This is a genomic window from Paenibacillus sp. P2(2022) (assembly GCF_029522175.1).
Lineage (GTDB): Bacteria > Bacillota > Bacilli > Paenibacillales > Paenibacillaceae > Paenibacillus > Paenibacillus polymyxa.
Genome location: NZ_JAKWFI010000001.1, coordinates 922743 through 980413, shown reverse-complemented (window position 1 = coordinate 980413; position 57671 = coordinate 922743). Strand labels below are relative to the sequence as shown.

The window sequence follows — 57671 nt, the reverse complement described above, 5'->3', positions numbered from 1 at the left end:
TCACCAATGCCTATACCTTCCGCGAATTCACAGGTAAGATAAATGATTGCTTTTCCTTGTGCAGCCAATTCTCCGATGATACGGAAAATATCGCTTTTTGCCCCTATATCCACACCCTTGGTTGGCTCGTCAAAAACGAATACATCCGCACCGGAATGAAGCCATTTTCCTATCGCAACCTTTTGCTGATTCCCACCGCTCAAATACTTAACATTCTGGCGCAGTGAAGGCGTCTTAATACCAAGAGAGGCGACAACCCCATTACCGTTATTACGTTCTTTATGCCGACTGATGAAACCCAGGACACTCAGCTTGCCCAAGAGCGGAAGACTAAGGTTTCGTTCCACGCTCTCCTCAATCAAGACCCCCTGCTTACGCCGCTCCTCGGGTATGGACACAATTCCTTGAGCTACCGCGTCCGCTGGCTCACGCATACGAATGAAGCGCCCCTTGAAGGTCAGCTCCCCCACATCAGGCTTGTCTGCCCCCGTAAGAAGTCGTGACAGTTCCGTCTTGCCCGCACCGACCAAACCCACAATAGACAGAATTTCGCCACGTCTGACCTGCAAATCAACGCCGTGAACCCGCAATCCCTTACGGAGTCCTTTTGCTTCCAATACCGTTTCACCAATAGGTACCTCTGTTTTCGGAAATTCCTCATCAAATGTTTTCCCAAGCATATACGTGATAATGTCGCCTACATTTAAATCAGAAGCAGGTCCCGAGAACACGCGCTCACCATCACGCATCACCGTAATACGGTCACTGTGCGCGATGACCTCCGGCAATCGGTGCGTAATGAGAATACATGCTACTCCCTCATCCTTGAGGGTATGAATGGTGCGGAACAAACGCCTCGTTTCTTCCTCGCTCAGCGGTGCCGTTGGCTCGTCAAAAATGATAGTATTCGCCTGCTGTGTCAAAATCCGTGCGATGAGTACAAGCTGCTTTTCTGCCAACGTCAATTCTGACACGTATCGTCGTACATCTATATCAACCTCCAGACGCGCTAATGCCTCACGTGCTCGCCTGCGCATGGACGCTGGTGCAGCCCACCATCGACCATCAGGTACAGACAAATCGTCCATTACAATATTTTCCGCGACGGTTAACTGAGGCACAAGTGCCGAATCGACTTCTTGATACACGCAGTGAATTCCGGCTCTTTTGGCTTCCCACGGTGAACGAATAATCAGCTCCTTGCCATCCACAACGATCGCTCCCTGATCGAAACGATACGCACCTGACAAGATTTTCATTAATGTGCTCTTCCCTGCCCCGTTGGCACCTAGCAGAGCGTGAATTTCGCCACCCTGCACCGTAAAATCCACGGCTCTCAGCGCATCTACACCAGCAAACCGTTTGCTGATCTTCTTCATCTCCAATGTATATACTTGTGTACTCATGAATGTCCCCTCACTCCCGCTTATGATAAAAGCGCGCCGAAGCGCGCCTTTGCATTTGCGTTATGCATCCATTTTATTTGGACGTTTCATATTCCTTCATCCAATCCTTGTAGCCCTGCTCACTCTTGCCCCATCCTTTCACAAATTGAGACAACTCGGATGTGGAAATTTGCTTATCTGGCAACTCTTCGCGCTGTACATATACTGCCTTCAGCACAACTTTCTCCTCAGGGTTATCCCCATGCAACTTCTGGTATGCATAGCGCACTTGTACGCGCCCGATATCTGTTGGATCTACGGCTGCTGAAGCCACCCACGGGTTTTTCGGGTCCTGAATCATTTGCAAATCTTCATCACTCATATCAATCCCATAAACTTTAATTTCCGTACGCCCAGCTTGTTGTATCGCACGAGCTGCACCTTTGGCAAATTCATCCCAAGCCGCCCACACTGCTGTAATTTCACCCTTAGGATATTGCTTTAGCACAGCTTCCATTTTGGCTTGCGTATCCAAAGCAGGATTCTGAGCCGAACCAAAAGTTGCAATCTCTTTAATATCTGGATTGGCTTTCAAAAATGCGTCATAAGCAACCTGACGGCGCTCCATTGGTGCAAACCCAGCAACCCATACCTTCACAATGTTTCCTTTGCCACCGATGTCCTTTTTCATTTGCTCAAGCGTCAGCTCCGCCATGCTTTGATCATCCTGTGAAAGCACTACCGCACCCGGAACATTGACCGCAGCATCGAACACGATAACTGGAATATTGCGGGAAATTGCTTTTTTGAGTCCTGGCTCCAGCAATGCGTCACCGTGGTCAGTCAAAATAACATCAAACTGCTGGTTAATCGCACTATCTAGCAAAGAAGCCATTTTAGCCTTATCGTTATTGGCAACAAACTTCGTCAGCGTACCGCCAAATTTCTTAACCTCATCTTCCACACCTTGAACATACTGCTGCGAAAACGTACCTGTATTAAACTCCATGATCAAAGCAACCCGTTTACCCTTTAGATTCGAACTATCTGTTTTTCCATCTCCTGTATTCGTTCCTGCAGTGCCTGTCCCTTGAGCGCCGCTTTCTGTTTTCGGCGCGCCACATGCTGTGACCAGTATAATCAGCACCAGCAGCATGATGGCTCCGAGCCCTAGCTTCTTGTTTTTTTGGAGCCCTTTTTGGATATACATGATTTGTTTCCCCCTCGTTCCAAGCACTAATATGTTTTAAATTTGATACTTAATATATCGCGTTAAACCAAGTATGTAAATAGGTTTTATTAAATATAGAAAAATACCGCAAAGAGCAGTCAGCTCTCTACGGTATTTCCCTTACACATTTTTAGTTATAGCTTAGCCTTAAAGAATTATAGCAATAAGACCACCAGAACCTTCGTTAATAATGCGACCCAGCGTTTCTTGAAGCTTGTAGCGTGCATTGTCCGGCATCATGGCAATCTTGCCTTGAATACCTTCACGCACAATAGAATGCAGCGAACGTCCGAAAATGTCAGATTCCCATATTTTGATTGGATCATTCTCAAAATCTTGCATCAGGTAGCGTACGAGCTCCTCACTTTGCTTCTCTGTTCCGATAATCGGAGCAAATTCCGATTCCACATCGACACGAATCATGTGAATGGAAGGGGCTGTCGCTTTAAGCCTCACGCCAAATCTTGTACCTTGTCGAATCAACTGCGGTTCGTCCAGTGCCATCTCGGCCAGTGACGGAGCTGCAATACCATAACCTGTTGTCTTGACCATTTCCAGAGCCTCGGCAAAGCGGTCATATTCACGTTTAGCGTGGGCAAAATCCTGCATCATTTGTAGCAAATGATCCTTGCCACGAATCTCTACCCCAACGACTTCAACCAAAATCTGGTCATACAGCTCATCAGGCGCATACAAATCAATTTCCGCTACGCCCTGCCCCATATTCATACCGCTTAATCCGGCTCTATCGATGAACTCATACTCCATAAACTGGCTGACCACCCGATCTACATCACGCAGACGTCGAATATCTTTAACCGTATCACGAACGGAATTTTCATAGTTGCTACGCAGCCAGTGATTTTCGTTCAATACCATAACCCAGCTCGGCAGGTTCACATTCACCTCATGCACCGGGAATTCATACAATACTTCACGAAGTACACCCGTAACATCATCTTCCGTCATGGTCGCCGCGCTGAGTGTCATGACTGGAATATCATACTTGGCAGCCAGTTCACTGCGAAGTTGGAGTGTTTCATCACTGCGTGGATGCGTGGAGTTGATTACCAGAACAAATGGCTTGCCAACTTCCTTCAACTCTTCAATGACGCGTTCCTCCGACTCTACATAAGAGCTACGCGGGATTTCAGCAATGGTGCCGTCTGTGGTGACTACCACACCAAGTGTCGAATGTTCTTGAATAACCTTACGTGTACCGATTTCTGCCGCTTCCTGAAAAGGAATGGGTTCTTCAAACCATGGTGTAGAGATCATCCTTGGACCATTTTCATCCTCGTAGCCTTTTGCACCTTCTACTGCATATCCCACACAGTCAACCAGACGTACATTCACGTCCAGTCCTTCCGTTACTTTGATCTGGACGGCATTATTCGGTACGAATTTAGGTTCCGTCGTCATGATCGTCTTCCCTGCCGCACTTTGCGGCAACTCGTCTACGGCGCGGGCACGGTCCGCCTCACTCGTAATGTTGGGCAGTACAATCGTTTCCATAAACCGCTTGATAAACGTTGATTTTCCTGTTCGGACTGCGCCGACGACCCCAAGATAGATGTCTCCTCCGGTGCGTTCGGCAATGTCTTTAAAAATGTCCACTTTCTCCAATGAAATCCCCTCCTCAAAAGTCTCCGAAGGAAAAATGCTTAAAGAGCATCCGCTTCGTGTTCAACCAACTGCTTGATCCCAGATGCGGCAGAACAGCCTTTAAAATGCCCGGAAGTCGTCCGCCGCCGAGATTCAGGAGACTGATGGAATCGGCGAAACGGCGTAAACTCGTACATGCATTTGGACTGATACCATCATATGTATCCCCTCCGTAAAATATGTTTAGTTTTTTAAAAATAGATTACGTCACCGTGATCATTGCAGGAACGATATTTTACGTTTGGGTCCACTCACCTAATATATGCACAGCAAGATTTCCCCATGACTTTGTTGCTAGACCTTAATAAAAAAGGATATTTCTCTGACCGGTTCTAGCCGTTGAGAAATATCCTTTGTTTTTTGTTCTAATTATTAAAATCGATATTACCACAGTTCGTCATCCAGTGCCTGACGCTCCAGTTGCCGCCTAATAGCTGCCTTGAGTCTATCCTCCGGTATGGTTACCTCTACATCACCTTGAGCGCGGGCCTGACAGGATAAACGTATTCCTTCATTCAGTAAAGGTCCCAGCTTACGCTGTTCTGCATCATTAGGACGACCTGCGAGCTCAGCCCGTTCCGGTGCTATCTCTACCTTACACATCAGACAGGCTGCTTTTCCATCACAACGTGTGGGAATGTATACACCTGCTTTACGGGCAGCCTGGAGCAATGACGTGCCCTGACCGACTTGTACGCGCTTGCCTGACGGCTTGAACGTAATCTGCACATTCATGAACGGTCCTCCATTCACCTTTTCTTTTAATACGCACGCAACCTATATTTCATTACTCATCCCGATTAAGGAGTGAAGTTCTGGCCAAGGGAGAAGCTCTATAAGCTTGCCCAACTGCTCCTTATTCCAAATGTTACGGACCAATAGCTGTGTTAGTATCCCTATGTGTTGTTGTGGGTCTCGCTTCATGACATCTGCAATCGCTTGATAGCGGTCAGGACGATTTCGCAACAGATTGAATAGCAACTCGTGACTGAGAGGCATCAAACGCAATGAGGTATTTTCCAGATCAAGCTGAATTCCAGCCGACCAGAGTAGCCGCTCGACCTCTAAGCGATATAAAGCTCCATCACATAAAACCTCAAACCCTCCCACCAATTCGACTGGAAATCCCTCCAGCTCATAGTGGCTTAGCAAAGAAACGTAAGATCCGCTACGGTCAACCTGCTGTTGATCTATACTCACACCTGGCGAGTGCGCGTGTAATAGCTTTGCGGCATGAATATCCGCATAAATATCAATGTCCCGAGGAAGACGATCCAGTTCAACTTCTTGCACAAGTAGTGCACAGCTTCCCCCCAGCATCCACGGAACCGACACCGCTGACCAGCTCTCAGTCAAGCTACCCAGCGCAACTGCCAGATCGTGAGGAAGCCTGTCCACTAACACTGATGATATTGCCTCCTTCAACATCGTTTCCTCCTTTGCTGTCTTTCCACCCGTTTCCTGATGGGCATCATTATAACATGTTCGACATGGCAGTTCGACATTTTGTGTACTGAAAAAGCACTTTACTGCCTCAAAATATAAAAAAAACCGCGAACCTTCCCGGTTCACGGTGAATAAAACGAGCCATCATACGGCCAGTGTTTTATTTTTTCATCATCATTTTCATTAACGCTTCCATATTGGAAGGATTCATTCCACTCTTTTTGACGGCTCCGACAATATCCCTGACTGTATCTTCCGATACCGGAATGTTAGCCATCGCAGACACCTGTTTTATAAGCTGACGCAACTGCGCTTCACTTTGAAGCGTGTCCGGCTTTACCGTGCCTGCCAGCTTTTTCACTGCATTTTCGGATATGTTTTTGCCGCCTTTTTTGTTAATGGCCTTCAATGCATCTTTCGGAAAGTTTTTACTCACAATCTCCCCTCCTCCGCCATTGCTCAACTCAGTCTATGAGTGACGGAGACAAAAGGTGATTAAGCATACAAAAGACATGCCAAACGCCTAACTAAAAAAGGCTATCTCATCGTAGAAAGATCTACTCATGAGACAACCTTTATACTTTAGAAGCTCCTCTGTACTCTTATGAATGCCATTGCTCCCAAGTTTGAAGCGGCATGACTTCCATCTCGGTTTTCGGATCGCGACCCATTAATGCCTCAACGGCTTTGCGGACGTCACGTCCTTCAAACAGCACTCCATACAACACCTCTGTAATAGGCATTTGCACACCCAATTTTTGTGAGATAGCGTATGCTGCTTTTGTCGTACGAATCCCCTCTACGACCATTCCCATAGATTCCAGTACGGCATCAAGCTGTTGGCCCTGTCCCAATAATGAACCTGCACGCCAGTTGCGGCTGTGACGACTCGTTGCAGTCACAACTAAATCGCCTATACCAGCGAGTCCGGCAAAGGTTAATGGATTAGCCCCCATCTCAACTCCGGCACGGGTAATCTCAGCCAAGCCACGGGTCAACAAAGCAGCTTTGGCATTATCACCGAAGCCAAGTCCATCCGACATTCCCGCGCCCAGTGCAATAATATTTTTTAAAGCACCGGACAGTTCTACACCGAGTAAATCACGGTTTGTATAGACGCGGAAATAAGAGTTCATGAACAGCCCCTGGGCAGCCTGAGCAGCCTTCTCATTGGAAGAAGCTACAACAACCGTTGTAGGACATTTCTTCACCACTTCCTCCGCATGACTCGGGCCTGACAGCACGGCAATATCATCCTCCGCGATTTCCAGTTCTTCCGAGATCACCGTGGACATACGCTTGAGTGTCTCTGTTTCAAAACCCTTAATGGCATGTACTACCAGCATATCCTTGGTGAAATGAGCCTTCAGACTACGTGCAACCTGCCGAGCGGCAGACGAAGGAGATACGATGATCACCGCTTTAGCTCCAGATACCGCAGTCTGCATATCCGTTGTAGCTGAAATGCGATCAGACAAAATAGAGCCTGGTAAATAATGCTCATTCGTATGCTTCTCATTGATCTCAGCAGCTTGTTGTTCGCTTCTCGTCCAGACAGAGACATCGTTGTTATTGGTCGCAAGTACGGAAGCTAAGGCTGTTCCCCAACTCCCTGCCACCAGCACAGCTATTTTCTCAGACAAGACGATCTCCTCCTTTGGAGCCAAGCTTATTCTCATTTCCCCGTGCCAACTTGACTATGTTAGTACGGTGTCTCCACACAGCGAACAGGCAAATGATTAGAGCCGTCCAAAATAACGGCCAAGCAAAACCAAGTACAAGTAATATCCAAGGGGTCAAAATGACAAAAATTAGTGATCCCAGGGATACATAACGCGTTATTACGATGGCAAGTATCGCAATGATTCCGGCATATAATGCCGGCAGCAAGGCAAGAGATGCCAATACACCAATGGCAGTCGCAATCCCTTTGCCTCCGCGAAAGTGAAAATATACCGGCCAGTTATGGCCCGCAATCGCCGCAATGCCACACAAACCCGGTAACCAGGATGATTCTCCACCCAACCAGTGCCCTATCAGCACCGCAATAACCCCTTTAAGTACGTCCAGCAGCAGTACCAGAATAGCTGGGCCTTTTCCAAGCACGCGCAGCGTATTCGTCGCACCGGCATTGCCGCTTCCATGCTGGCGAATGTCGATTCCTTTTAATTTTCCATACAGCAAACTAAAGCTGACAGAGCCAAGCAAGTAACTGAGTACGATGGCAACGATCTGTAAAATCAACCTATTCGCTCCTAACTTTCGTCAGACTTGCGCCGTGTAAATATTCGAATTGGAGTTCCTTCAAAATTAAAGGCGGCGCGAATTTTGTTCTCCAGATAACGCTCATAAGAGAAGTGCATTATCTCTGGATCATTTACGAATACAACCATCGTAGGCGGTTTAACAGCAACCTGAGTCACATAGTTAATACGTAGACGACGGCCCTTGTCTGTTGGCGGTGGATTGATGGCAACCGCATCGGAAATGACATCGTTCAGCAGATGTGTCTGAATACGCATGACATGCTGCTGTGCCACATGCTGTACAACTGGAAGCAACTTTTGCAGACGTTGCTTTGTCTTTGCAGACAAGAACACAATCGGAGCATAGGTCATGAACAGAAAGTGATCACGGATTTTAGTCTCAAACTGATGCATCGTTTTATCGTCTTTATCTACGACATCCCATTTATTAACGACAAACAACGAGGCTTTACCCGCTTCATAAGCATAGCCAGCAATGTGTTTATCCTGCTCAATGATGCCTTCCTCGCCGTTAATAACGACCAGTACAACATCTGCACGCTCAATCGCACGCATCGCACGCATTACACTATATTTTTCTGTCGTTTCGTATACTTTACCACGTTTACGCATACCTGCCGTATCAATCAGTACATACTTTTGACCGTCTTTTTCAAAAGGCGTGTCAATTGCATCACGCGTTGTACCTGCAATGTCACTAACGATAACCCGTTCTTCTCCTAGAATGGCATTAACGAGTGAAGATTTACCTACATTCGGACGTCCGATCAAAGCGACACGTATAACGTCTTCATCATAATGATCTTCTTCTAGTTCAGGTAAATTGGACGTAATTGCATCCAACAGATCACCGATCCCTGTACCATGACTACCAGAAACAGCAATTGGATCACCAAATCCATAAGAATAAAACTCATAGATCAGATCAGCGCGACTGAGGTTGTCCACCTTGTTTACCGCTACGATGATCGGTTTACCCGAACGATACAGCATTTGAGCTACCTCTTCATCCGCTTGCGTTATTCCTGCTTTTGCATCGCTCATGAATACAATAACATCTGCTTCTTCTATTGCAAGTTCGGCCTGCATACGGATGGACTTCAAAATAACATCCTCACCATCAATCTCAATGCCGCCGGTGTCAATAATACTGAAGGACTTACCATTCCACTCTGATATACCGTAAATACGGTCACGAGTGATTCCCGGTTTATCTTCCACGATGGACAGACGATCCCCGATAATCCGATTAAAAATCGTGGACTTACCCACATTCGGACGACCAACGATAGCCACAACGGGTCTTGCCATAAATTCACTCCTCCTGTCAATTCTTCCGCTATCATCATAGCAAAAAACATACCTATTGGCGATATAGTGACGTAACAACAATCGGCGAACCCTCTGGGTCCGCCGATGGTGTACGTTATGCTTATTATAAAATGTATTGATTTAAACTCATTTAAATTTGTTCAGCTTATCGCCAAAACGCTCGCCAAGCGTAATGCTCAGTCCGGAGTTGTTGAGGGAAACGTTAGGATTATTCAGTTCCTCACGAGGTGCGCGAGATGCACGTGGTGCTCTTTCTGCTTTTGGAGCAGCTTCAGGAGCTTCCTCAGTTTCTTTAATGCTCAGACTAACACGTTTTTCGGAAGGATTCATTTCAAGAATTTTAACTTTAACTTCTTGTCCTTCTTCCAGAACTTCTTGTGGAGTTCCAATGTGTTTGTGGGAAATTTGAGAAATATGAACCAAACCTTCCACACCAGGAGCGATTTCAACGAATGCACCGAAGTTAACCAGACGTTTAACAACACCAGTTACGATATCATTGTTATTGAATTGTCCAGCAGCCGATTCCCAAGGACCAGGCTGTGCAGCTTTCATGCTCAGGCTGATTTTTCCTTTTTCAGGATCTACTTTCAAGACTTTCACTTTCACTTGATCTCCTTCGGAAACAGCATCAGAAGGCTTATCAACATGAGTCCAAGCAATTTCAGATACGTGAACCAGACCATCTACTCCGCCAACATCTACGAAAGCACCAAACTGAGTAAGACGCTGAACCGTACCAACGATTTCTTGTCCTTCTTTCAGCTCAGCCATTACTTTAAGCTTGTTAGCTTCAAATTCTGCTTCCAGAACGTCTTTTTGGGAAAGGATCACTTTGTTGTTTTCACGATCCAGTTCTTTTACAACAACACGCAATGTGCGGCCTTTGTAATCACTGAAATCTTCAACAAAATGGCGTTCTACCATGGATGCAGGGATGAATCCTCGCAGACCCACGTCTACTACGATGCCGCCTTTAACAACATCATTCACAACAACTTCAAATACTTCTTTGCTTTCGAACAGTTGCTCCAACTTTTCCCAAGCATTTTCACTGTCGATTGCACGTTTGGACAGAACAAGTTTTTCCTTGCCGTCGTCGATGCTGATAATTCTAGCTTCAACTTCTTGGCCTACTTGTACTGCTTCTTCTGCATTGTCCAGACCAGAAGACAATTCGCGAATTGGAATAACTCCATCGTATTTATATCCAATGCTTACTACCGCTTGGTTATCTTCCAATTTCACAATTGTACCCTTAACGGTGTCACCTTTTTTCAGGGAAACGATTTGATCGAGCTCGTCTTGATTTGCCGCTTCAGCAGCTTCTTGATTTTTAATTTCTTCCGACATGTCAATACCCTCCTCAATTCAAAAAAACCATTTATTTAAACCTGCGCATAGCAGAGTTCAAAACAAAATACATTTTTGTTCTAGTTTTCCAAGCTTAGACACAATTCATGCAAGCCGTTCAATCATTCGTAGGCTTACCCGTTTCCTTCATTGTGCGAATACGTGACATAATTGCTTCTGTTGCCAGTTCAAGAGGATCTCCTTCGACATAGGTACCCTTTTGGTAAGCGTCCAAATTAACAGGTTTACCGTATATCACTTTCGTTTTACGGAAAAGCTTGTAATCACCAATAATGGCGACCGGAACGGCAGCCGCTCCACTACGCAGTGCAAAACTGGCAGCACCCTTTTTACCAATTCCCCCAGCTCCTCTGGAGCCTTCGGGAAAAATCCCCATAACCTTACCTTCACGCAAAATGTTCAATGCCAGCTTAATGGATTCCTTACTCACACCACCACGTTTAACTGGAAAAGCTCCCAGTTTGTCGATCAGTGGTCCCAGTACAGGAACATTAAACAGCTCTGCTTTGGCCATAAAGTGAACCTTTCGCTTCAGCAAAATGCCAACTGTAGGAGGGTCAAGATTACTAATATGATTAGAACACAACAGCACTCCACCCTCAGCAGGAACATTTTCCCTGCCTACCGCCTCAAGCCTGAACAGAACGCGGTAAATGAGACGCAAAATACTGGCGCATACAGTATATATCATTGGCTGATCTCTCCATCCTTCTCCGTTAAGCAATAAGATACGATCGTATCTACGACATCCTGGATGCCCATATGAGTCGTATCAAGCACGATGGCGTCCTCACTGCAACGAAGCGGGGATACCTCCCTCTCCTCATCAAACTTATCACGTGCCGCAATGTCACGTTCAAGCTGTTCCAGAGTGATATCATCAGTTTCGCTCAGTTCTTTAAAACGACGTGAGGCACGTTCCTGAACACTTGCGGTCATGAACACTTTGACTTCCGCATCGGGAAGCACAGTTGTTCCAATATCGCGTCCGTCCATGACGACACCTTTACGCGCAGCCATTTCACGCTGGTATTCGGTCAAGCGTGTACGTAAACCAGCAATACTCGAATACTGTGACACATTGCTAGTCACTTCCATCGAACGAATCACAGTGGTTACATCTTCCCCGTTACAATAAACCTTTTGGCCTGTGGGGTCCGGTACTAATTCAATCACCAGCTCAGGTACATGCTGAAGCACTTTTTGTACATTTTCTGCAGGAATTTCTTTGCACATCATGTACCATGTTGCTGCTCGATACATGGCTCCGGTATCTACATATACATAGGAAAGTGCTTTCGCCACCAAGCGGGCCACTGTACTTTTCCCTGCGCCAGCAGGTCCATCAATGGCTACATTTATTTTGTTAATTGAAGATGCATGTTGCCTTGCCAACAGGGAATTCCTCCTAACCTAACCTCAAGAAAAAAGCAGGCATTGCCTGCGACGTGAAAATTATACCACACATTTATAGGCGATGCAAAATAAGCGACAGGTTTACTAAAAAAGAAAAGCTTCGGATGTTTACGATTTCCCCCGGAACTCCAACTGTCTTTCAAAACAATATTTAATCAGTTTTTGGCGCTCCTGGTCAGCGATTTTCTCATATTTCAACATAATGAGTTTGCGGCCATTTTCCATCTGCTGAATGCGTACAATTTCGGATTGGAACGGAACATGTTCTTGAGTGCCGTTTTTATATGGAACCAAAATCCAGCAAGACAATGATTCTCCTTCTTCAAGATGATGTGAACCCTGAGTCTGAAAAGATACGCCTCCACCTCCTACATCATGCGTCTCTGCTACAAATCTAGATTCGTTTGCACCATGTTTAACCGCAATTTCCAAGTTGGCCTTTACCCTGAGAAAGTTTCGACGCTGAATTTTGCTGATGCTGTCGGGAGCAGGCTTGTGAATGCGAACCATCCGGAGGACGTCTTCTTTAAAGCCTGTAACGTGGGTATTAAAATAGTTTTTAATCCCACCCTCGCTCATAAAAAATATGGACAGTTCTTCCCCAAGAAACAGCTTTTTCAAATTCCCGCTTGTTTGTGACATGGGAATTTCGATTAGAAAGTTCTGTGGGTCCTCTTCCGCAATACGTGACTTATATTCAAAAGATTCCTCCTTCTGATCGGTACCAGCAACTTGTATGTATAACACATCGTTAATTTTCGGAAACAAACGATTCACCCTCCTTGTCCATTCAAAACTATAATTAAGGTATATAATACCACGACTTTGTGCCTATATTAAGCATTATATTTGCTAGAACCATGACTAAAGCACAAAAAACCTCCTTAATAAAGGAGGTTTAGAGTGACTATAGATTCATTTCAGTGTAATCAACTAGGCATTACTTGCCGTAACTTGTGGTTCATCTGAATCTTTTACCTGTTCAATCGTTTCTTCCATTCCCGTGTTCGCGTTAATGTAAATTCGATAAATGGAACCGTTGATTTTACCGCCAAATTCATAGCACAGAACTTCATTTGACAGTTCATTTTCAATTAGTGCTTTGCGGTGGTAAGTTTCGCGAAACTCAGGATTCAACTTCGCTCGTGCTTCATTCAAATTCAATTTTGCCTGAGGAATGCGACGGAGGTGACTGTGCTCATAGACATAATCGCTGCATTGGAAACCAATCACTTGTCCGTTATCCAAGCCTGATCTGACTGTGATTTTTTCTGGATAGATAATCACATCCCCTTGTTGGCTTGCAAATGTAATATTGGCTAAATTCCCGCTTTCATCATATGCTACGGGCTTCATTCCTTTGTAGCCCTTTTGTTCAAGATACTCACTTGCATAGCGAACCGCTTCATTACGAGTTGCTTTTTTAGGACCTACTGTTCTCATGTCATGATAAGAAATGAGCTTGCCGCCCTTTTTCGTAAAATCCATAGTGGCTACAGGCTGTTGCTTATTTAACAGCGTAGCCGTATAAGACGCCCATTCTGTTCCTTTGCCATTTTCGTTCACACGAATCTGACTTTCTGGTTTTCCTGTAAATTCAGCGGCATTACGCTTAATTTGTCCAGCATCCACCGCCGGGAGACTCAACTTTTTCACTGAGCGCTTATCATAAATGCTCGCAACAGACGGTCCCCAATCCAGTTCTTTGTAGTTCTCTACTTTTTTGTCCACGGTTTTGAAGCCATCAATAATGGTGTTGTCCTTCGGTCCAGTTTGAGAACCTGCCGCCATATCAACATCCATCCAGCGCAAGTTTTTGCTAATGACCTTTTGCTGCACCTCATGCATGTTTTTCGAAATTTCCTTGGAATTGTTATATAACGTTTTTAGATTCGAAATTTCTTTCTCGTTTAAAGGCTCGTGATCCAGATCACGAACAGCGGTCTGATACGAGAATGCAGATAGATGTGACAGCAAATCTTTAGCATGATTAAAAGGCATTACATTGAGAGGCAACTGATTAACCTCGTTTTGGGCTTCACTTGCAATCCTCCACACGTTCATCAAGCATTTGCGGTGCATCGCGTGTGAAGTAGTATGGACAGCAACCGCGTTACCGAGTTGGGAATGCAACTGATCCATATGAAACGACAAATCATGAAATGCACGCTGGTATTGATTTTCCGCTTTAATCGACATGCTATTTGCCTGAGAAGACACCTCTTTTCTCATCTGGTTTTGCTGATAACCCCACACAAATGCTCCTATCATAATCAGGGTAACCACCGGGAACAATACGGCACTAAGTCGTTTATACATATTGGGAGTCTCCTTTCTTCAAATACACTACCGATAGTGTGACAAGAAGAAAGCTCTCTTATGCATGGTTTTCCATGACTTCAACAATAAACTCACAGTTATCGCAAATACAGCGTTTAAAGCCGGTCTGAATCTGTCCTTGCTCCATTCGCCCTCTCAGTACAAAACGTTCTCCGCATCTTTTACAATGAATTCTTACTTTTATACGCAAAAAAGACACCTCTTTCTCTAACAGGTTTGTCAGATCAGTGTGTCCCATTTCGTTACATATTAACCTTTTCTTCCCGTTTTAACATCCGAAAAGGAGAACGGTTATTCGCTCGACTGATTTTTGCCATCCCTCCATACCATAGAAATGCCATCAGCGGAATGATAAACCAGATCCAGTCGTGTGAAAATTTCGTCAAAATTAAATCATACACTCCATGCCAAAACCATGGAAGCACTAATGACAGAAGCAGCATATATTTACTCTTCAGGTCTTTCGAAAACTTGGCTTTCCCCATATAGTAGCCCATCATAACGCCAAACATCGCATGACCGGATACCGGTAGCAACGATCTCATTAACATCATGCTGATCGAAGCATGCCCCGCCCAGGCATATAACAGATTTTCAACTGTGGCAAACCCGAGTGAGACTGCGGCCGCATACAATATACCATCATAAGGCTCGTCGAACTCCGTATGGTTATAGATGATGTGATACAGCAGGAACCATTTAAAAAACTCTTCCACTCCAGCGGAAATACCAAACACCTGAATTAAAGTGTCATCTCCTAGCCAAAGCAGCAACCCACGTTGAAAAATCATGACCGGAAGCACCACCAAAAAACCGAGCAAAAATACTTTAATAACCATGTGCAGAGGCTCCGAATCATATCGATCCTTTAAGTAAAAATACATCAATAAGGCGAGACCCGGCGCTGTAGCTGCCGCTAAAACAGAAAACAGAAGCACCGATCATCCCTCCATAAAAATGAGTCGGCTCTGCTTTCAGCGCAGAGCCGACAAATTAACTTCATTATCACTTTCTAAACCAAATCAAGAACGGCTGTCAAAATGGGTGCAGATGACAGCAACTGCCTGTTCAGGAATGATCAGCTTTCCATACTCTTCCAGCATAGCTGGTGTTACGGATGAACCTTCTCCAAATTCAGCCAGAATCGCGATTAAGGCCGCAAGCTTGGACTCTTCTACTTCTTCTGGCTCCAAATGCAAAATCCATTTTCCTCTATAATGATACAGCTTACCTGCTTCCGTAGTGTTGCTGCGGAGCATATGAGCCGCTTCTATGAGTACTTCGAAATCGCTAAACGCGTAAACGATGGAATCACTGTGCTCCATTGTGACTTCCATTTCGTAGACTTCCTCTGGAAGCTCCTCATCGGGACCCGAACCGTACTGCTGGTGATCGTATTTTCCCCGAGTGACGATAACAACCATTCCCTGAGCAGGAAGCGCAAAGACTTCAACAGCTAACGGTCCCGTGGCGTCGAAGCCCAGTTCGCTGTATGCCTGATCCATCATTTCAGTAAACAGCTCATGAACTCTTGGAATTTCTTGCCACATATCATCTTTTTGGATACCCCGTTCGCTCAAATCGTCAAAGGTAAGGAAAATCCGTATCTTGTCCTGACTTAATCTTTCTATTTTCATACTGGACCCTCCTCCTGGCAGCCGAGTGTTATTAGCAGATTATGATTCAAATATGATGCCTGTGATGAAAATGGTTCTATGTAATCATGTTATCATTTTATAATCGTAAATGCACGAATAAAAATGATAAAAAAAAGAATCATTTGAACGGCTTTAACAAAAAAGCCGCAAAATGATTCGGAATAGAGGTTTCGGGTTACAATCCCGGTACGGCTGTATGAGTTTCTTTCAGTATTTGCTCGACCTCACGTTTAACATCGGGACTTGTGCTAATAAACTCTTTAATCAACTTCATATTCTCTTCTTTGCTCTTGGCAGTTTGGGCGTTATGAACGGTTTTATCTGCTTGTGAACGATGATCATGATCCTTGTGGGTGTCTTGTGTATTCAGCGCAATATCACCCATGCCTGGAAATGCGGCGTCCATCATTTTTGTACGAGCTTTCTGTACCAAATTTCCGCCTTTTTTTCCGCCCATGTCCATGGATAAGCCCAACGCATTGCGGTTACGAGAGATCAGAGAGCTTGCGACAGCCCCCAAGACGATTCCCAGGAAAAATGAAGATGTTTTCACAATTAGAACCTCCCTTTGTGGTAGAATCAAGCATAGTGTTCGTCAGCAGAGACAAACTCATACGGTATAAATACAGGAAGGTGAGATGAATTAATGGGTACAAAAACAGCAGCCATTTTGCTAACAGCATGTCTGCTGCTTAGTGCTTGCACTGCGACGAAGCCGGAATCTGCGGATTCCAGTAACCATCAGGATTCAGTAACTTCTGATTTAAGTAACAGTGCCAAAGATCAGAGCAGTAAATCTTCCCCCAAAGGAAGCAGCAAGCAAGCAGACAGTGATGAGCAAAAATCAGTGAGTACAACAAATACACAAAATGACAAAACCGCCGTTAAGAGCAACGAGACTACAGTTCCAACAACTTCGGTTACCACTAACAAGATGTATCACTTGGACAAAGCTTACAATGTTATTCCTAATCAACAAGGTGTCGAAAAAAAAGTGGTATTGCTGACCTTTGACGATGGCCCGAAGGAAGCGGTCATGATTAACAAAATCATAGATATATTGGATAAGCACAAGGCAAAAGCGATTTTCTTCGTAAACGGTTATCGTGTAAAAGAACATCCTGAGTTGCTCAAGCTTATCCATGACCGTGGACAGCCCATTGGCAACCATAGCTGGGACCACTTCGTTCTAAAGAACAAGTCTGAGGCTGAGGTTAAAAAACAGATTGAAACAGTACAAAAAATCGTTAAAGACACTACAGGCCAAGCCCCCGTATTCTTCCGTCCGCCTCATGGTGCTGGTGGAGACGTAGGTCGCAAGGTTGCTAAGGAAAATGGGCTCTTGTATATGACATGGTCCGTAGGTTCTCTGGACTGGACCATGAAAAAAAACCAACCTCATAAAACGGAAACTCTTCTCAAAAATGTAACAGAACAACTTCATCCAGGCAGCAATATTTTGATGCATGAACTGCCATGGACAGCGGAGGCACTGGACAGTCTATTGACGCGCCTTGAGCAGAAGGGCTATCAATTTGTCGATCCACAAAGCATTGAGATTCCTACCAGTTAATTATCACTTGCTCATAGGTCAAATGTAGATGATGTAAAATTAAATGATGTAAAAAGCCCCCTCTCCGCATATTTTGTGGGAGTTGGAGGCTTTTTAGCATAATATTGCACGCACGTACTAGACGAAAGCTATCACAATGCCTTTATATCACCAAAGCATTTCACTAATGGGTGGTGCACCCTTAATTCCCCACCATAGTAGTGCTGCTGTAATGAGCACAAAAAGAGTGCTTAAAAAATTCAAAAACCACTTACTCACCCGAATACGGCGGGACGGAAACATCTCTGTCCGTGTTCGGTACTCACTGGCAGGAGTGTCCTCCTCCATTGTCACAGCAACTTCTGGTGCAGCGGCAACGTCTGCCAATTCTGGCATGGGCCGTGAAGCACGGGAGCGAACCGGTTTTGGCTTTGGCCTGTCCTCTTCCTTGCCTTTGCGGCCATTTCGGCGGCTACCATAGGTCTGCACTCTGCTAAGTTCCTGATTCATTCTTCATACCTCCGAAAACGTAACGCTAAGCCAGATATAAGGTCAATCACAAAATGACAAATGATCGGTGCCCACAGGCTGCCTGTCTGCACGTATATATATCCCAATCCATAACTGCTAAGGAAAACCCAGCCCGTGGGAATCCAGTGCCGTAAATATCGGATATGAATAACCGCAAACAAAATGCTTGTCCAATAAGGACCAAAGCTGTACTGAATCGCACCTCTAAACAAAAGTTCCTCACAGATGGAAACGATAGCAGCTATACAAATAATATGCCAAACCGGTCGATTTTGAAACAGCATTTGGTTAATACCACCGTCATCCATGGCATCCTCAGGCATGATCCGAGACAGCAGCAAATCCACTAATAGCATAGCGGCTGCCAAACCCAATCCCCACCATAAGACATGTAGCGTGTTGGGCAATGCAAACAGTTCAAACACATTTCTTTTCTGAAATATAATCCAGATTACGCCAATCAGCAGGGTCAGCCCCTGAGTTAGATACAAATTGTAAAGCAGCAAGCGGTCATTCAATTGATGAATTTGCGCTCTTTTCCATTTCACTTTAAGCTTTTTCATAGTTAGTTAGTCCTCTGCTTAGTCTTCTTTAGCATCATAGCCAAAAAGTCGGGCGGATTCAAGAAGACTTAAATCTTAATTTTTCCGCATTCTGTAGCTATGTTTCTAGTCGTCTATCCACACATGCCGCATGTCCTATTGACATGCCCATGTAAGCCATGATACATTATGAAAAAATTATTAGCGACAACAACAATGATGGAGAAAAGGTATTGATTTCGTCCTCAGAGAACCGGTGTTTGGGTGGAAGCCGGTGGCGAAGTAACTACTTTCAGCGCTCCTGAGTTATTGCATCGAGGTCTAGGTAATCATTTTCCGACATTAGATGCAATCGGCAGAAAACCGTTATCCTTTCGGTCATTATATGACCGCTGAAGGCAGTCCATTGCGAAATGGCTGCGAATTAGGGTGGTACCACGATAACTCTCGTCCCTTACTATGGAGATAGTATGTGATTCGGGAGTTTTTTTGATGCCCGAAAACCGTAAAGCAACTCCACATAAGGCCTTTGGTTATCAGTTTGGTGCAAAATACTATTTTATTCCTTTTCTGCGTCAATGCGTTATCACACTAGTATTTAGACCGCTCTCCTGTACTTTTTAGAAGCATTTCAAGTTTTTTTCATGTTCTTTATGGAATGTATTTCAGTTCGAAGTACATCCTGTCCATAAAAGAAGTTAACTTTGAGGAGGAAACCAAATGTTTAAAGTGTTAGTATCCGATCCAATCAGTGACCTGGGCATTCAGCAACTGATGGATGCAGACGATGTCACGGTGGACAAGAACACAGGTCTCAGCGAGGATGAATTGGTTCAAATTATTGGTGACTATGACGCATTACTCGTCCGAAGCCAAACCCGGGTAACCGAACGCATCATGGCGGCAGGTAAAAACCTCAAGGTTGTCGGACGTGCCGGGGTCGGCGTGGACAACATCGACCTTGAAGCAGCAACACAACGCGGGATTATCGTTATTAATGCTCCTGACGGCAATACAATTACGACATGTGAACACACTTTTGCCATGATGATGGCACTGGCTCGCCATATTCCACAGGCTTACGCTAAAACCATCGGTGGTACATGGGATCGTAAAACATTCCTCGGTGTCGAACTACGTAACAAAACACTTGGAGTTCTCGGCATGGGACGTATCGGCAGTGAGGTGGCTAAACGCGCCAAAGCATTTGGCATGAGCATCCTTGGTTATGATCCGTTTCTGACTGAAGAACGCGCTGAGAAGCTGGGCATCAAGCTGGCCAGCGTGGACGAAATTATCCGCAACGCAGATTTCATGACCGTACACACGCCATTAACACCAGAAACCAAGCATATGATTGCTCGTCCGCAGTTTGAAGTGATGAAAAAAGGAATGCGCATCATCAACTGTGCCCGAGGCGGAGTTATCGATGAAATGGCTCTTGTTGAAGCCATCGATGAAGGTATCGTTGCCGGTGCAGCCTTTGACGTATTCGAGTCGGAACCACCAGCACAGGATCATCCGTTCCTGAGCCATCCAAAAATTATCGTTACACCACATCTGGGTGCATCGACCGTCGAAGCACAGGAGAACGTGGCGATCGACGTATCTGAGCAGGTGCTGCATATTTTACGTGATGAGCCGTTTAAAAATGCGGTCAACATGCCTCCAGTACCATCCAATGTCATGACGCAATTGCAGCCATATTTCTCGCTTGGAGAGAAGCTGGGCAGCTTTGCCGCTCAGATCACCAATCAGGCTGTACGTGAAATTCAGGTAGATTATGCTGGCGATTTGTCTTCTGTGGATACACAGCCGCTCACACGTTATATTTTGAAAGGTGTACTTAGCCGTCATCTGGGCAGCGATGTGAACATCGTGAACTCTGTGCATCTTGCCAAAACACGTGACGTCCATCTCATCGTCTCTCAGGCGCCTGCCACCAAGGGTTTCACCAACCTGATTACCGTTACGCTCAAAACACAAAGCGGCGAAGAGCAACGTGTTTCCGGTACCCTGCTAGCAGGCTATGGTGAACGTATTGTTCGATTGAACCAGTTCCCGGTAGATGTCGCACCGGAGGCTCATTTCCTGCTTATCTCACACAATGATAAACCCGGCATTATCGGCCGTGTCGGCACCTTGCTTGGGGAGAACAGCGTCAACATTGCTTCTATGCAAGTAGGTCGTAAAATTGTTGGCGGTGAAGCCATCATGATCCTGACCGTTGACAAAGCTGTGCCTAAAGACGTGCTGATTCAACTCGTAGGCTTACCAGAACTGAATACTGCCCAAGAAGTAGTACTGGATTAGTTCCAGTCAGTGTTGAAAAATTCCTTGGTTTTATTTATAAAGAGAGGCGCCGGCTACCGAGGCGCCTTTTCTTATACCCTTATCTAACATAGAAGCAACCACCTTGAAACAGAATGTTCCACGTTGAACAAGATAAATGTTGATTTTTCAACAAAAAGCACCCTCTTCCGAGGATGCCTGCAAACTGGGATATATGAGCCGTCGTTATAAGCTTGTTACAGAGCCCAGCCTTGTTTTATTGGAGATCGGCAACAAAATAGTAAATTCCGTCCCTTCTCCCAGTACGCTAGAAGCTGAGACAGAGCCTCCGTGAGCCTCTACGATGTTTCTAACAATAGCAAGCCCCAGCCCAGTCCCTTTGTCTTCACCACGTACTCTGGCTTTGTCTGCCTTGTAGAAGCGGTCAAAAATATAAGGTAGATCCTCACTGGCAATGCCCACACCTTCATCCTTAATCCGAATGCGGATTAACTCATTCCGTTCTCCCAGAATTTGATCCGCCGCAATGGTAACTTTTTTCCCAGAGGGCGTATGTCTGAACGCATTATCCAGTAAATTGGTCAACACCTGCTCCAGTCTGTCTTCATCTGCCTCAGGCAACACTAAGCGTTGACCTGGCTCATAATAATCGAGTGTCAGTCCTCGTTCCTTGGAACGAACCGTAAATTTCCGGTGAACACGCTCGATCAGTTCATTCACATCCACTTCCTGACGGTACATATCTGTATGACCTGCCTCCATTCGGGCCAAGTCGAGCAGATCCTTGACTAACCTTCCCATACGTAATGATTCATCATGGATGACCTGTACTAGCTCCTCGGACTCTTCCGGTGAACCTGCCATGCCGTCCAGCAAAGCCTCACTGTATCCCTGCATCATAGATAAGGGTGTACGGATTTCATGGGATACGTTGGCTACAAAATCACTGCGCATCTTCTCAAGTTTTACTTCTTCCGTAATATCTCTAAGTACAGCTACTGCACCACGAATAGCGTTATCTGTATACAGCGGCGCCATTTGCACTGACCACGAGCCTTTCTTGACATGGATGTAGTCTCCGACATCCTCGCCTCTGTCCATAACCGTATGGAACAAAGGCAGCAAAGGCTCAGGAACAGAAGCTCCGAATTCCTCCAGATCACGTTCCTGCCACTCCAGCTTTTTCCAAATATCCAGCAAACTTTGTGCAGGCGGATTCGTCAAGATGATTTGTCCACTTCTGTCGAAGGTAATTACGGCATCAGACATACTTCGCAGTACACTGGATAAATGGTTTTTCTCCTCATTCAGACTGCGGATCGTCGCTTCCAGTTCCGTAGACATATGGTTAAAAGTTTTCGCCAGCTCTCCAATCTCATCGCTGGTCACCAGCGAAAGCCGAGTATCATACCTTCCCTCACGGATGGCATTCGCCGCCTGAATCAACAGCTGCATAGGCTGTGTGATTTTAGTAAAAAGAAATAGAGCAAAAAAGGTCGTCAATAAAAATCCGACGATACATGTATAGGTGAATAAATGCTTGATTTCCGTCGATTCATGCGCCGCAAAATTTCTATTGATATATGGCAATAAAAAAAGCCCCAGAAAAATAAGCACAGAACCTACAAGACAAATAATGGTGATCCACAGCTTGCCTACCAGCGATCTCCAGAAGTTCACGTTATTTTGGAACCTCCAGCTTATAACCTACGCCCCATACGGTCGTAATCATAGCCGCTGCCTCTGGCGATACCTTATTCAGCTTTTCACGAAGCCGTTTCACATGCGTATCCACAGTGCGGAGATCACCAAAGAATTCATAATTCCAAACATCTTTCAGCAGTTCTTCGCGTGAGAAGACTTTATCTGGCGACACCGCCAAATAATGCAATAGCTCGTACTCTTTAGGCGTTAGACTGATTTCAATTCCGCCTGCAGTTACCCGGTGTGCATCATGCTCAATAATAAGATTTGGAAAAACAATACTATTGCTTGGCACAGCCTCTTTCGTTAAAAAAGCCGTCTCCGACGATCGTCTTAAAATTGCCTTTACCCGGTAAATGACCTCTCGCGGGCTGAAGGGCTTGACCACATAATCATCAGCTCCAACTTCGAAGCCTTGCACGCGGTTCACTTCCTCACCTTTGGCTGTCAGCATGATCACAGGCGTAGATTTGGTTTGACGTAGACGTGTACACACTTCAATCCCGTCCATACCCGGAAGCATCACATCGAGCAAAATAATACTGTAATCGCTTGCAGTCGCTTTTTGGAGAGCAATCTCACCATCCTCAGCTTCTTCAATTTCGTATCCTTCTTTTTCCAGATACATCCGCAGAAGGCGGCGAATGCGTTCTTCATCATCTACAATTAATATGCGGTTGCTTTGTTCTGACATATTCCCAGCCCCTTCGCTAAAAAAAGCATTCTCTCTATTTTACTATTTTCCCGTGCTTGGTCAAACTTTACTCTCATCCAACAGCCTCTTTACACCAAAAAGGCCGGGGTTATGACCCCCGTCCTGTCCGTTTCTTTTTCGTGTTGTCTGATTTGGCAAGTTGAATGAGACGGTTGATTTCGTCCTTGGTTAGGGGTCTGGTGAGACCACGCTTCAAGTTTTGCAGCAATAGATCCCCAAAGGCAATCCGCTTGAGTCTGATAACTGGGTGCGAAATGGCCTCAAACATCCGTCTTACCTGGCGATTTCTGCCTTCATAAATGGTAATCTGGATCACAGATTCCTTACCGTCCGGATCTACATCCTTATATTCTACCTCGGCCGGTGCAGTAATGCCATCCTCCAGCACGATTCCTTTTTTCAGCTTATCCAGCTCAGTACCGTGCGGAACGCCTTTGACTGTAGCCACATACGTCTTCGGCACATGATGCTTGGGATGGGTGAGCAGATTGGCGAACTCTCCGTCATTGGTAAGCAACAGCAACCCTTCGGTGTCGTAATCGAGACGTCCGACCGGATATACGCGTTCCTTGACGCCTTTCAGATAGTCAGACACAATTTTGCGACCTTCCGGATCGGAAGCGCTTGTAATGACCCCTTTGGGTTTGTTCATCATCAAATAGATTTTTTTCTCAGTTTTGATCGGGCGTCCCTTTACTGTAATCATATCTTGATCAGGGTCTGCTTTCGTTCCCAGCTCAGTTACGGTAACCCCGTTAACTTCCACGCTGCCCGCCTGAATAAGCTCCTCACATTTACGTCTGGAAGCTACACCGGCTTGGGCCAATATTTTCTGCAATCTTTCCATGTTCGCTAATTCACCTCATGCTAATGATACCCATCCATGAGCAAAATCACAACCCCCGTTCAAAAAACGATGCAAAATTCAAAATACAAGCAAACAAATGGCAATAGCCGCCACAAAACCAACCACATCTGAAAATAGTCCCACTTTCAACGCATATCGTCCATTGCGGATACCTACCGCACCAAAATATACAGTTAATACATACAGCGTCGTATCTGTGCTGCCCTGAATCGTTGAAGCAATCCGACCGATCATGGAATCGGGACCATAAGTGCGAATTAAATCCGTCGTGAACGCGAGTGAACCCGTGCCCGTCAATGGACGAAGCAAACCTAAAGGCAGCACCTCGCCAGGTACGCCCCAGTTTTTAATCCACGGGGTTACCCAGGATATTACATAGTCCAAAGCGCCGGATGCTCGAAAAATGCTAATCGCCACCATCATGCCTACAAGATGAGGAATAATGCTGATGGCGGTAGAAAAGCCGTCTTTGGCTCCATCTACAAAAGAATCGTAGACAGGGACCTTTTTGGCATATGCATATAAAGGAATAAAAGCGAGAATAACCGGGATGGCCCAAGTCGATACGAGGTTAATAATATTCAGCATGCCTCCCTCATCCTTTCCAAGTGGTGTCCCTGCCCTTGGTAGCTGTGATTCCCGTTCGCGGTACGGCAGGTGAAGATACGGGCGGTACATGTGAAGAAACCACAGATGTTGGTGCAGGCGAGGTACGTGGCGCCAAGGAAGTCTGGGACGGCGGATTCGCTGGAGGACGGCGACGCAATTCTCGACTACGATACCAACGATCTGCCGCAATGGCGGCAAAGGTAGCTATTGCGGTCGCCACCAGTGTCGTTCCGACGATTTCAGCCGGGTGTGCGGAGTGAAAATTTAGCCGAATGGCGATCAACGTTGTAGGAATAAGCGTAATGCTGGCTGTATTCAGCGCGAGCAGCGTACACATGGCGGGTGTAGCGGTTTGCTTATCAGGATTGAGTGTTTGTAACTCTTGCATCGCCTTGATCCCCATTGGTGTTGCTGCATTCCCCAGTCCGAGTAGATTGGCGCTCATATTGGACAAAATGTACCCCATAGCGGGATGATTACGAGGAACATCAGGAAAGAGAAAGGCGACCAAAGGAGAAAGCAGCTTAGATATTTTCTGTAAGAGCCCACCGTCTTCAGCCAGCCGCATCATACCCATCCAGAATACCAGCACACTTATCAGTCCAAAGCATACTGTAACACCCGTAGTTGCCCCGTCAAAAGCTGCCTTCGTCACCACCTCTATATTTCCCTGTGCGGCTGCAAATACAAATCCTATACAAATCAAAGCCACCCATATGAGATGAATCATGACTGATTCCCCCTTTTCCCAATGATGTGACACCGCAGCTTTGTAGCATCAAGCCTACTTGCCTTATGCTCCGAACAGATTTTCTAGAATTTCATTCCATTTGCTCGTCCAACCTCGTTGTTGAGTATGGTTTGCAGGAACTTGTGCAGTCGGAGCCTCCTGCTGTGGCTGCACAATAGTTTGAGCAGGCAGCTTACTACCTTTTTCATATACAGGAACGGAACCGATCAATTTACCTTCCAGTAAAAATTCGATCCGTCCTCGTAAACCAAAAGACACGTCAGCTCTATCTACCGAAGCGGAATTTTTAAACAATACCAGTCTTTTGTGCAATTGAGTCTTCTCACCCTCATGTAAAGGATAAGAAAAACTCGCACCTGTCAAGAGGGGGTAACCCTCAATAGGCTGCTGCTTGTCCGTAATCGGAATGAGAGGATAATAGCGGAAGCCGTAATCAAGCATACGGGCATGATCATTCCAATCGTCCCCGTCATTCAAGGTAACAGCAGCCAGCTGACGCCCCTCACGTGTGGCCGAGCTGACTAGACAGCGAAACGCTTTTTTAGTGAAGCCTGTTTTTACACCGTCAGCTCCCTCATACAGCCGCAGCATTTTGTTTTTATTATGCCATGAGTAGTCCCAGGAATCGTTGGGGTTCGGTGCTTTTTTCAGTTCTGTTTTTACGATACGGGCAAAAGTTGGATTATGCAGCGCATAAGCGGTGAGCCGGGCCATATCGTTGGCTGAGGAATAATGTCCGTCGGCATCCAGCCCATGAGGATTAGCAAAATGTGTATGGTTTAGCCCAAGCTGAACCGCCTTGTCATTCATTAAATGGACAAATCCCTCTTCTGTTCCACCCACATGCTCGGCAATGGCAGAAGCTGCATCATTACCAGAACGGAGCATTAAGCCATACAGCATATTTTCCAGCGTCATTTGTTCACCCATTTGCAGAAAAAGCGAGGAGCCTTCTTTGGCATACGCCGTTGAACTCACCTTTACTCGGTCCTGCAAGCGTCCATGTTCAATGGCTACGATCGCGGTCATAATTTTGGTTAGGCTAGCTATACGGAGCTCCCGGTCACCTTCGGCTGAATATATGATCCGTCCTGAAGTGACATCAATTAAAGAAGCAGCCTGGGCATGAGTTCCTAACGTGGGCGGTGTTGCTTCTGTTCTCATTGCTCCCAGAACAGGCTGTGGACTCAGCAATGTAAGCGGCAATGACAAAATAAGCATAAGCGCTAGCGGCAAAACAAATGCGCGTGCCTTATTCTTATAATGGATGTGGTCCGCATGGATATGTTGTTTTTTTTTAAACATTTGGATTCCTCCGGTTTTGAGCAAGTCTTGTACCATTCTATGTCCAAGCTGTTCAAAGTATGTCCACCTTTATAACAGAAAATTCCTTATACAGGACAGTCATTAGCCGCTCCTGTTTTGCTTTCTTTCTACGTTAACCAAGCAACTTGCAATCCTGAACACATATAATATTAGTTACTAACGTTAAATATGAAATCGAGGGGGGGTTACAACATGCAGCGATTACAGTTTGAAATGATTTTAAGATCGCGGATTGTAGAGTCCGCACAAGCATTACATCAAAGTGGTGTATCCTTTGCCACTTTTGCTACCGCGCGTTGCAACCCGCAATTTTGGGAGTTAACAGAAAAAGGCGGTTTTCGGATCAAAGCAGGTGTTACTCCCGCGCAGGGGATCAGAGATATCTTTATAAACGGTCAACAATACGCTTTTGAATGTGCAACAGCAATGGTTATTGTGTTGTACAAAGGAGTACTGGATTCCATTCTGGAAAGTGAGTTTAATCAGATTTTTGCAGATATGCTGTTGTATGATTGGCACTATGACAGTGATCTCAGGCTTATACAACAGCAAGGCAGCCATAAAGCAGTACCTGGGGACATCCTGTATTTCAACAATCCAGATGTGTCGTCCGACTCATTGGAATGGAAGGGAGAAAATGTCGTCAAATTGAAGGAAGATTCATTCTATGGCCATGGGATTGGCATCTTGCCGGCTCAAGGTATTATTGATTCTCTTAATCAACATCGTCGCCCCGATGCCACGGTATCTGCTTATTTGACAAATGAAGTGATCTACCCAGACTTCGTTTACCTATCACAGTTCGCACCCGAAGAAAACCGAGAAAATGAACTATCAGTGAATACATTTTATTACCAAGAATTCAGTCACTGTATACATGCTGTCATTGGCGGAAGGCAGTATATTCAGGAATAGGGTCGAGTGCATACTAAAAAGAAGGTATTCCTAGGCCGCGCTCGGCTTGGGGATACCTTCTTAAGAGAACACTTTTAATTTCAATAACTTTTACAAGTAAGCCGGTCCAGATTGACTTTGATCCGTATTAGCATTTGCAGGTACCTGTGGAGGTGGAGTCTGCATGTTGCTGCCTGAATTCTGGAAGATAGACTGAACCTTATCGATCAGGTATGGTGTGGAGTCGATGATTTTCTCAAACAGATGCGTTTGATTGTCCAACGGAACGATTTGTGCTCCCTGTTTGCCGACAACTAGAAAGGCAATGGGATGAATAGATACACCACCACCGCTACCGCCACCAAAAGGATGTACTTCCTTCCCACTATGATTACCCGATGAGGAAGTATGAAGCGACTCTTCATCTACGTTAAAATCACTTCCGCCGGCTGCGAAGCCAAATCCTACCTTACTGATTGGCAAAATAACGGAACCATCGGGTGTTTCCACTGCGTCTCCCACAATCGTATTGACGTCTACCATGGCCTTGATGTTCTCCATCGCGGTTTGCATGAGCCCTTGAATCGGATGATCTGACATGTTTTATTCCTCCTCTGCTTATCTCAAGCGTAGACTGCTTTTCTTTCGCTATTGTGCGCAAAGGTTCAGGAAATATGTATGTCAATCCTCTACACTGTTTATTCTTTACTGTTGGCTTGATGATTCTCAGGAGCTTTGGAAATAACCCGCTTCCATGCCTCTATGCCTCCCGGAACGCGCCATATGCGGAAAGCTAATCTGAGCATGGAAAAGATTAAATAACCGAACGATATTTTTGCTTCACAATTCAAGATGGTAGTAAAACGTAGCCGGTCCACCCAATAAGGCACCACAAACACCTTTGGGGTACATTCCATGCGCACAATGCTGGAGGCAAAACCGATCAAGGTCGTTTTTAATCCCCACAACATACCAGTTGAGGTCGCTGTATAAGCTGCGTCAGCCAGACTAATATTGGTAGACCACTCCATTTTCGACACTGTTACATGGGCCAATGTATGTCTCAGCCATCGCTGTAAGGATTGTGTACCCTTGAGCAAAACCCGTATATCATGTATAAATTGCTTGATTTTTTCGGTATCAATATTTCCGCTATCCACAGAAGCATCCGTTTTATGTATATTTTTATTGCGGTCAAGCCGATAGAGAAGCCCTTTTTTCAAACCTGTGATGAGAATGGCTGGAATATCGTAATCCATTTTGATCAAGCCGTATAGAAATCTGATCTCTAGATGCGCCCGATCATCATTGTCATGCTTGGCAATTTCCAGCTTCAATCGAATACGAGAGAGCAGAATAGCCAGTACAATGAATATAACGATGATGATGGCGATACTGATCCATTTCCACACTGGCGAGTCCTCCCTACCCTTTTGCTATAGAATATCATGGCAAAAATAGTATGACCTTTCAGCGGAAAATCATGCATCTTAAAATGCTAAACAGCCAGCCCTCAATGACGTAAGGACTGGCTGTCTTTTGAATTTTATGAACTTAGGATTCCAGATCCGAATCGTTCTCCGCAGGCTGGCTGCTCTCCAGACGCTCGAACAATAGCTGTGTCTCTTCTTCTAAATTGTCTGAATCCTCGAACTGCTCCGGTTGCGGTAGATCTTCGAGCGAACCTAGACCGAAATAATCCAAGAATGATTTCGTCGTTCCATACAATATTGGTCGTCCGATGGCCTCAGCTCGACCTTTCTCTTCAATGAGCTCCTTGTTGACCAGTGTATGTATGGCCCGCTCGGATTTGACACCTCGAATCTCTTCGATTTCAACTCTTGTAATGGGCTGGCGGTAGGCCACAATGGCCAGTGTCTCCAAAGCAGCTTGAGACAATGAGGCACGTGCCGGAGAGTAGGCGAGCTTTTCAAAATAAGGTGCATGTTCGGATAAAGTTGCAAGCTGATAATGACCAGCAATACGGACAAGCTGCAGGCCTCTTCCTCCTTGCTCCATATCCTGTTTCATATCCTCCAGACACTTTTCAACCAGCTCTTGCTGCTGTTCTACAATGTCGGCGATCTGCTTGGTGGACAACCCTTCCTCTCCCGCGAGAAACAGCAGCCCCTCAATAATTGATTTCAGCTTCAGATAATCCATTAACCCGTAAATCCCCTCTCCACTCCATTACAATATCATCGAAAAGCTTCTCCTGATAACAGAAGATTTGCTTCATTTTCATCAATTCAAGGATAGCCAAAAAGGTTACAACCACCTCATGCCGATACATATCCTCATGCATCAGCTTGGAGAACAGCAGCCGTCCTCCATTCCCCACCTTCTCTAACGCCCCGATAACTTGCCGGATACGGTCCTTGACTGAAATTTCGTCCCGATGAACACGGGTTACCGTCGTACGTCGTTCAGCTTTGCGCAATGCACGCTGAAAGGCCGCGACCAAATCGCTCGCATGCAGCCCATGCACCGGATTTGCGGGTTCGGTTGGCAGGAATGCGCTCAAATCTTCCGGCTCCTTGCCATAAATCAGACTACGTTCCCACTCCCGTTCGCTCAGATGGCGAGCAATCCCTTTGTATTTACGATACTCCACCAGCTTGCGAACCAGTTCCTCACGTGGATCATAGTCTTCTTCTTCATAAAAATCCAAATCGTCATATTCCATCACAGGTGGCTTGGGAAGCAACAATTTACTCTTAATGGATAAGAGCGTCGCCGCCATCACTAGAAACTCGCTTGTAATGTCCAGCTCCAGCTCCTGCATACTGTGCAAAAAAGCCATGTACTGATCAGTAATATCGCTAATCGGGATATCCTGAATGTCGATCTCGGCTTTATCAATCAGATGCAACAGTAGATCCAGCGGACCCTCGAATGTTTCCAGCTTGTAATTTACGACTGTCAATGTGCTTCCCCCTGCCTTACTCCAATCATCATTCAACAATACCTTTCCCCATTAGCACTTATGCTCTACGTTATCAATCCCTCTTTCTGTAGTATATACGTCATCGCCTTGCTTAACAATCTAATCCCTTTTCCACTTTGCAGTTTATGCCGTTCTTTCAGCCATTTATATCATTAGAACTGCTTACCGAGATTGGCCATTTCAATCGCAGCCAGCGCAGAATCCCAACCTTTATTACCAGCCTTTGTACCTGCCCGTTCTATGGCCTGCTCAATATTTTCCGTAGTCACTACACCAAAAATAATAGGGACACCCGTTTTCAGACTGCTTGCCGCCACACCCTTGGCCACTTCATTGCAGACGATATCATAGTGTGAAGTAGAACCACGGATAACCGTGCCAAGCGTAATGACAGCATCATACTTTCCACTTGCGGCCATTTTTTGTGCAATAAGCGATATTTCAAATGCACCCGGCACCCACGCTACATCAATTTCACCTTCCTGTGCACCATGTCGTTGAAGTGCATCAAGTGCACCGCTCAACAATTTGCTTGTAATAAATTCATTAAATCTGCCCACCACAATACCATACTTCAAACCATTCGATACGAGATTACCTTCCAGAAAACGTGCCATGCTTATCAACCTCTCTTTTTTAAAATTATTTACAATGACAAACGACGACGGTAGTCGATTAAATGCTGAATGCTAATCAGCTTCAATTGATGTCGCTTGGCGATCACGACCAAATCAGGTAAGCGGGCCATCGAACCATCTTCCTTTATAATTTCGCAAATGACCCCGGCAGGCTTAAAGCCACTGAGTCGGGCCAGATCGACAGCCGCTTCAGTATGACCGGCACGCTGCAAGACCCCACCATCGCGAGCAATTAGCGGGAACATGTGACCAGGTTTGCGAAAATCGCTTCCCGTGATTCCTTCGTCGGCTAAGGCACGAACAGTCAAAGAGCGCTCGGCCGCTGAAATCCCCGTTGTTGTCTTCATATGATCTACCGATACCGTAAAGGCGGTACCGTGAAAATCTGTGTTTTGCTCTACCATAGGATGCAATTCCAATGCCTTGGCTCGGTGCTGTGTGATCGGCACACAGACCAATCCGCGACCTTCTGTAATCATGAAATTGATCACCTCGGGCGATGCTTTTTCAGCCAAAGCGATAAAGTCGCCTTCATTTTCCCGCTGTTCATCATCCACTACAATAACGACTTTGCCGTTCTTTAAATCCTCCAATGCTTCTTCGATGGAATCCAATCGAATCTCTTCGTCATGGTGCAACTCATCCTGCTCCATGATGTTTGTCGTTGCACTTGTTTGGATGCCTCTATCCATAACCCTCTCCTCCTTATGTCTTGTGTCACGAATGCTCCTGAACCAATTTTTCTATTATTCTGTAACAGGCTGTATCAGGCAAAGCCGTGTTTCGCCAAATAGTCCAAACTAAGTGGGGCTTGATCGGCTCTCTCCATCGACGCTGAACCTCTGTAATGTAAAAGTTGCTCCACATATTTGCCCAATATATCGCATTCAATATTCACGGTATCTCCCTCACGTTTGGCTTGTAAGGCCGTTTCGGCTAAGGTGTGGGGGATAATTGATACAGCAAAGCTATTTCTCGTCCGCTGCGCAACTGTGAGGCTGATACCATCAATTGTAATTGACCCTTTGAGAAGAACATATTTAAATAATGCTGGATCAGAAGGCTCAACTTCGAACACTACCGCATTCTGCTCTGATGTCACTCCGCGAATCGTACCCGTCCCGTCCACATGTCCCTGTACGATATGTCCTCCGAATCTTCCACTCGCCGCCATCGCCCGCTCCAAATTGACTCGACTGCCGGATCTGAGTTCCCTTAGATTACTGCTGCGAAAAGTCTCAGGCATCACATCAACCTTAAAATCTTTAGTACCAATCTGTATTGCCGTCAGGCAAACACCATTCACCGAGACACTGTCGCCTATTTTCAAATCGTCCAATACCACAGAACCCGAAATACCCAGCACCATCGCTTCACCACTTTTGGAAATACTTTGAATGCGACCCACTTCCTCGACCAATCCGGTAAACATGCTTTCACTCCTTTCCACTACATTTCAGTTTATCCCTAATTCATCAGCTGTAAGCGCAAATAACCCCCAGTCAGGATTCAATCCGTCATGGGGGTGATGAGAGTCACATATGTAGTATACAAGCGCAGTTCATACATGTATTAAAATGACATGAAATCATAGGTCTGCCAACAGAAAGCATGATGACAATACAGCCAATTACGCTCAGAACACTATCGAAAAGAAAGCTTAATAAAAGCTGTCGTCCGATGCTGTCCTACAACGAAATAAGCCGTACGTACTTTTACGTATGCTAAAAATTGGCACATGTCACGTCATGCACATGCGCTTCGTATCCTTCTCCCATCCAGACTATACTGTCGGTCCCGGAATTGCACCAGGTCCACCTTCTGCTGATTGTTCAGCATCCGGGTCACGGACTAAGCCATGCTGTGTTCTCAGAAGCGATTCACAAACATGTCATCACCGCCGGTGGGGAATTTCGCCCCGCCCCGAAGGATCTTGCTCTTATTTAATTGAATTAACATTAAACTTGTTACGTATATTAGCACCGACTTCTAAAAAAAGCAAGTTATCTAATCGAAGCTCCTGCTTTGCTTTTGACATATTGAGTGGAGAGTTCCTCAAACCAGGTTTTATCATTCATATGAAGCGCCAGGTCAATCAGATCGTTCAGTTCGTCGACTCCAAGCTGCGTATCATGATCAAAGGTAATGACAGCTGAAGCAACAGGTCCTCGCTCTCCCTCAGAACATGCTTCATAATCCAGTCTTACATCCACATGCCCATCAATAAACTCGCATTTTAGAAAATAAATAATTTCACACATTAAAATAGGGCGCACTTGTGTTTCTAACACGCAATCCATCACCTTGGCAGAATAATGCTGGTTCGTCAGCGTGAATTTGTGTTCTGTTGCCGCCAGCGATGCCCGTCCAAAATCATCCGTAAACTTGAGTTCCACTGGCGTGATGTTCATAACCTTGGGGATTTGCTTCTTTATAATTTCAATTATTTCAACTGTGTTCAGCTTAATCATTACCTGCACCTCATTGCATCTTAAAATTCAGAAGAAGACTTTATAACATACCTTCTATAGGCCTCCACTCCTATATCGGAAATCATTACCTGTTTTTTTATGCTTCAACCCATAAACGCAAAAAAAGATTCCTGGCGCAGCAAGCGCTAGGAATCTCAATCGAACCGGTACCGAAACAGCGGCTAACAATGTTACACAATTATTATGCAAAAAACAGAATTACAACTCCGAAATTTCATGTTTCTTTTTCAGGATAGTCCAGCGACGCTCAATTTCCTGCTCAAAGGTAGCCAGCGTTGCTTCCTCTTTGAGAAGATGCTTCGTTTTACCCATTAATTTTAGCCATTCTGCGGCTGGAATCCGTTTTCCCTTGTCTTCCGGATTGTACGTAATCGTCGTGCTCCCTTGCTCGATTTCGTACAAAGGAAAGAAGCAAGACTCGACTGCGGCGCCCACGATGCTAGTACCCAATCTGTCTTCGGATTTCCAGTTGAGTGGGCAGGCGCACAGAATTTTACCATATGCCGTACCCACGTTGTTGGCGTACCATTGAGCCTTGGCGGCTTTGCGCAGCATATCCTGCGGATGACTTTCGGCTGCTGTAAAGGCATACGGGATGTTACAGGCGGCCATAATTTGCACAGTATCCTTATGATGCCCTTGTTTCCCTTTTTGCATTTTCCCTACACCCGACGTACTCGTCATATGCCCCATTGGAGTGGAGTACGATTGCTGAGAGCCTGTATTCATGTATCCCTCGTTATCATATTCCAGCATGATCAGTTTATGGTTACGCAGAGCCGCACCAATCGCAGAACCCATACCAATATCCATCCCGCCGTCACCACTGATCATGATAAAGGTCGGATCATCCGACATCTCAATTTCATTACGTCGCTTCATCTCCATGTAAGCTTCCAGCGCTCCTGAAAGGGTAGCGGCCCCGTTTTGAAAAAGATTATGGATCATCGGTTGCTTGTGTGATGTGTATGGGTACCCTGTCGTCACCACATATACGCAGCCAGTCTGGAACAGTACAACAATGTCGCCTTCAATCCCTTTAAAAAACAGTTCTAGTGCAGACAAGGCTCCACAACCAGGACAAGCCCCATGACCCGGAGTAAGACGGCGTGGTTTGGTTGTTAACGAACGCAGAGGTGGTACCTTGACTTTGAGCTTCCCGGTTGCCTCGTCCGGCGTAACCTGAATCAGACCCGTACGGTATGCATTGCCACGTGGTGGCTGCATGACTTGCGGCATCACCTTGTCCGCTGAACCCGGATTAATCCCGTAATAATCAAAGGGCTTCTCCGCTCGTCCAGCCTCTGCCGCCTCAATCGCAAGCTGGAAGAACGCCTCTGCATCTTCCGCATAAAAATCCTTTCCTCCCAAGCCAAAGATACGACTCAATACGAGGGTTTGATTCAGTGGGTCCTCCTGCAACGCCGCCTTAATTTCGTGGGTCAAATTACCGCCATCTGATCCGTACGAATCTGCACGTTCACCCACCAACAACGCCTTGACATGGCGCAACGCCTCCCGCAGTTGTGCGGCTGGGAACGGCCGGATAATATTCGGACGAATCACACCAGCTTTAATGCCACGCGCACGGAGTTGATCCGCCACATCCTTGGCCGATTCAGCCGCCGAATTCAGCAGAAATACCGCAACCTCAGCATCCTCCATATGATACAGGTCCAAAATCGGATATTCCCGACCGGATAAAGCAGCATATTCTGCTGCTACCTGCTCATATACTCCTTCTGAAAGCTTCAACGCTTCGGACAGTTGAACGTGATTATTCGTCAGGTCATCACCGTTCATATGCGCACCCACAGTGACAGGATGATCAAAATCCGTAATATTCGGATAATTCAGGTTCGGATTGGGGCCTACAAAATCGCGCACGGTCTCTGCATCGGCAAAATATTGCACTTTACGTTTTTGATGAGATGTATAAAAACCGTCGTATGCGACCATTACAGGCAACCGTACATCGCTATGCTCTGCGATTTTCAGGGCTATGATGTTCATATCATACACAGCCTGCGGCGTACTTGCCGTCAAAATGACCCAGCCTGTATTCAAACCATAATACAGGTCCGAATGATCCCCCCGAATATCCAAGGGACCACTGACAGCTCTTGTCACCAGGTTCATAACCATAGGGAAACGGGTACCTGACTGAACAGGCAACTGCTCCAGCATGTACAGGAAACCTTGCGAACTGGTGGCGTTCACAACCCGCGCTCCAGCTGCCGCAGCTCCATAACAAATCCCTGCCGATCCGTGTTCTCCATCGGCTGCAACCAGTTTAATATTATGCTGACCACGCGTTTTCATTTGATCCAGATACTGCGCTACCTCGGTCGATGGAGTGATCGGGAAATATCCCATCATATGATAATTGATCTGCGCAGCCGCCGTAGCTGCCATTTCATTACCGGATTCGAACGTTGTCACTTGTGCGGCGCCCGTCTGTTTGAGTTCCTCCTCCAGTTTTGCCATTACGCACGCCCTCCTTCATATACCGGAAATTGGTGGGCAACACGATGCTGCTCCGCCCAGCCCCATTGCTCGCGACGCGAGCTTAACGCCCCCGATGGGCAAATATCTACACATTTCAGACATCCTTTGCAATACTGGTAATCAATCCCTTGCAAAAACGGCATCATTCTTCCGCGTTTGTCTGCTTGCTCTTCCCATACAAAACAGTAATCCGGGCAGATCGAATCACACTTGGCACAATGGGTACATTTATCAGCTTCATATTCAGGCACATAACCCTGACGTGAACCACTAACATCTCTCGTCATACTGTTTCCCTGAGTCGCAATAACGCCTCCCAGTAATTGCGTTTCGTACCCCAGCAAAGGCTGCGGACGTTCAAAAACCCGATCCTGCGCGTCATCCGTAACCGGATATACGTGTAGTTCCATTTCCTCAAATCCACGGTTAAACGTACGCAGATTAGGTTCTACCAACTGTGGATTTTTCTTTTCAAAGGTACTGCGTATAACCGATCTCATTGCTTCCGGATCTAAGAAATCACAGACACGGAACAAGGCCCCCAGCATGGACGTATTCAATTTGGTTCGCTCTTCCAGTGCGATCCCCATTGCATCGACCACTGCTAATGTACCGGATACCAGTCCCAAATCAGCCCGTATTTCTTCTGCCGGACGTGTGGAATTGACCACTACAATCCCATCCGCTGGCAGTCCGCTGATCACATTTACCGTTTTGTATAATGTTTCATGGAAAATGCCTACCACATGCGGTTGCTCAATCGGACTGTGATCCCGAATATCCACCTCCGGCTCACAAAAGCGAACAAAGCTTTTAACCGGACTTCCCTTCTTTTCCGAACCATAGGATGAGAAATTTGAAGCATTCAGCCCTAGACCAAGCACCCCGGTTTCGGCTAACATTTTGCCAGCCAGATTAGCGCCGAGTCCACCAATGGATTCCAGCCGGATTTCAAAAAATCCGAGTCGATTTGTGCGCGTTAAAATAGACAATGTGATAAGCCCCCTTCTTTTCCAACTCTTACTGAGCTTGAATACTCATATAAAATAAATGGAAAATGCATTCTTATGAAAAGGCTATCACAACACTTACTTTTCGAATGTGATCTTACGCACTGTAATACCTACGTGATTGTAAAAATCAGCAAACCGTCAAACAAAAGACAACAAAAGCCGCTCTGTCCAAAGACAGAACGGCTTAGATGCAACGCTATTTAAAGGAATTCATATCATACATGTAATGGTAAATTACACGTCAAATACTTTAACCTCTTTCATTTTGTCGCCTTGTTTTACAGCATCAATGAATTCCATACCTTTGGTTACTTTACCAAATACAGTATGTACTCCATCTAAATGCGGCTGTGGAGCGTAGCAAATAAAGAATTGGCTGCCACCTGTGTTGCGACCTGCATGAGCCATGGACAGAACGCCTTTGGCATGCTTGGTTGTATTCGTAGCTGTTTCACAGTCAATGGTGTAGCCAGGACCGCCTGTACCATTACCGATCGGACAACCACCTTGAGCAACAAAGCCCGGGATGACGCGGTGGAAGCTCAATCCGTTGTAGTAACCGCTGTTTGCCAGCTTTTCAAAGTTAGCAACGGTGTTTGGAGCTTCTTCTGGGAAAAAGTCAATTTCGACGATACCGCCGTTTTCAAGATCTATTCTACCTTTTTTCATTGTTTGTATCTCCTTTTCAACCTGTTTTGAGAACTAAATAACATCAAGTTCCAGTTTACTATGAATTGGCGCGCTTAGCAAAGCCTTGTCCAAAAAAAGGGGCCATTGTCCCCGGTCATTCTTACCGATGCAATGGCCTGCTTGATTTTAGAATTCCACAATCAGGACGAAACCGTAATCTTGGCATTGGGCTGAACCACTGAGCTGGCTTGATCACGAACCAAGCGCTGTGGCAAAACATCGTTGCGAACAATATCCTCGTAGGTTTCCCGACGCACTACCAGCTCAGCCTCACCGTTGTTGACAAATACAACTGCTGGTCGGCGTATCCGGTTATAATTGCTCGCCATGGAGTAATTATAAGCTCCGGTTGAGGCTACAGCGAGCAAGTCTCCGCTATTCGGGCGAGGCAGTTCTACATCCCAAATAAGCATATCGCCGCTCTCACAGCATTTGCCTGCAATAGACACTGTTTCTTCGTTCGCATCTTGTGCTCGATTAGCCAGCATCGCTTCATACTTGGCCTGATACAGTGCAGGACGTGGATTATCTGTCATTCCGCCGTCTACGGAAACATATTTACGAACCTGCGGAATATCCTTGATGCTTCCTACCGTATACAAGGTTGTACCTGAATCACCTACAATACTTCGTCCCGGCTCTATCCAAATTTCTGGAAGCTCATCGTAAAGTCCTGAAAAATGAGTTTTCACCGCTTCGCCGATAGCCTGTACATAGGTGGATAGTTTCAGCGGTGTGTCCTCCTCTGTATAACGGATGCCAAATCCACCACCAAGATTAATCACCTTGAAGGAAAACTGAAGCTGCTCCTTAATCTCTCTGCAAAAAGCTGCGACCCGCTCCGCAGCCATTTGGAAGCCATTGACTTCGAAGATTTGCGAACCGATATGAGAATGTACTCCCAGCAGATTAAGATGATCCAGCTTGATAGCCTGTTCCACCGCTTGACGGGCTGTACCATTCGCAATGTCAAAGCCAAATTTTGAATCTTCTTGACCTGTGGCCATATATTCATGCGTATGCGCTTCAACCCCCGGCGTAACCCGCAGTAAAATATTGACCTGTTGTCCTTTTTCAGAGGCGAGAGCCTGTAACAAATGCAATTCCATCTTGCTATCAACGACGAAGCAGCCAATGTGCGCCTCTAACGCCATTTCAATTTCTTCCGGCGTCTTGTTATTGCCATGAAAATGGATTCGTTCTGCCGGGAATCCTGCTTGCAGCGCTGTGAACAGCTCTCCGCTGGAAACAACGTCAAGCGACATTCCTTCTTCAGCAGCTAAAGCGCACATGGCCATAACACAAAATGCTTTGCTTGCATAAGCCACTTGAAACTTTAAACCGGTCTCACGAAATGCTTCTATAAATTCCCGGCAACGCCGGCGGACTAACTGTTCGTCTACAATATATAGCGGCGTGCCAAAACGCTCTTTCAAAAGCGTGGTATCACATCCACCAATCTCCAAATGTCCATTGCTGTTAATTTTACTGCTTCCATGCAAATACATGTTCTGGCGCCTCTCTTTCTGGAACAAGCTAGTCATATTCCATCGAATGTTTACACCAGTATAGCAAAAAAAACATCAAGAACAATGGATTTTTATGCAGATCATTTATATTAATGCTCCTGTCCATTGCCTGAGTTCGAATCTGTGTTGGCATCCGTATGGGGCATACGCGTATTGTCCCTCGTTTTATTAAATGACGGGCGGTTAGGCGCATCAAGTACAGGCATACGGAACAAGATGGAAGCTAACGCTTTAGCATTAAAAGGAATGAACGGCCACAAATATGAAGAATTATATGACCGATGCAGCGTCAGCATCAAAATGATCAGTGTCGTGCCGACGACAAAGCCAGGCACGTGAAAAATAGCAACAGCAACTAGCAGGAATAGTCGAATCAGTCTATTCGCGAGTCCCAGTTCATAGCTCGGTGTTGCGAACATTCCTATAGCAGCAACAGCCATGTACAATACGACTTCATTTACGAACAGTCCTGTCTTAACCGCTATATCACCAACCAGAATGGCTGCAATCAACCCCATAGCGGAGGCCAGTGGTGTCGGGGTATGCACAGCTGCCATTCGCATAAGATCGACCCCTAGCTCCACAATGATAAACTGGGCAATCAGCGGAAAATGTGCTTCCTTTTGAGGGCCGATAAAATCCAGAAACGCCGGTTTTAATTCGGGATTGATAACCATTAGCAGCCACATCGGAAGCAGAAACATCGAGGCAAATATGCCTATAAAACGTACCCAGCGCAGATAGCTACCCATAAAAGCGGTTTGCCGATTCTCTTCTGCATGCTGGCACAGGTCAAAAAATGTGGTAGGCAAAATCATTACGCTGGGTGAGGTATCAACGAAAATAACGAGCCTTCCTTCCATAATATGCGAAGCCACAACATCTGGTCGCTCTGAATATCGTACTAATGGATATGGATTCCAACCTTTATTGATAATTGTCTCCTCTAATTGCTTATCGGCCAGAGGAATACCATCCAGATTAACATTTTTAATTTTGTCTCGTACCGTATCCACCATGACCTTATCCACAATATCATCAATGTAGCCCAAGCATACATCTGTTCGGGTTCGGCGTCCGACCTGCATAGCCTCAAATTTAAGTCCGGGGTCTCGCAAACGCCGACGCACTAAACCTACATTCGTAAGCATCGTTTCCGTAAAACCATCGCGTGCACCGCGCACGACTCTCTCCAAGGAAGGTTCTTCTGGACTCCGTACCGGGTAATTACGAGTATCCAGAATAACAGAAAAACGCTCGCCTTCCATGAAGAGAGCACTCATTCCCGTCAACACCTTGTTTATGACGACGGACATCTTATCCGTCTTCTCCACCTGTATATGTGGAATAAAATTTTCAAAATACGCTTGGAGTCCAGCTGAAGTCATGTCATCCGGCGTCAGATAGGTAAGCCGCTTTAGCACCTCAAGCATGATCTGATCCTTGGCAAAGGTATTCAGGAACAGATACCCAATATGGCGGCCACCTGTTGTCATTTCCCTGAACACAACATCAAAGGTCTCTCCCAAACCCAATACCATTTTAAGAGTTTCACGATTTTCCTTCATCTTTGGAGAAATATCATCCTCAACCTGCCAATAACGAATGGATTCCTCTACATTATCAGAACGCTCGCTTTCTTTTTTGTGCTTAAGACGAGCGGCTTCCTGCTCCTGCTTTTGCTTCCAGGAGCCCGAACTTTCCCCATCAGTCTTATTTTCCTTTCCTATTGCTCCGTCTCCATGATAATGCTCCTGCTGATCCTGATCCGTTCTGTGATCCATATCTCTTGCCCCCTTCTTCTTCGCTATTAACGGTTGTATACAAACCAATCAAATAAGGAACCCGTTACCTTGCCAAGCACCATTGCCATTAACAGACCGAACATGTATACAGTCATATGGAGTCGCTTGGCCAGTATGGGCAGGAGATTCAGCACCTCTGTTAGAGCCGCGGCGAGCAAGCCAATAAATACTCCGCAAAATAGCCCGGGTATCCATGTAAACATGCCCGGTAATGGCAAGCAAATGTTCCAAAAATCGGCCACGGTTCCCACCACTGAACCTAAAATCATCGCCTTTTCGTATGCACGTGATTTTTTATACGTCCGGGTGAGTTGTGCTAATCGCGGCATGATATCCAACACAATAAAAAAAGCAATCACACCGCTACCTACCGCCAGCCCCCCAGCGATACCCAAAATAATCTGAAGTGCAGCCTGTACAAATATCATGGTTTCTTATCCTTTGTCTGCAAACGAGCCATCTTTTCATACTCCTCTGCCACAACATACTGATCCACATTTTCCTGATACAGATACATTTCCACCTCCAGGGGGGTCGGCTCCTCATTCCATTTTTTCTTGAACAAGTGATTAAAAAATACGATCATGCCAAAGCCAATGCCGATCGAGTAAGCAATTTGGAACAAGTACGGATGCTCATCCTTTTGTCCCGTAATCATCTCCACAATCCGAACCTGTACCTCCATCATGCTAACGTCAGCATGAAAGTTCATAATCGTCAGCGCAGAGCCAAAAAACAGCAGCAACCATACTAACACGAACAGTATTTTGGATGGCTTACGGGGTCTTTCCACGAGTTCCACAAGTACATGCGGTTTCCCGAGAGATTCAACTACGACTCCCGGAATATGATCTCTAATTTTTGATATGATTTGTAGCATGTCCACCAGTATCAGGTTACCGTCCTGCTTCTGCGGCCGCTTGAGAACAAGCTCAAGCAGATCCTTTTCCCATTCGGGCTCCGTCAGCAGGTGGGCTACATCGCCCAAATGTAAATCCTGCCCTTGGATCATACGCACACGGCTGCGGAGCCGCAAGTAGACAATAGGAGCCGGACTATGATTCATCCGATTCCCTCCTTATCCTCGTAATTACCGATTAGTATGGGGCGAAGCAAGCAAACCTATTCTGTGTGTTGTCTTTTGTCACACGCAAAAAAGAGTACTCCTGGCCATTAAAATGGCTTTGGAATACTCTTTAGAATGCGTTAGTATAAGGATTTCACTCACTAAAATCCTGTCTTCATTATTGGGCAATCTGATCGCGGATCAGTTGTAAAATCTTTTTTTCCAATCGTGATACCTGCACCTGAGAAATGCCAAGACGACTTGCAACCTCTGACTGAGTCTGATCCCGGTAATAACGCAGGTACACAATCAATCGCTCCCGTTCAGATAATCCGTCAATGGCCTCATTCAGCGCCAGCTTGTCGAACCATCTTTCCTGCGATTCGTCGGCAATCTGATCCATAAGTGTAATCGGGTCTCCGTCATTTTCAAACACTGTTTCGTGAATGGAGGTAGGTGGCTTATTGGCCTCCTGCGCAAAAACAACATCCTCCGGTGTCACTCCCAGCTCATCAGCAACCTCCTTGACTGTAGGCAGGCGATTGAGCCGTTTGGACAGCTCGTCCTTCATTTTGCGGACCTTATTGGCTGTTTCCTTCAAGGAACGGCTAACCTTGAGTGTACCATCGTCTCGAAGGAAGCGTTGAATCTCACCAATAATCATTGGTACTGCATATGTTGAAAATTTGACTTCGTAGCTGAGATCGAATTTATCCACCGATTTTAACAATCCGATGCAACCAATTTGAAAAAGATCGTCAGGTTCATACCCCCGGTTCATAAAGCGCTGCACGACAGACCAGACGAGCCGGATATTACTATTGACCAGTGTCTCACGAGCATCATTATCACCAGATTGACTCAGTGCGATAAGCCGCTTGACTTCTGTATCCTCCAAATAGCTGTGCGAAGTTTTTTTTCCTCCTGCTTCCATAGGATCAACTCCTAATTATATAAAGCTTTCTTGGATTCAATCCTTTTCTTCATCCGGACCGACGTGCCTCCGCCCGGCTCACTGACTGCTTCGAACTCATCCATGAAATTTTCCATAATCGTAAAGCCCATGCCAGAACGTTCCAATTCAGGCTTGGACGTATAGAGAGGCTGCTTGGCCAGCTCCAGATCCTCAATTCCCCGTCCTGCGTCCTCAACGACCAACGTGATCACGTCCGCTTCAATTCCGACTTTAATCGTTACGACACCTGACGGATCACTGTCATAGCCGTGAATAATACTGTTTGTCACCGCTTCAGACACAACGGTCTTCAAATCGCTAAGCTCATCCATTGTGGGATCAAGCCTGGAAATGAAGGCTGCCACAGCCACGCGGGCAAATGCTTCATTTTCCGATTTTGCGGCAAACTGCAAGCTCATGAAATTGTTCCCCGTGCCTTCTCTCATGACACAACCTCCAGTTCCGTGAGCGCATTTACCTCGTTGTCATAAATGGGCATGATTTTAAACAAGCCTGACATATCCAGCAGTCGATGTACCGGCGGATTGACATCACAGACTGCCATTTTCCCGCCCTTTTGCTTGATCAGTTTGTATCGTCCCAAGATAACGCCAAGGCCGGAACTATCCATAAACTGAAGATTCTTCAGACTGAGCACGATATGCTCGCATTGCCGGCGCTGAATCGCCTCATCCATTTGCATACGGACCATATCCGACGTATGGTGATCAAGTTCACCAGACAGCCTTACAATAAGTACTCCCCGGTGATGCTCCATTTCAATTTGCAGGTTCATGCTTACTCACTCTCCTCCCGGTCTTGGACAAGGATTTCTACGTAGTCGCAGACGATTCCTGCCCTCCGACAAAACTAGAAGAAAACCCCGTTAAATCTACAAAGAAAATAGGTTCGACATGGTACGTTTAAACAATTTCCACCAGCCGGCCTTCTCGATAGCCACAGGCGAAGTGATATTAAACTCCTTAAGACGTTGTCCATTCTGATAGACGACCAGCTTACCAACGGGGTCACCCACCCGGACAGGAGCTTTAAGGCTTGGGGTCAACTGTAGCTCGTGACGCAGCGTTTGTTTGTTGCCGCCTTTTTTCACCAGCACACTGTAAGAACGGTCAGCCTGAATTTCCAGCTCTGGCAATACACCTTTTTCAACTTTTACACTGCCCAGCTTTTCGCCTGGCTTATATATGGATTTCATTGTATATTGAGAAAATGCATAGTCGAACATGGAAGAAACCTCATTATTGCGTATCTTCGTGTTCGGCTCACCAAGTACGACAGCTACGACACGTAAGCCATCACGCTTCGCCGTAGCGGAAAGACAGAACTTTGCTTCTGACGTATAGCCCGTTTTCAGACCATCTGCTCCGGTATAGAAGCGAACAAGCTTATTCGTATTCACCAGCCAAAAGGGCTTGACCGAGGATTTGCGCAAATAGTCCTGATAGGCTCCCGTATATTTCGTAATGTGCGGATATTTCAACAGTTCCCGGCTCATAACCGCAATATCATGCGCAGAGGAATAGTGATTTTCTACGGGTAAACCGTTACAATTGGCAAAATGCGTATCTTTGAGTCCAAGCTGCTGCACCTTGGCGTTCATCATCTCGACAAAAGCCTGTTCAGAACCTGCAATTTTCTCAGCCATCGCTACAGAGGCGTCGTTGCCCGAAGCCATCGCAATTCCCTTCAGCATCTCATCAACCGTCATTTCTTCTCCCGGCTCTAAGAAAATTTGCGAGCCTCCCATTGAAGACGCATACTCACTGGCCCGTACTTTATCGGTCAGCTTAAGCTTGCCATCATGAATGGCCTCCATTGTTAGCAGCATCGTCATGATCTTAGTGATGCTTGCTGGAGGAAGCTTTTCACGACTGTTTTTTTCATAGATGACTGTGCCTGTATCTGCATCCATCAAGATCGCCGAAAGGGCCTCGGGAGCCAGCTCAGCTGCTGATCCTACTTTGGTTTTGCTTTCAGGTCTGCTTTCTTCGGCCCAACCGCCGACAGGGACGGCAGTCAAGGCTACCAGACAAGCCAGGATGAACGCCACCACTTTTTTCTTCACAATCGGTCCCCTCCTCAACATATTGGCGTAAAGAGCCGGAGCCCATTTACTGATCTCTCCGGTCTATTCGCGTGCTGCTAACCATTGTCGTCAGAATGAAAGAAAAATATTCCATATGAATAAAAACATCAAATAGCACCAAGCTGAGCCAGCATGGTGCGTATTTCCCGATATATATACGACACAACATCTATCGTCTGTAAAAATGACCTATAAAAGTCGTCTAAATCCGGCTAACGGTAAGATATGTAATACCCCCACCCGGTAAAATATCCACTGCATTTTGACTAAACACCCGTATATCAATAAAAGAATTCGCTTCGAGTCTAAGTTCCATTGCTCCACTCAATGCACCATAGTTCAGTCCGCCAATCACCCTGTCATCGAGATAAGCATAGGCAGAACTTCCGGTAAGCTGCTCATCATTCAAGTGAAGTGCCAGCCGTGTCCGGTTACCATCTACTTGGGGATCGGTCGAAATGTAGACTTGTATTCTGTATTTCCCAGCTCGCTTGGCTCGCCATCGGCTATTCGAACCATCGAATTCGGTCAACTCATCATGATTGATTTGATTAAACCTTACTTTCTGCCAGCTACCTGCAGGGATATTTTGCCTTGAACCAAGATAGGCTTTGACAAAGGTTTCATTCAAATGTTCTATACCGTTATTCGAATATTTTTCTACGAGCAACAAAGCTTGCCCTGTCCCATGATTCTCGTCATAACGATTATTGCTATAGCTAAAATCCAAATGGGAGCGAAGTGTCACCTGTTGTGTGGAGGAGCTGCCAGAGAAACAAATAAGCTGTTTGAGATTACGAGGATATCCGCCCACCTCGTCCACCAAAACTTTTTTACCAATGACCACATCCACAAAATAATTGCACACCGATTGGGTGTCATCGTATTTGTCTGCTATCGCCAAAATAGAGTCGCGCAGGGCAACATTTTTGGTTTCTTTCGTAGCACCAATTTGAATAAAAGAAGGTACTGTCATCTTGTGTTCTCTGCTTAGTCCTTCGAACCAGCAGCCTAAAAATTCTGCATTCATAAAATCATTTATTAAAATGGGAATATCACTGGAGCTCCCATCCTTAATGTGCTGACTAGCCATGAATCTCGCCCCGTTAGAACTATTCAGATCCAGCGCCGTATCGTTCCCAAGCGTAAAAAGCGCAATGCTTGTAAACTGTGAACTTCTGTTCTGCAAGTGAATCCCTATTTTATTGTAATTTATCTCCGTGCATTTAAATAAGTTCACATCACTTTCATAGCCCCAAAAAGCCGTTTCAAAATGCTCAATCAACACGTTATCCAGGACAACGCCGCCGCCCTTCCAGTCCTGAATGCCCATAGTCCCTTTGCCATAATACCCGCGCTTCACTGACTGCGAAAACGGATTATTTAAGGTGGCTCTGTCGGTCCCTTCGTACCGGATCGATAAGTCATGGAACTGCACATTTTGAAAGCCACTAAACGATGGCAGACTTTCGTCTCCAATTTGGAAACAAGGACCCGTACCATAATATTCAATCGAAGTAACTCCCTTACCCTGTCGGTATCTGCCCTTATGAATCCCAAAAATGCGCACACCCTGCTTGCGAATCTGAAGGGTAGATGTTATTTTGTATCGACCACTGGGGATGTGAAGAATGGAGTAATCGGGAGTCTTGTTAATCAATTCTTGCAAAGCTGCCGTGTCGTCCTGAATACCATCACCAGCAGCTCCAAACCAGCTTACGTTTACACTGCGTTCCATGAATTCTTTTTCAATGGCTTTAAAATTGTCATTTAATTGCTGAGGCGTTAACTCTTTGCCCGTTCCACTCAAATTCAACTTCAAACGGTCTGTAAAATCCGCCATCCAAACACCCCCATTGTTAAAAACGTGAAAATACTTTCAGACTATACCGAAGAATTCTTCATTTTCTTAGCATGGACTGAGTATATGCACAATAAGGCTTGCTCTAGGTCGCGAAAAATGAAAATAAATATTTTATTATGATTGTACAAGAAGATACATTTTGTATATTATAGATACATAACGTATCAAGGCGGTGAAACCGTGAAACACATACTCACAGTAGCCGGTTTACTGGCTTTCTCGATTCCCTTTGCCTGTCAGGGTTTGTCTCCCAGAGTGATCACGATTTCCCTGCTTATCTTGTTGTTCAGCTACACCATGCTTCTGCCTTCACTCAAGTCATTAATCGCAATCCTAGCTGATAATCCGTTGCTGACCTTACTTATGATGTACATCGCCGCTTCCTGTTTATGGGCTGAACAAGAGCAAACTTCTTCTGTACTAATGGTTGTTAAATTTCTTGCCTTCTCTACCTTTGGATTCTATCTGGTCACCCATTATACAGCACAGGGCTGCATACGCCTCTTAGTCGTTACATTAAGTATCCTGAGCGTACTCAATCTACTTGCCGTCTTACTCGTTCCTTCCTTTGCCATTCATGGCGGTGTAGAGCATACTGGACTGTGGAAGGGAATCTCCGGTCATAAAAATACACTTGGAACCCTCTCGCTGTTAAGTTTTGTTTCACATGTCATATATTTTTTCAGGGGCACACGCAAAGCCTTACATATTGGCTTCATCTTACTCAATGCCTTATTGCTCATCGAATGCCAGTCTACCACCTCATTGGTGCTGACATCTTCACTCTTCGTATTTATTTTATTTATATTGTTATTCAAAAGAATTCGAAGCATCGCGTTGCGGGGGTTCTTTGTTAGCTGTTCCTGCTTACTTGTTCTGTTGGGTTTGGCACTTACCTTTACCTATGGAGATGCGATTGCCTCGGAATTCGGAAAAACAACAACCTTAACCGGAAGAACGGAAATTTGGCAGGGAATTGATGGTGCTATTCAGAGCCACTACTGGTTCGGACATGGTTATGGCTCCTTCTGGGCAGCCCGGCCCAGCATTTATGCGAACGGCATCCGCTTTGATCTGACAAGCAGCCATAGCGGCTTTCGAGATCTGTGGATTGATGTGGGTCTTATAGGACTACTCGCAACGGTTATACTCGTCGTAACTACCTTATTTAAAATCAGAATCGGCAAAACAGATATGTATACATGGCTGACGGCAGCTGTTTTTTTCCTGTTCATCGTATTGAACAATATAACGGATAGCCGTTTTCTAAACTCATTAGCCATTTACTGGATTATTTTCATGGTCATTGTGATCAAGGTGCAAGAGCGACATAGACTAACTGTAGCAGAAAAAGCGAATACAGCTACTTGGAGCACACGCCCTCTTCACTAGGCGATCATACTCAGCTCAACCATGGTATGTAAAAAGAACCCCGTATCCCACGCCATTAAAAGACGCTCGGATATGGGGTTCTTTGGAGATGCCCACCGTTTCGAATGGAAAATTATACTCCATCTACATTTGTGGAATAATCGCCAGTACCAATTTCAAAAATTGTTCACGTACCTTCTCTGCCGTCTCCATCACTTCACCATGAGACAAAGGCTGGTCGAGAATGCCTGCAGCCATATTGGTGATACAGGAGAAGCCTAGTACCTCAATCCCCGCATGACGAGCTACAATAACTTCAGACACGGTCGACATCCCTACTGCGTCTGCTCCCAGTGTACGCAGCATAACGATTTCAGCAGGCGTCTCATAGTTGGGTCCCAGCAATCCGGCATATACACCTTCCTGCAGGCTGAAGCCTTGTTGGGTAGCCGTTTGTTTGGCAATTTCACGTAAGCGGCGGCTGTACGCCTCCGACATATCTGGGAAACGAACACCCAGAGCAGCATCGTTCGGGCCAATCAACGGATTTTGTCCGGTCAAATTCAGATGATCCGAGATGACCATCAGATCGCCTGCTTTGTAGGAAGTATTTACACCACCTGCGGCATTCGTCACCAGCAGGCTTTGAATCCCCAGTTGCTTCATTACCCGAACAGGGAAAGCTGTCAGCTGTGGACCATAGCCCTCATACATATGAAAGCGCCCCTTCATCATGACAACAGCGCGACCTTCAATTGTGCCTAACAGTAACTCCCCCTCGTGGCCTTCTACCGTTGATACGGGAAAATGGGGAATATCCTGATAAGGAATACTAACTCCATCTTGAATCAAATCGGCCAAAATACCGAGGCCCGATCCCAGAATAAGACCAATCTCTGGGCTTATTCCGCTCTTAGCACGGATATAATCTGCTGCTTCCTGAATTGTAGCTTGGTTGGCTGTTGACATAAATATCTCTCCTGACTTGTACAATCGTAAAGTTATAGTCATTATCACAATTTCTATGACAGCAAAGCGACGTTACGTTTAATCATTGCTTTCATGAGAAGTGCGGTTACCGCCGTGCGGGTGATGCATTTCATATACTTCCTTCATGTTCCGTCTAGCTGTCTGCGCATATACCTGCGTCGTTGACAGATCAGCATGACCCAGCATTTCCTGTACAGAGCGTAAATCCGCTCCGCCCTCCAGCATATGTACCGCAAAGGAGTGTCGCAGCGTATGGGGCGTGATATCCTTGCTTATGCCTGCTTCCTGAGTGTACTTCTTAATTATTTTCCAAAAGCCCTGTCTACTGAGCCGCTGACCCGATACATTCAAGAACAAGGCTTCCTGCTCTGCTAGAGCCTCTTCACCCTGCCCGGGTCGCAGCAACGCTGGACGCTGCTCGTCCAAGTAGGCTTGTGCCCACTGTGATGCCTCACGACTGATCGGTACAACGCGCTCCTTGCCCGCCTCGCCGCCACAGTGCACAAAGCGCAAATCGATGCGCACATCACAGACGTTCAGGGCAATCAGCTCTGATACGCGGATGCCCGTCGCGTACAGCAACTCTAGCATGGCCTTATCTCGTCCCCCTTGCGGGGCACTCACATCCGGCGCTGCCAGTAAACGCTCTATTTCATCCTGCGTTAACACCGAGGGCTTCTTTTTAGCGGCTTTGGGCAGTTCCACCAGAACGGAAGGATCATGGATCGCGATTCCCTCCCGAATGAGAAAATGAAAAAAGGAGCGTATAGAGGCGACGCTACGTGAAATTGTCGCCGCGGCTTTTCCCTGTTCCTTCAGACGCCCCAAATACAGCAACAGATGTGACCGCTGTACATTATCTGGCTGCTCAAGTCCACAGCTTTCTGCGAACTCAGTAAACTGCTGTACGTCCCGTTGATACGCTTCCAATGTGCTGCGTGACAAACCCTTCTCCTCTTCCATATATTGAACGAAAGGTTGAATATACATTTTCATGAGTTCCAAAACTCTCCTTGTCCTGCATACAGCGATTCCGTTGTTGCGCCTGCTTCTTCGTGTGCGACCTTCATATCATCATCTCACTAAGATGATTACATAAACTACTCACCATACCAATAAAAGAAACGTAAACGTTCCAACACCGCTACTCGTTGCTCGGACCCATCATTCACTGTTTGTCCGCCAAATACCTTAACTGCATGTCCTTCCGGTATTCGGTAATGATCTACAGGTGATATCCAATCTGTAAACAGCCTGAGGCTATAAAAGAACATACATGCCAACACCCCAAACAAGATCAGCAAGCGCAGCCATTGTAGTCCTCTCCGCAATGATAGTACCATGTGGATCAGCCGCCTTTTCCCAAAATGTAGTCCCTATTTAGGGCTCTCTATGGAAGGGTATGACAAGCTATTCTGTTTTATACCACATGATCCCATACAGCAAATTCCGAACCAAAAAAGCTCTCCCGAACGCGTCTTCGTCGGTGAGAGCTTGGGTAGTCAGCTTATTAATCCTGTGATTTGTTTTTCTTGGTTTTACCCAAGGATTTTTGGGCGGTCGTATCGTTCTTCGCCTTACAACGATAACAAATACCGTGGAAGTCCAAACGATGGTCCACTACAGTAAAATTATATTCCCGTTCCAAACGCTCCTCTAACGGTCCAAGCCAATCTTCCAGTATTTCATCTACACTGCCGCACTGCACACATATCAAATGGTGGTGGTGATGTTTGGTTGTATCGCCGCGCAAATCATACCGCGCAACGCCATCGCCAAAATTAATTTTCTCCACGACATGCAGTTCACTTAGCAGTTCTAGGGTACGGTATACGGTTGCCAGACCGATTTCGGGAGCTTTCTCTTTGACGAGCATAAATACATCTTCCGCACTCAGATGATCATCTTCGTTCTCAAGTAAAACTCTGACGGTGGCTTCCCGCTGAGGCGTTAGTTTGTAGCCCTGGGATTGCAGCTGCTGCTTAATTTTTTCGATCCGTGCTTCCATGTGTCTCCCTCCCCCTGCAAAGCTACTGCCTACTGCACTTTTTTTCACTCCTATTATTATAGGGGGTCTATACAAATAAAGTCAAACATTTTGAAATGAGATCAAGATGTCACGGAAGCCGTCAGCATAGGAGTGACCCATTGCATCATAACCGGGGTGACCCAAGTTTCAAAGGACGCGCTGCCGATAAGCAGCACCATCATCACAGCAGTCAATCCTGCGTAAGAAAGCAACGGACGCAACATCCCGTCTGATGGCCGAGTAGCAAGTATTTTAGTTTTGATCATATGAATGGAAAAAGTCATCGCAGCCACACTACAGACGAGCAGTATCGGAATCACGAGCAGGTTATGTGGGGCAACGGAAACCAATGAAAATAATAGTCCTTTCCACGAATATTGCCCTACCATATAACCTACAGAAAATCCGATCAGCACACCCTTGAGAAAATTCAGCACAAGAATACCTGGGAGTCCAATGACCGAAAGCCCGCATACCCAAATGAGGCCCACCCATTTAAGATGTAGAGATACGCTGTCCCAAAAGGTTGAGGCCGCCTGCGAATCAGCAAAGCCCTGCTTGTTTTGGTTGACCGTCACAAAAAAATCCTTCAGGTAACGGGACAAATCCTGTAACTGTTCTAGGGAGAGTGCATTTACCATGAGTGCGCCAAAAACAACTCCTACAAGAAACAGCACAGCCAAGAAAACGTAATATGACGTCTGATCCTTTAACGTATGACGAAACCATTGCATCGAGTCCTGCCCCTTTCATCTGCTTGTTTGTCCAAAAAACAACCGTAATCCGACGGCTGATGGCTAGAATGGGGCAGCTTCCGCTGCAAATCTAACATCACGAATGATGCACCAAGCCAACGGCAGAGATATTTTATGGTTATGAACAAGCAGACGCTGATATGCCTTTTACGGAGACAAGACTTGACTAGGACACTTTACTAGGATTTTGCTATTTTTCCGTATGTTCCACCACCACCGGATACAAGCGCCAGGCGTCCTTCGCGTGAAAGCACAATCTGCTCTGCCAACACTTTACCGACGACCCCTGACAGTTCCTCCTGCGTAACCTCATGTAAAATATTCATTTCTGTTCCGAAGGCTGCTAACAGCTGGTTCAGCTTGGCTTTACCCAAGCCTGGAATAAATTCCAGCGGAATCTGGTAAATGTACGGAGGACGGTGGGAGGGAATTACGGGCTGTTCACGGTCGGCGATGCTCCAGATTCGATCAAGCACACCCCGCACCAGCTTGGTATGGCCACAGTTAGGGCAGCGTTCGTCCGCCATCTGTTGCTCATCAATAATCGTACCGCAGCTCTGACAGTAAGAGCGATGGTATTTTCCAAGTTTGGGATTCAAACCGTAGTTGGCACACACCCGTCGTCCTTCACGTCGCTCCAAAGCCATCCTGAATTCATCAAAACTCGGCTTCGCCAGTGATAATTTGTTGTATTCTCGTCCAATTTTCCCAAGTGAATGGGCATCTGAATTCGTGAGGAAGCTGAAGCGATCCAGTTCCGAAATCAAGCCTGCCATAGATGAATCTGCGCTCAGCCCCAGTTCCACCCCACTAATGAACTCCATATCCAGCAGTTCCTCCATACGGGCTGCAGAACTGCCATAAATGCCCTTATGCGGAGTGAACACGTGCGCAGGCACCATAATGCCTCCACGTCCGTAAATTTGCTGCTGCAACTCACGTGGCGGTGCGTAGATCCGTTGTGAGCTGAGATTAACATTTTTCATATGCTTCGTCAGCCATTGGGTAAAATCCTCCATCGCCGCCAGATCAGGAAAATAGGCCAGTACGTGTGCTTCGGGACGACCTTCAGCCCGTATTTCCAGCTCCGTGCCAAGTAGAATCACTGTATCCCTGTATGCGATACCACCACCGCTGATTTCTTCCATTTCACCTGTATGCAAATAGCGACGAATATCCTCCTGTACATTAGGCGCATGGCAGTCAATAATCCCAATGAGCCCAATCCCTTTGCGACCGGAGGCTTCCTTGGCTATATTGGCAAACGTTAGGTCACGGCTACCACTAATTTTGACTGGAGCTCCTTTCTCCGTTCTGCCAATATGAATATGCAGGTCTGCAAAATAGTTGTTAAGTTCTATTATATTGGTGTCCATCCGCTTAGAAGCTCCCTGTTTGTTGGCGAAGTTGCCACGCATAGACGGCCAGAATCGTTTTGGCATCACTAATGCGCCCTTCACGAATAAGTGTGTGTGCTTCTTCCAGCGTCACCTCAAATAGCTCCAGAAATTCATCCTCATCTGGTTCCATCTCACCTCGCTCCAGTTCTTCGGCCACATACAAATGTATGATTTCATCCGCAAAGCCAGGAGAAGTATAAAAAGAGTGAAGCAACTTCAACGATTTGGCTGTATAGCCTGTTTCTTCTCTCAATTCACGTCCCGCTGCTTCCATCGGGTCTTCACCTCGCTCCAGCTTGCCTGCGGGGATTTCAACCTCACAGCGCCCCATAGCTTGTCTGTACTGGTCCACCACCAGCATTTTCCCCTCGTGCAGAGCCAAAATTGCCACTGCACCTGGATGCTTGACGATTTCACGCTTTCCAGTTGAGCCGTCGGGAAGCTCTACCGTATCTACCTGTACCGTAATGACCTTTCCTTCAAAGATAGGCTGTGTGGATACGGTCTTTTCCTCCAGCGCAGGATTGGAATAAGGCTTGCGAAGTGCATAGCTTGTTGGATTGTTCACTTGTTCGTTCGTTTGGTCGTTCATCAGGCATGTTTCCTCCTTCGTCTTCTATCTTTCTTTCATTATTAATTATCTCCAACATTAGTCTAACTTGTCCACTTGGAACATATGCTGGGGGTAGTATATCAAAACTTCTGTTATAAGGAGATTTCAGAACATGAAAAGCTACCGGACTGAAACCACTCTCCATATCGTCGGCAAAGCATGGCAGATTCAAGCCCTCCTGCGTCAATGGCAAAAGGAATATGGACCTACAGCTACTATTGCTTCGCTAATTGTTCCAAAAAAGGTTCAGATCTAAAGGAGGAACACCGTTCCTTTCTTTAGCCTGAACCCTTTTTCGTATATTGTAAATGTAAAAAGTAAGTCTTACTTTGTAGTTTCTTGGATCAGAGCTACGACTACTTCAGCAACCTTCACTAGATCATCGGCCTTGATCTTTTCCTCTGTTGTGTGGATGTTCTTGTAGCCTACAGCCAAATTCACCGTTGGAATTCCAAGGCCGTTGAATACATTGGCATCTGAGCCCCCACCCGAATGGAAGGTTGATGTTGCCAGTCCCAGCCCTTGAATAGCACGCTGAGCAACCTGTACAACTTCATCATGCTCCGTAAAGCTGAATGCTGGATAGATGACTTCACTACGGAACTCTCCCTGGGCACCAAATTCACGCGTAGTGGTTTCGAGCGCTTCACGCATATGCTGAATTTGATGATTAACCTTTTCCTGTACAATACTGCGAGCCTCCGCACGGATCAATACAAAATCGCAGACCACATTCGTCGCGCCGCCGCCTTCGAAACTGCCGATGTTAGCGGTCGTCTCCTTGTCAATGCGTCCCAATTTCATTTTAGAAATTGCTTTAGAAGCGACTTGAATGGCACTGATGCCGTCTTCAGGATTGACTCCCGCATGTGCAGACTTCCCAGTAATTCTCATCTCAATACGTGCCTGTGTGGGAGCAGCTATACAAATAGAACCCACCTCACCGTTCGAATCCAAAGCGTATCCGAAGTCAGAATCCAGCACTTCCGGCTTCATCGCCCGTGCACCCATCAAACCAGATTCCTCTCCAGCCGTAATCACGAACTGAATTTGACCATGGGGAATGTTCTGCTCGCGCACGACACGAATCGCCTCGAACAAAGCAGCAATCCCAGCCTTGTCGTCCGAACCCAAAATTGTTGAACCATCACTGCGAATCCAGCCATCCTCACCCAACTGCGGCTTAATACCCTTACCTGGAGTTACGGTATCCATGTGACAGGTAAAAAATATTTTGGGTGCTTGCTCCACACCTTCCGCTTTCCAGGTAACAATCAAATTACCCGAACCATGTCCCGTTCTTTCGCGGGAATCGTCTTCTACGACTTCCAGTCCAAGTGCATTAAACTTTTCTTTCAGAACACGTGATATTTCCTGTTCATGCTTTGTTTCACTGTCCACCTGTACGAGTTCCATAAATTCCTGTACGATTCGATCTTTTACTATCTCTACTGTCATTAAACTTTCCTCTCTTTCCCGATTACGTTACAATACGGATAGATGTTCTTATCTATGACTTAAACCTATCCTAAAGGAGTTACACATGTCTAACAAAAAATGGGTTCGTTTTTTCGTCTACGTTATGCTCGCAGCTATGATTGGTTCTACGCTGTTCATGGTGATTGAGCCGTTTATTATGCCACTATAACAACTACACCGCTCAAGTTTGGGCTACCCAAGATCCGTTACAAGCTATGTGTGGACGAGCTGCTGCACAAGCAAACAAACAGGCGGGCTCCCGTGTCAATCACACAATTGCCCGCCTGACCTTTTATTGAAAGGAATGCGTCTGCCATTGCGCAGCAAATGAAAATTGCTGTTCAAAGTACGGCACAATTTCCCTCGCAATCTGCTCTACCGAAAAAGACTGCTGTGTACAGTCCTCTAATGATGTCACACCGTATTCCTGAATTCCGCATGGAACAATGCCTTCAAAACCTTCATGCTGTATTCCTGACTTGATGTTAAAGGCAAAGCCATGGCTGGTTACGAAGCCCCGACGGTGCTTACACTTGTTAAATTTGACACCAATGGCCGCAATTTTAAGATTCCCGATCCATACCCCCGTATATTCAGGCTTACGACTCCCTTCAATTCCATAAGATGCCAGCAACTGAATGATCACTTCTTCCAAACTTCGAAGGTATCCGTGCAGATTTAACGCCTCTCGGTTGCCAAGCACAAGTAAGGGATATCCGACAAGTTGCCCTGGTCCATGATATGTAATGTCTCCCCCACGATCAATCTGAAAGACGCTGATGCCCTGCTCTTTCAGCTGCTCTGGTGTGAGGAGCAGATGCTCAGGATGCCTCTGGGAACCAATGGTGTAGGTTGGCGGATGCTGGAGAAGCATAAGCGTTTCTCTCGCCTCCCCCGCATCCAGCTTTCCCACAATCTCCTTCTGGACATCCCAAGCATGGGCATATTCCATCCTATTCGTATAGGTTACATCAAGCGGTCGTCTGTTCACGGCCTGTCACTTCCTCTCCGTCCATTTACCTAACTGTTCGGATGATTAGTACAGCTTCGTATCTAAGGTGTAGCCTTCTAGATTTTCTTTAACCCGTTGCAGGAATCGTCCGCAAATCACTCCGTCTAAAATACGATGATCCAGCGACAGACACAGATTAGCCATCGAGCGCACCGCAATCATATCATCAATGACCACTGGTCTTTTGACAATGGATTCAAAGGTAAGAATTGCAGCCTGCGGATAGTTAATCACCGGATAAGATAAAATGGAACCAAAGGAACCGGTGTTGTTGACGGTGAACGTTCCACCCTGCATGTCGTCCAGTTTGAGTGTACCTTCGCGAGTTTTACGTGCCAAATCGTCAATTTCACGAGCTAAACCAGCAATATTTTTTTGGTCGGCTTTTTTAATAACAGGAGTAAGAACAGAGTCCTCCGTGCCTACGGCCAACGAAATATTGATGTCTCTTTTGATGATAATTTTATCGACTGCCCACACCGAATTCATGATCGGATATTCTTTGATTGC

General features: G+C 46.0%; 61 protein-coding genes, 1 riboswitch and 1 other annotated feature (2 of these 63 cut by a window edge). Of the genes, 6 read left to right on the top strand and 55 right to left on the bottom strand.

Going from position 1 to position 57671, the window contains the following annotated elements:
* The 17 genes from MMB75_RS04220 to MMB75_RS04140 all read right to left on the bottom strand — a co-directional run.
* A protein-coding gene (locus tag MMB75_RS04220) for a sugar ABC transporter ATP-binding protein (RefSeq protein WP_016822217.1) crosses the window boundary here: on the bottom strand, positions 1-1406 show its 5' portion. The gene continues 112 nt to the left of window position 1, outside the view; the window shows 1406 of its 1518 coding nt (coding positions 1-1406); it begins with the start codon at positions 1404-1406; the stop codon falls past the left edge of the window.
* Positions 1407-1479: 73 nt separating this feature from the next.
* On the bottom strand, positions 1480-2595 hold the full coding sequence (locus tag MMB75_RS04215; RefSeq protein WP_017427541.1) for a sugar ABC transporter substrate-binding protein: 1116 nt from the start codon (positions 2593-2595) through the stop codon (positions 1480-1482).
* 168 nt (positions 2596-2763) lie between these two features.
* Positions 2764-4242 carry a stage IV sporulation protein A gene (spoIVA, locus tag MMB75_RS04210; protein ID WP_017427540.1) on the bottom strand — a complete coding sequence of 493 codons (1479 nt, stop codon included), beginning with the start codon at positions 4240-4242 and terminating at the stop codon, positions 2764-2766.
* Between the two features lie 423 nt (positions 4243-4665).
* Positions 4666-5016 carry a 2Fe-2S iron-sulfur cluster-binding protein gene (locus tag MMB75_RS04205; protein WP_016822220.1) on the bottom strand — a complete coding sequence of 117 codons (351 nt, stop codon included), beginning with the start codon at positions 5014-5016 and terminating at the stop codon, positions 4666-4668.
* A 42-nt stretch (positions 5017-5058) separates the two neighbouring features.
* On the bottom strand, positions 5059-5709 hold the full coding sequence (locus MMB75_RS04200) for a hypothetical protein (RefSeq protein WP_016822221.1): 651 nt from the start codon (positions 5707-5709) through the stop codon (positions 5059-5061).
* Between the two features lie 178 nt (positions 5710-5887).
* Positions 5888-6163, bottom strand: coding sequence for a stage VI sporulation protein F (locus tag MMB75_RS04195; protein ID WP_016822222.1), 276 nt, complete (start codon positions 6161-6163; stop codon positions 5888-5890).
* A gap of 166 nt (positions 6164-6329) precedes the next feature.
* Positions 6330-7370 carry an NAD(P)H-dependent glycerol-3-phosphate dehydrogenase gene (locus MMB75_RS04190; protein WP_013371696.1) on the bottom strand — a complete coding sequence of 347 codons (1041 nt, stop codon included), beginning with the start codon at positions 7368-7370 and terminating at the stop codon, positions 6330-6332.
* Complete coding sequence (gene plsY / locus MMB75_RS04185) at positions 7363-7971, bottom strand: glycerol-3-phosphate 1-O-acyltransferase PlsY (protein WP_016822223.1); 609 nt, start codon at positions 7969-7971, stop codon at positions 7363-7365. The genes MMB75_RS04190 and plsY overlap by 8 nt, the downstream gene beginning before the upstream one ends.
* 11 nt (positions 7972-7982) lie before the next feature.
* On the bottom strand, positions 7983-9305 hold the full coding sequence (gene der, locus MMB75_RS04180) for a ribosome biogenesis GTPase Der (protein ID WP_013371698.1): 1323 nt from the start codon (positions 9303-9305) through the stop codon (positions 7983-7985).
* Between the two features lie 147 nt (positions 9306-9452).
* Positions 9453-10679: a 30S ribosomal protein S1 gene (rpsA, locus tag MMB75_RS04175; RefSeq protein WP_013371699.1), complete on the bottom strand. Its 1227-nt coding sequence runs from the start codon at positions 10677-10679 to the stop codon at positions 9453-9455.
* Between the two features lie 118 nt (positions 10680-10797).
* A complete protein-coding gene (locus MMB75_RS04170) occupies positions 10798-11391 on the bottom strand; it encodes a lysophospholipid acyltransferase family protein (RefSeq protein ID WP_045244459.1) in 594 nt (197 codons plus the stop codon).
* A complete protein-coding gene (gene cmk / locus MMB75_RS04165; RefSeq protein ID WP_017427536.1) occupies positions 11388-12095 on the bottom strand; it encodes a (d)CMP kinase in 708 nt (235 codons plus the stop codon). Before cmk ends, MMB75_RS04170 begins: the two co-directional genes overlap by 4 nt.
* 129 nt (positions 12096-12224) lie before the next feature.
* Positions 12225-12884 (bottom strand): flagellar brake protein, encoded by a 660-nt coding sequence (locus MMB75_RS04160; protein ID WP_044785212.1) that lies wholly within the window; start codon positions 12882-12884, stop codon positions 12225-12227.
* 165 nt (positions 12885-13049) lie between these two features.
* The gene (gene ypeB / locus MMB75_RS04155; RefSeq protein ID WP_017427535.1) at positions 13050-14435 is read right to left on the bottom strand and encodes a germination protein YpeB; all 1386 of its coding nucleotides are present in this window, start codon (positions 14433-14435) and stop codon (positions 13050-13052) included.
* 263 nt (positions 14436-14698) lie between these two features.
* Positions 14699-15394 carry a glutamic-type intramembrane protease PrsW gene (gene prsW, locus MMB75_RS04150; RefSeq protein WP_016822228.1) on the bottom strand — a complete coding sequence of 232 codons (696 nt, stop codon included), beginning with the start codon at positions 15392-15394 and terminating at the stop codon, positions 14699-14701.
* 84 nt (positions 15395-15478) lie between these two features.
* Positions 15479-16093 carry a genetic competence negative regulator gene (locus MMB75_RS04145; RefSeq protein ID WP_016822229.1) on the bottom strand — a complete coding sequence of 205 codons (615 nt, stop codon included), beginning with the start codon at positions 16091-16093 and terminating at the stop codon, positions 15479-15481.
* Between the two features lie 196 nt (positions 16094-16289).
* Positions 16290-16667, bottom strand: a complete 378-nt coding sequence (locus MMB75_RS04140; protein ID WP_013371707.1) for a hypothetical protein — start codon at positions 16665-16667, stop codon at positions 16290-16292.
* Positions 16668-16760: 93 nt separating this feature from the next.
* On the opposite strand from MMB75_RS04140, the gene MMB75_RS04135 reads away from it, so the two are divergent.
* A complete protein-coding gene (locus MMB75_RS04135; protein WP_044785213.1) occupies positions 16761-17687 on the top strand; it encodes a polysaccharide deacetylase family protein in 927 nt (308 codons plus the stop codon).
* Between the two features lie 147 nt (positions 17688-17834).
* On the opposite strand, the gene MMB75_RS04130 is transcribed toward MMB75_RS04135, so the two are convergent.
* Both MMB75_RS04130 and MMB75_RS04125 read right to left on the bottom strand, forming a co-directional pair.
* On the bottom strand, positions 17835-18176 hold the full coding sequence (locus MMB75_RS04130) for a hypothetical protein (protein ID WP_017427534.1): 342 nt from the start codon (positions 18174-18176) through the stop codon (positions 17835-17837).
* Positions 18173-18760, bottom strand: a complete 588-nt coding sequence (locus tag MMB75_RS04125) for a type II CAAX endopeptidase family protein (RefSeq protein ID WP_017427533.1) — start codon at positions 18758-18760, stop codon at positions 18173-18175. Before MMB75_RS04125 ends, MMB75_RS04130 begins: the two co-directional genes overlap by 4 nt.
* 186 nt (positions 18761-18946) lie before the next feature.
* Positions 18947-19197 (top strand) — a binding site (T-box leader).
* A gap of 262 nt (positions 19198-19459) precedes the next feature.
* On the opposite strand from MMB75_RS04125, the gene serA reads away from it, so the two are divergent.
* Positions 19460-21052, top strand: coding sequence for a phosphoglycerate dehydrogenase (serA, locus tag MMB75_RS04120; protein ID WP_013371711.1), 1593 nt, complete (start codon positions 19460-19462; stop codon positions 21050-21052).
* 204 nt (positions 21053-21256) lie between these two features.
* On the opposite strand, the gene MMB75_RS04115 is transcribed toward serA, so the two are convergent.
* From MMB75_RS04115 to MMB75_RS04090, 6 genes are all read right to left on the bottom strand, one after another.
* Positions 21257-22711: an ATP-binding protein gene (locus tag MMB75_RS04115; RefSeq protein ID WP_016822235.1), complete on the bottom strand. Its 1455-nt coding sequence runs from the start codon at positions 22709-22711 to the stop codon at positions 21257-21259.
* 1 nt (position 22712) lies between these two features.
* The gene (locus MMB75_RS04110) at positions 22713-23429 is read right to left on the bottom strand and encodes a response regulator transcription factor (protein WP_013371713.1); all 717 of its coding nucleotides are present in this window, start codon (positions 23427-23429) and stop codon (positions 22713-22715) included.
* A 109-nt stretch (positions 23430-23538) separates the two neighbouring features.
* Positions 23539-24297 carry a pseudouridine synthase gene (locus MMB75_RS04105; protein WP_013371714.1) on the bottom strand — a complete coding sequence of 253 codons (759 nt, stop codon included), beginning with the start codon at positions 24295-24297 and terminating at the stop codon, positions 23539-23541.
* A gap of 78 nt (positions 24298-24375) precedes the next feature.
* On the bottom strand, positions 24376-24906 hold the full coding sequence (locus MMB75_RS04100) for a spore maturation protein (protein ID WP_277507022.1): 531 nt from the start codon (positions 24904-24906) through the stop codon (positions 24376-24378).
* 7 nt (positions 24907-24913) lie between these two features.
* Entirely contained in the window at positions 24914-25657 is a 744-nt protein-coding gene (locus MMB75_RS04095; protein ID WP_044785216.1) for a nucleoside recognition domain-containing protein, read from the bottom strand.
* 63 nt (positions 25658-25720) lie between these two features.
* Positions 25721-26983, bottom strand: coding sequence for a D-alanyl-D-alanine carboxypeptidase family protein (locus tag MMB75_RS04090; RefSeq protein WP_277507019.1), 1263 nt, complete (start codon positions 26981-26983; stop codon positions 25721-25723).
* A 213-nt stretch (positions 26984-27196) separates the two neighbouring features.
* On the opposite strand from MMB75_RS04090, the gene MMB75_RS04085 reads away from it, so the two are divergent.
* A complete protein-coding gene (locus tag MMB75_RS04085) occupies positions 27197-27919 on the top strand; it encodes a protein-glutamine gamma-glutamyltransferase (protein ID WP_103042499.1) in 723 nt (240 codons plus the stop codon).
* 90 nt (positions 27920-28009) lie between these two features.
* On the opposite strand, the gene ytfJ is transcribed toward MMB75_RS04085, so the two are convergent.
* From ytfJ to MMB75_RS03985, 20 genes are all read right to left on the bottom strand, one after another.
* Positions 28010-28498, bottom strand: a complete 489-nt coding sequence (ytfJ, locus tag MMB75_RS04080; protein WP_016822238.1) for a GerW family sporulation protein — start codon at positions 28496-28498, stop codon at positions 28010-28012.
* A 98-nt stretch (positions 28499-28596) separates the two neighbouring features.
* Entirely contained in the window at positions 28597-29310 is a 714-nt protein-coding gene (locus MMB75_RS04075; RefSeq protein ID WP_103042500.1) for a DUF2953 domain-containing protein, read from the bottom strand.
* A gap of 142 nt (positions 29311-29452) precedes the next feature.
* Positions 29453-30061, bottom strand: a complete 609-nt coding sequence (gene scpB / locus MMB75_RS04070; RefSeq protein WP_013371722.1) for an SMC-Scp complex subunit ScpB — start codon at positions 30059-30061, stop codon at positions 29453-29455.
* Positions 30030-30824, bottom strand: a complete 795-nt coding sequence (locus MMB75_RS04065) for a segregation and condensation protein A (RefSeq protein ID WP_017427525.1) — start codon at positions 30822-30824, stop codon at positions 30030-30032. The genes scpB and MMB75_RS04065 overlap by 32 nt, the downstream gene beginning before the upstream one ends.
* Before the next feature lie 173 nt (positions 30825-30997).
* The gene (gene ribH, locus MMB75_RS04060) at positions 30998-31462 is read right to left on the bottom strand and encodes a 6,7-dimethyl-8-ribityllumazine synthase (RefSeq protein WP_017427524.1); all 465 of its coding nucleotides are present in this window, start codon (positions 31460-31462) and stop codon (positions 30998-31000) included.
* 29 nt (positions 31463-31491) lie between these two features.
* Positions 31492-32175 carry a 3,4-dihydroxy-2-butanone-4-phosphate synthase gene (gene ribB / locus MMB75_RS04055; protein ID WP_186290445.1) on the bottom strand — a complete coding sequence of 228 codons (684 nt, stop codon included), beginning with the start codon at positions 32173-32175 and terminating at the stop codon, positions 31492-31494.
* 74 nt (positions 32176-32249) lie between these two features.
* The gene (gene ribE / locus MMB75_RS04050; protein WP_103042501.1) at positions 32250-32915 is read right to left on the bottom strand and encodes a riboflavin synthase; all 666 of its coding nucleotides are present in this window, start codon (positions 32913-32915) and stop codon (positions 32250-32252) included.
* A gap of 330 nt (positions 32916-33245) precedes the next feature.
* A riboswitch (FMN riboswitch) is annotated at positions 33246-33418 on the bottom strand.
* Positions 33419-33486: 68 nt separating this feature from the next.
* Positions 33487-33954 carry an IDEAL domain-containing protein gene (locus MMB75_RS04045; RefSeq protein WP_103042502.1) on the bottom strand — a complete coding sequence of 156 codons (468 nt, stop codon included), beginning with the start codon at positions 33952-33954 and terminating at the stop codon, positions 33487-33489.
* 219 nt (positions 33955-34173) lie between these two features.
* On the bottom strand, positions 34174-36462 hold the full coding sequence (locus MMB75_RS04040; RefSeq protein WP_045244457.1) for a thiamine pyrophosphate-dependent enzyme: 2289 nt from the start codon (positions 36460-36462) through the stop codon (positions 34174-34176).
* Positions 36462-37475, bottom strand: coding sequence for a 2-oxoacid:acceptor oxidoreductase family protein (locus tag MMB75_RS04035; RefSeq protein ID WP_017427522.1), 1014 nt, complete (start codon positions 37473-37475; stop codon positions 36462-36464). Before MMB75_RS04035 ends, MMB75_RS04040 begins: the two co-directional genes overlap by 1 nt.
* 255 nt (positions 37476-37730) lie before the next feature.
* Entirely contained in the window at positions 37731-38165 is a 435-nt protein-coding gene (locus MMB75_RS04030) for a peptidylprolyl isomerase (protein ID WP_013310775.1), read from the bottom strand.
* 161 nt (positions 38166-38326) lie between these two features.
* On the bottom strand, positions 38327-39694 hold the full coding sequence (gene lysA, locus MMB75_RS04025) for a diaminopimelate decarboxylase (protein ID WP_016822250.1): 1368 nt from the start codon (positions 39692-39694) through the stop codon (positions 38327-38329).
* 110 nt (positions 39695-39804) lie between these two features.
* The gene (locus MMB75_RS04020) at positions 39805-41499 is read right to left on the bottom strand and encodes a spore germination protein (RefSeq protein WP_045244455.1); all 1695 of its coding nucleotides are present in this window, start codon (positions 41497-41499) and stop codon (positions 39805-39807) included.
* A gap of 26 nt (positions 41500-41525) precedes the next feature.
* A complete protein-coding gene (locus tag MMB75_RS04015; protein WP_016822252.1) occupies positions 41526-41948 on the bottom strand; it encodes a stage V sporulation protein AB in 423 nt (140 codons plus the stop codon).
* Positions 41945-42586: a stage V sporulation protein AA gene (locus tag MMB75_RS04010; RefSeq protein ID WP_016822253.1), complete on the bottom strand. Its 642-nt coding sequence runs from the start codon at positions 42584-42586 to the stop codon at positions 41945-41947. Before MMB75_RS04010 ends, MMB75_RS04015 begins: the two co-directional genes overlap by 4 nt.
* A 178-nt stretch (positions 42587-42764) precedes the next feature.
* Positions 42765-43520, bottom strand: a complete 756-nt coding sequence (sigF, locus tag MMB75_RS04005) for an RNA polymerase sporulation sigma factor SigF (protein ID WP_013371734.1) — start codon at positions 43518-43520, stop codon at positions 42765-42767.
* An 11-nt stretch (positions 43521-43531) separates the two neighbouring features.
* A complete protein-coding gene (gene spoIIAB, locus MMB75_RS04000; protein ID WP_013310781.1) occupies positions 43532-43987 on the bottom strand; it encodes an anti-sigma F factor in 456 nt (151 codons plus the stop codon).
* Positions 43984-44337: an anti-sigma F factor antagonist gene (gene spoIIAA / locus MMB75_RS03995; protein ID WP_016822255.1), complete on the bottom strand. Its 354-nt coding sequence runs from the start codon at positions 44335-44337 to the stop codon at positions 43984-43986. The genes spoIIAB and spoIIAA overlap by 4 nt, the downstream gene beginning before the upstream one ends.
* Positions 44338-44433: 96 nt before the next feature.
* Positions 44434-45627, bottom strand: a complete 1194-nt coding sequence (locus tag MMB75_RS03990; protein ID WP_016822256.1) for a D-alanyl-D-alanine carboxypeptidase family protein — start codon at positions 45625-45627, stop codon at positions 44434-44436.
* Positions 45628-45850: 223 nt separating this feature from the next.
* Positions 45851-47491, bottom strand: coding sequence for a glycosyl hydrolase family 28-related protein (locus MMB75_RS03985; protein WP_025365147.1), 1641 nt, complete (start codon positions 47489-47491; stop codon positions 45851-45853).
* 201 nt (positions 47492-47692) lie between these two features.
* On the opposite strand from MMB75_RS03985, the gene MMB75_RS03980 reads away from it, so the two are divergent.
* The gene (locus tag MMB75_RS03980; protein WP_045244454.1) at positions 47693-48904 is read left to right on the top strand and encodes an O-antigen ligase family protein; all 1212 of its coding nucleotides are present in this window, start codon (positions 47693-47695) and stop codon (positions 48902-48904) included.
* A 123-nt stretch (positions 48905-49027) separates the two neighbouring features.
* Here MMB75_RS03980 and MMB75_RS03975 read toward each other — a convergent pair whose 3' ends face one another.
* The 7 genes from MMB75_RS03975 to MMB75_RS03945 all read right to left on the bottom strand — a co-directional run bounded on the left by MMB75_RS03975 (position 49028) and on the right by MMB75_RS03945 (position 54649).
* A complete protein-coding gene (locus MMB75_RS03975; protein ID WP_016822259.1) occupies positions 49028-49852 on the bottom strand; it encodes a purine-nucleoside phosphorylase in 825 nt (274 codons plus the stop codon).
* A gap of 78 nt (positions 49853-49930) precedes the next feature.
* A complete protein-coding gene (gene xerD / locus MMB75_RS03970; RefSeq protein ID WP_045244453.1) occupies positions 49931-50869 on the bottom strand; it encodes a site-specific tyrosine recombinase XerD in 939 nt (312 codons plus the stop codon).
* A 104-nt stretch (positions 50870-50973) separates the two neighbouring features.
* Complete coding sequence (locus MMB75_RS03965) at positions 50974-51216, bottom strand: YqzK family protein (RefSeq protein ID WP_017427515.1); 243 nt, start codon at positions 51214-51216, stop codon at positions 50974-50976.
* Between the two features lie 167 nt (positions 51217-51383).
* Positions 51384-51881, bottom strand: a complete 498-nt coding sequence (gene fur / locus MMB75_RS03960) for a ferric iron uptake transcriptional regulator (protein WP_016822262.1) — start codon at positions 51879-51881, stop codon at positions 51384-51386.
* Positions 51882-51982: 101 nt separating this feature from the next.
* Positions 51983-52636: a stage II sporulation protein M gene (spoIIM, locus tag MMB75_RS03955; RefSeq protein WP_016822263.1), complete on the bottom strand. Its 654-nt coding sequence runs from the start codon at positions 52634-52636 to the stop codon at positions 51983-51985.
* 200 nt (positions 52637-52836) lie between these two features.
* Positions 52837-54033 (bottom strand): endonuclease Q family protein, encoded by a 1197-nt coding sequence (locus tag MMB75_RS03950; protein ID WP_031461684.1) that lies wholly within the window; start codon positions 54031-54033, stop codon positions 52837-52839.
* 4 nt (positions 54034-54037) lie between these two features.
* On the bottom strand, positions 54038-54649 hold the full coding sequence (locus MMB75_RS03945; RefSeq protein WP_045244452.1) for an NUDIX domain-containing protein: 612 nt from the start codon (positions 54647-54649) through the stop codon (positions 54038-54040).
* 133 nt (positions 54650-54782) lie between these two features.
* On the opposite strand from MMB75_RS03945, the gene mciZ reads away from it, so the two are divergent.
* Positions 54783-54926 carry a Z-ring formation inhibitor MciZ gene (gene mciZ, locus MMB75_RS03940; RefSeq protein WP_016822266.1) on the top strand — a complete coding sequence of 48 codons (144 nt, stop codon included), beginning with the start codon at positions 54783-54785 and terminating at the stop codon, positions 54924-54926.
* A 68-nt stretch (positions 54927-54994) separates the two neighbouring features.
* Here mciZ and MMB75_RS03935 read toward each other — a convergent pair whose 3' ends face one another.
* Positions 54995-56128 carry a tripeptidase T gene (locus tag MMB75_RS03935; RefSeq protein ID WP_017427513.1) on the bottom strand — a complete coding sequence of 378 codons (1134 nt, stop codon included), beginning with the start codon at positions 56126-56128 and terminating at the stop codon, positions 54995-54997.
* An 85-nt stretch (positions 56129-56213) separates the two neighbouring features.
* Between MMB75_RS03935 and prli42 the strand changes: the two genes are divergently transcribed.
* The gene (prli42, locus tag MMB75_RS03930; RefSeq protein ID WP_016822268.1) at positions 56214-56318 is read left to right on the top strand and encodes a stressosome-associated protein Prli42; all 105 of its coding nucleotides are present in this window, start codon (positions 56214-56216) and stop codon (positions 56316-56318) included.
* 123 nt (positions 56319-56441) lie between these two features.
* Here the strand turns inward: prli42 and lipB are convergent, their stop codons facing one another.
* Together lipB and MMB75_RS03920 are read right to left on the bottom strand one after the other, a co-directional pair.
* A complete protein-coding gene (lipB, locus tag MMB75_RS03925) occupies positions 56442-57140 on the bottom strand; it encodes a lipoyl(octanoyl) transferase LipB (RefSeq protein WP_016822269.1) in 699 nt (232 codons plus the stop codon).
* A 45-nt stretch (positions 57141-57185) separates the two neighbouring features.
* Positions 57186-57671, bottom strand: partial view of a dihydrolipoamide acetyltransferase family protein gene (locus MMB75_RS03920; RefSeq protein WP_025365153.1) — the 3' end only. It continues 909 nt past the right edge of the window; only the last 486 of its 1395 coding nucleotides appear in the window; its start codon lies beyond the right edge, outside the window — the gene reads right to left on this strand; it ends in the stop codon at positions 57186-57188.

Coding starts and splice junctions, on each gene's coding strand:
- MMB75_RS04215 (WP_017427541.1), bottom strand. CDS start 2,595: ATGTATATCCAAAAAGGGCTCCAAAAAAACAAGAAGCTAGGGCTCGGA.
- MMB75_RS04205 (WP_016822220.1), bottom strand. CDS start 5,016: ATGAATGTGCAGATTACGTTCAAGCCGTCAGGCAAGCGCGTACAAGTC.
- MMB75_RS04200 (WP_016822221.1), bottom strand. CDS start 5,709: ATGTTGAAGGAGGCAATATCATCAGTGTTAGTGGACAGGCTTCCTCAC.
- der (WP_013371698.1), bottom strand. CDS start 9,305: ATGGCAAGACCCGTTGTGGCTATCGTTGGTCGTCCGAATGTGGGTAAG.
- rpsA (WP_013371699.1), bottom strand. CDS start 10,679: ATGTCGGAAGAAATTAAAAATCAAGAAGCTGCTGAAGCGGCAAATCAA.
- MMB75_RS04170 (WP_045244459.1), bottom strand. CDS start 11,391: ATGATATATACTGTATGCGCCAGTATTTTGCGTCTCATTTACCGCGTT.
- ypeB (WP_017427535.1), bottom strand. CDS start 14,435: ATGTATAAACGACTTAGTGCCGTATTGTTCCCGGTGGTTACCCTGATT.
- MMB75_RS04145 (WP_016822229.1), bottom strand. CDS start 16,093: ATGAAAATAGAAAGATTAAGTCAGGACAAGATACGGATTTTCCTTACC.
- MMB75_RS04135 (WP_044785213.1), top strand. CDS start 16,761: ATGGGTACAAAAACAGCAGCCATTTTGCTAACAGCATGTCTGCTGCTT.
- MMB75_RS04130 (WP_017427534.1), bottom strand. CDS start 18,176: ATGAATCAGGAACTTAGCAGAGTGCAGACCTATGGTAGCCGCCGAAAT.
- MMB75_RS04125 (WP_017427533.1), bottom strand. CDS start 18,760: ATGAAAAAGCTTAAAGTGAAATGGAAAAGAGCGCAAATTCATCAATTG.
- serA (WP_013371711.1), top strand. CDS start 19,460: ATGTTTAAAGTGTTAGTATCCGATCCAATCAGTGACCTGGGCATTCAG.
- MMB75_RS04110 (WP_013371713.1), bottom strand. CDS start 23,429: ATGTCAGAACAAAGCAACCGCATATTAATTGTAGATGATGAAGAACGC.
- MMB75_RS04105 (WP_013371714.1), bottom strand. CDS start 24,297: ATGGAAAGATTGCAGAAAATATTGGCCCAAGCCGGTGTAGCTTCCAGA.
- MMB75_RS04100 (WP_277507022.1), bottom strand. CDS start 24,906: ATGCTGAATATTATTAACCTCGTATCGACTTGGGCCATCCCGGTTATT.
- MMB75_RS04095 (WP_044785216.1), bottom strand. CDS start 25,657: ATGATTCATCTCATATGGGTGGCTTTGATTTGTATAGGATTTGTATTT.
- MMB75_RS04090 (WP_277507019.1), bottom strand. CDS start 26,983: ATGTTTAAAAAAAAACAACATATCCATGCGGACCACATCCATTATAAG.
- MMB75_RS04085 (WP_103042499.1), top strand. CDS start 27,197: ATGCAGCGATTACAGTTTGAAATGATTTTAAGATCGCGGATTGTAGAG.
- ytfJ (WP_016822238.1), bottom strand. CDS start 28,498: ATGTCAGATCATCCGATTCAAGGGCTCATGCAAACCGCGATGGAGAAC.
- scpB (WP_013371722.1), bottom strand. CDS start 30,061: ATGGATTATCTGAAGCTGAAATCAATTATTGAGGGGCTGCTGTTTCTC.
- ribH (WP_017427524.1), bottom strand. CDS start 31,462: ATGGCACGTTTTCTGGAAGGTAATCTCGTATCGAATGGTTTGAAGTAT.
- ribB (WP_186290445.1), bottom strand. CDS start 32,175: ATGGATAGAGGCATCCAAACAAGTGCAACGACAAACATCATGGAGCAG.
- ribE (WP_103042501.1), bottom strand. CDS start 32,915: ATGTTTACCGGATTGGTCGAGGAAGTGGGTCGCATTCAAAGTATTTCC.
- MMB75_RS04045 (WP_103042502.1), bottom strand. CDS start 33,954: ATGATTAAGCTGAACACAGTTGAAATAATTGAAATTATAAAGAAGCAA.
- MMB75_RS04040 (WP_045244457.1), bottom strand. CDS start 36,462: ATGGCAAAACTGGAGGAGGAACTCAAACAGACGGGCGCCGCACAAGTG.
- MMB75_RS04030 (WP_013310775.1), bottom strand. CDS start 38,165: ATGAAAAAAGGTAGAATAGATCTTGAAAACGGCGGTATCGTCGAAATT.
- lysA (WP_016822250.1), bottom strand. CDS start 39,694: ATGTATTTGCATGGAAGCAGTAAAATTAACAGCAATGGACATTTGGAG.
- MMB75_RS04020 (WP_045244455.1), bottom strand. CDS start 41,499: ATGGATCACAGAACGGATCAGGATCAGCAGGAGCATTATCATGGAGAC.
- MMB75_RS04015 (WP_016822252.1), bottom strand. CDS start 41,948: ATGATATTTGTACAGGCTGCACTTCAGATTATTTTGGGTATCGCTGGG.
- MMB75_RS04010 (WP_016822253.1), bottom strand. CDS start 42,586: ATGAATCATAGTCCGGCTCCTATTGTCTACTTGCGGCTCCGCAGCCGT.
- sigF (WP_013371734.1), bottom strand. CDS start 43,520: ATGGAAGCAGGAGGAAAAAAAACTTCGCACAGCTATTTGGAGGATACA.
- spoIIAB (WP_013310781.1), bottom strand. CDS start 43,987: ATGAGAGAAGGCACGGGGAACAATTTCATGAGCTTGCAGTTTGCCGCA.
- spoIIAA (WP_016822255.1), bottom strand. CDS start 44,337: ATGAACCTGCAAATTGAAATGGAGCATCACCGGGGAGTACTTATTGTA.
- MMB75_RS03985 (WP_025365147.1), bottom strand. CDS start 47,491: ATGGCGGATTTTACAGACCGTTTGAAGTTGAATTTGAGTGGAACGGGC.
- MMB75_RS03975 (WP_016822259.1), bottom strand. CDS start 49,852: ATGTCAACAGCCAACCAAGCTACAATTCAGGAAGCAGCAGATTATATC.
- xerD (WP_045244453.1), bottom strand. CDS start 50,869: ATGAAAATGTATATTCAACCTTTCGTTCAATATATGGAAGAGGAGAAG.
- MMB75_RS03965 (WP_017427515.1), bottom strand. CDS start 51,216: ATGGTACTATCATTGCGGAGAGGACTACAATGGCTGCGCTTGCTGATC.
- fur (WP_016822262.1), bottom strand. CDS start 51,881: ATGGAAGCACGGATCGAAAAAATTAAGCAGCAGCTGCAATCCCAGGGC.
- spoIIM (WP_016822263.1), bottom strand. CDS start 52,636: ATGCAATGGTTTCGTCATACGTTAAAGGATCAGACGTCATATTACGTT.
- MMB75_RS03950 (WP_031461684.1), bottom strand. CDS start 54,033: ATGGACACCAATATAATAGAACTTAACAACTATTTTGCAGACCTGCAT.
- MMB75_RS03945 (WP_045244452.1), bottom strand. CDS start 54,649: ATGAACGACCAAACGAACGAACAAGTGAACAATCCAACAAGCTATGCA.
- mciZ (WP_016822266.1), top strand. CDS start 54,783: ATGAAAAGCTACCGGACTGAAACCACTCTCCATATCGTCGGCAAAGCA.
- MMB75_RS03935 (WP_017427513.1), bottom strand. CDS start 56,128: ATGACAGTAGAGATAGTAAAAGATCGAATCGTACAGGAATTTATGGAA.
- prli42 (WP_016822268.1), top strand. CDS start 56,214: ATGTCTAACAAAAAATGGGTTCGTTTTTTCGTCTACGTTATGCTCGCA.